Source organism: Pseudomonas sp. FP453 (genome assembly GCF_030687495.1).
GTDB lineage: Bacteria > Pseudomonadota > Gammaproteobacteria > Pseudomonadales > Pseudomonadaceae > Aquipseudomonas.
This window is the reverse complement of the sequence record NZ_CP117435.1, coordinates 403,701-461,232: the sequence shown is the minus strand read 5'-3', so window position 1 is coordinate 461,232 and position 57,532 is coordinate 403,701. Positions and strand designations below refer to the sequence as shown.

Here is a 57,532-nt window from a genome sequence, read left to right as displayed (position 1 = left end):
CTGGAGCCAGAACCCGCTCTACAAGCGCTATCTGCAAACCTACCTGGCGTGGCGCAAGGAACTGCACGACTGGATCGGCGACAGCAACCTGTCGGAACAGGACATCAGCCGCGGCCACTTCGTGATCAACCTGATGACCGAAGCCATGGCGCCCACCAACAGTGCGGCGAACCCGGCAGCGGTCAAACGCTTCTTTGAAACCGGCGGCAAAAGCCTGCTGGACGGTTTGTCCCACCTGGCCAAGGACATGGTGCACAACGGCGGCATGCCGAGCCAGGTCAACATGGGCGCCTTTGAAGTGGGCAAGACCCTGGGCACCAGCGAAGGCGCGGTGGTATTTCGCAACGACGTGCTGGAGCTGATCCAGTACAAGCCAATCACCGAACAGGTGCACGAGCGCCCGCTGCTGGTGGTGCCGCCGCAGATCAACAAATTCTATGTCTTCGACCTGAGCCCGGATAAGAGCCTGGCGCGCTTCTGCCTGCGCAACGGCCAGCAGACCTTTATCGTCAGCTGGCGCAACCCGACCAAGGCCCAGCGCGAGTGGGGGCTTTCGACTTATATCGAGGCGCTCAAGGAAGCGGTGGATGTGGTCACCGCGATCACCGGCAGCAAAGACATCAACATGCTCGGCGCCTGCTCCGGTGGCATCACCTGCACCGCCCTGCTCGGCCATTACGCCGCGCTGGGGGAGAAAAAGGTCAACGCCCTGACCCTGCTGGTCAGCGTGCTGGACACCACCCTGGACACCCAGGTGGCGTTGTTCGTCGATGAGCAAACCCTGGAAGCGGCCAAGCGCCACTCCTACCAGGCCGGCGTGCTCGAAGGCCGCGACATGGCCAAGGTGTTCGCCTGGATGCGCCCCAACGACCTGATCTGGAACTACTGGGTCAACAACTACCTGCTGGGCAACGAGCCCCCGGTGTTCGACATCCTGTTCTGGAACAACGACACCACACGCCTGCCAGCGGCCTTCCATGGCGACCTGATCGAGCTGTTCAAAAACAACCCACTGGTCCGCGCCAATGCCCTGGAAGTGTGCGGCACGCCCATCGACCTCAAGCAGGTCACCGCGGATATCTACTCACTGGCCGGCACCAACGACCACATCACGCCGTGGCAGTCCTGCTACAAGTCGGCACAGCTGTTTGGCGGCAAGGTCGAGTTCGTGCTGTCCAGCAGCGGGCATATCCAGAGCATCCTCAACCCGCCGGGCAACCCCAAGGCGCGTTACCAGACCAGCGACAGCCTGACGGCGACACCGCTGGACTGGCAGGAAAATGCGACCAAGCACACCGATTCCTGGTGGTTGCATTGGCAGGCGTGGCAGGCGGAGCGGGCGGGTAAATTGAAGAAGGCTCCGACGAGTTTGGGTAACAAAACTTACGCCGCAGCGGAAGCGGCACCGGGCACCTACGTACACGAACGATAACCAGATGTATGGCTGAAATGCAGTCAGTGTGGGAGCTGGCTTGCCTGCGATAGCGGTGGGCCAGTGAGCTGATGGGCTGGCTGGAAGAATGCCATCGCAGGCAAGCCAGCTCCCACATGGACCGAGTTCCTACAGATAAACAGCACCACTTCACAGGGCTTGAGCATGCCGCAACCGTTCATCTTCCGCACCATCGACCTGGATGGCCAGACCATCCGCACGGCGGTGCGCCCGGGCAAGCCTCACTTGACGCCGCTGCTGATCTTCAATGGCATCGGCGCCAACCTTGAGTTGGTGTTTCCGTTCGTCCAGGCGCTGGACCCGGACCTGGAGGTGATCGCCTTCGACGTCCCCGGCGTCGGCGGCTCGTCGACACCCAAGCGGCCTTACCGGTTTCCCGGCCTGGCCAAGCTCACGGCGCGCATGCTCGATTACCTCGACTACGGCCAGGTGAGCGTGGTGGGCGTGTCGTGGGGCGGCGCGCTGGCGCAGCAATTCGCCTACGATTACCCCGAGCGCTGCAAGAAGCTGATTCTTGCGGCCACGGCAGCCGGCGCGGTGATGGTGCCGGGCAAGCCGAAGGTGCTGTGGCTGATGGCCAGCCCGCGCCGCTATATCCAACCGTCCCATGTGGTGCGCATCGCGCCGATGATCTATGGCGGCTCGTTCCGTCGCGACTCGAAGCTCGCCGCCGAACACGCGAGCAAAGTGCGCTCGGCCGGCAAGCTCGGTTACTACTGGCAACTGTTCGCCGGGCTGGGCTGGACCAGCATCCATTGGCTGCACAAGATCCGCCAGCCGACCCTGGTGCTGGCGGGGGACGACGACCCGCTGATCCCACTGATCAACATGCGCATGCTCGCCTGGCGCATTCCCAACGCACAGTTGCACATCATTGATGACGGCCACCTGTTCCTGATCACCCGGGCCGAAGCCGTGGCGCCGATCATCATGAAATTTCTCGAAGAGGAGCGCATGCGTGCGGTGATTCATCCGCGCCCGGCGGTGTAAGGACCACACCGCCGCGCAACTTGCCAGGAACCGACTATGGTTCTGAATTGGCGTGCCTGTTGATGGCTTGACGAAGGAGTGTTGGCTCATGCGAGAAAGACCCGTGACGAACCCGGCGCCCACCCCGGCCGCGTTTATCAATGCGCAAAATGCGATCACCGGCCTGCGCGGTCGGGACTTGCTCTCGACCCTGCGCAGCGTGGCCGCCCACGGCTTGCGCAACCCGGTGCACACGGCCCGCCATGCCTGGGCATTGAGTGGTCAGCTGGGCCGCGTCCTGCTGGGCGAAACCGTGCACGAGCCCAACCCCAACGACAGCCGCTTCATCGACCCCACCTGGAAGCTCAACCCCCTGTACCGGCGCAGCTTGCAGGCCTACCTGAGCTGGCAGAAACAAACCCGCCACTGGATCGACGACAGCACCCTCAGCGCCGATGACCGCGCCCGTGCGCACTTCGCCTTTTCCCTGCTCAACGATGCCGTCTCCCCATCCAACACCCTGCTCAACCCGCTGGCCATCAAGGAGTTGCTCAACTCCGGCGGCAACAGCGTGGTGCGCGGCGTGACCAACCTGGTCGAAGACCTGCTGCACAACAACGGCCTGCCACGCCAGGTGAGCAAGCATGCCTTTGAAGTCGGCAAGACGGTGGCGACGACGCCCGGTTCGGTGGTGTTTCGCAATGAGCTGCTGGAGCTGATCCAGTACAAGCCCATGAGCGAAAAACAGTACGCCAAGCCACTGCTGGTGGTACCGCCGCAAATCAACAAGTACTACATCTTCGACCTGAGCCCGGCCAACAGCTTTGTGCAGTACGCCCTGAAAAACGGTTTGCAGACGTTCATGGTCAGCTGGCGCAACCCGGATGTGCGCCACCGCGAGTGGGGCCTGTCCACCTACGTCGCGGCGCTGGAAGAGGCGCTCAACGTGTGCCGGGCGATCACCGGCGCGCGTGAGGTCAACCTGATGGGCGCCTGCGCCGGCGGCCTGACCATCGCCGCCCTGCAAGGCCACCTGCAAGCCAAGCGCCAGCTGCGGCGCATCTCCAGTGCCAGCTACCTGGTGAGCCTGCTGGACAGCCAGATCGACAGCCCCGCCACGCTGTTCGTCGACGAGCAAACCCTGGAGGCCGCCAAGCGCCGCTCCTATCAGCAAGGCGTGCTGGATGGCCGCGACATGGCCAAGGTGTTCGCCTGGATGCGCCCCAACGACCTGATCTGGAACTACTGGATCAACAACTACCTGCTGGGCAAGGAGCCACCGGCCTTCGACATCCTGTACTGGAACAACGACAACACGCGCCTGCCCGCCGCGCTGCACGGCGACCTGCTGGACTTCTTCAAGCACAACCCGCTGAGCCATCCCGGTGGCCTGGAGGTGTGCGGCACGCCCATCGACTTGCAGAAGGTCACGGTGGACAGCTTCAGCGTCGCCGGGATCAACGACCACATCACGCCCTGGGACGCGGTCTATCGCTCCACCCAACTGCTGGGCGGCGACAAGCGCTTCGTGCTGTCCAACAGCGGGCATATCCAGAGCATCCTCAACCCGCCGGGCAACCCCAAGGCCAACTACGTCGAAAACCCCAAGCTGAGCAGCGACCCGCGCGCCTGGTACTACGACGCCAACCACGTCGAAGGCAGTTGGTGGCCGCAGTGGCTGGAGTGGATCCAGCAACGCTCGGGCGTACAGCGCGAAACCCTCACCGCCCTGGGCAACCAGAATTACCCACCGATGGAAGCGGCGCCAGGCACTTACGTGCGGGTGCGCTGAGCTCAGCGATCAGATTAAGAAGACTGGATGAAGACCCGCGACCGTATCCTTGAATGTGCCCTGCAGTTGTTCAACCAGAAGGGCGAGCCAAATGTGTCGACCATGGAGGTCGCCAATGAGATGGGGATCAGCCCCGGCAACCTCTACTACCACTTCCATGGCAAGGAGCCGCTGGTGCTCGGGCTGTTCGAGCGCTTCCAAAATGAACTGGCACCGCTGCTCGACCCGCCGGCGGAGGCACAACTGGAGCCTCAGGATTACTGGCTGTTCCTGCACCTGATCGTCGAACGCATGGCCCACTACCGCTTTCTGTTCCAGGATTTGTCGAACCTGGCGGGGCGCCTGCCGAAACTGGCCAAGGGCATTCGCAACCTGCTCACTGCGCTCAAGCGCACCCTGGCGTCATTGCTCGCCCGCCTGAAAGCGGCCGGGCAACTGGTCAGCGGCACCCAGGCGCTGGGGCAACTGGTGGAGCAGATCACCATGACCCTGCTGTTTTCCCTGGACTACCAACGGATTCTCGACCGCGAGGGCGAGGTGCAGGTGGTGGTCTACCAGATCATGATGCTGGTGGCGCCGCACCTGTTGTCGCCGGCACGGCAAGCGACCGAGCAGCTGGCACTGCGTTATCTGGACAACCCGATTTAACGGTGTGCCCCAATAGTGTTTTCAAACAGGCCATCACCCCGGCCGGCCAAACTGTTTAGTGAACATGAACAGTTCGCTGTCAGTCTTGATCCCCAGTTTTCGATAGGCTGACTGTTTTTGCGTGCTGATGGTACTCACACTGCGCGAGAACTTTACCGCAATTGAACTTACGGACATGCCCTCGAGAAAACAACGCAATACTTCCTGCTCTTTTGGCGTGAGGCGGGTATTCAAGCGCAAAGACGCCGGACGTACCACGGGCGAATTAACATCCACCCGGTCAAAAAATGAGGTCGATTCCTGAAGCGCCAATAACATGCAACGTTCCAGGTAAATCCGACCTTGGGCAACCGTTCGAATTGCCACTATCAATTCGGTGAGTTTCTGGGTCTTGCCCAGCACACCCAGACTTCCAGCCTTCAACGCCAGCGATACGGTCGCGAGCGTGTAGTGCGACGATACAACCAGCAGCCTGCAGCGCTTGAACCGCCGACTCAAGGTCTGGATCAGGCTCAGACCATCGGTGTCCGAAGGCCCCAGTGTAAAGTCCATCACCACCACATCCGCAACCCGCCGGGCAAGCGCTTCAAGCAATTCCCTGGACGTCCTGAAGGAGCCGATCACATCCAGATCGGGCTCGTTGCCCAGGCCCAACTCGATCCCTTGCCGAACCATCTCATGATCATCCAACAACATGATGGTATGCATATCAACCACCGGGAAACTCGTAAAAATAGGTACAACTTGGTACAAGTTTTTTCTTTACAGGAACACGGTATAGCGCAGCCCCATACGGTAATCAACCTGCAAAACAACAAGAATCACTCTTACATCCCAGTACTACAGACAAGACTTACACCTACTTCTTACGGACTTATTCCGGCATAAATTCTTTAACTACAAACCGTTGATTTTCGAACAATCACGAGAGCAATCTCGTGACACTTCTATAGGCCGCGTCAACTTTTCCAGACAAATTAGGAGCCCCCACCACGCTATAAAGATCCAGAACAACACCGATGTAACGCTTCAATCTGTGGTGGGTTACTCAGTTAACTCAAGATTGGAAACACTATGAAATTCAATGTTCTCTCCACCCTTGTTGCGACACTTGCCGTGGCCGCTACCGTCTCGCAAGCGGCCCATGCTGCAAATGATGGAACGATCAATTTCACCGGGCTGGTGAACGATACGACCTGCACCATCGAAGGCGCAGCGCCCGGCACCGGTGCAGTGGTCAAGGACGTGAACCTGGGTGGTGTATCCGCCGCACGCCTGGCGAAACCGGGTGATCGCGCCAACCTGACCGGTTTCACCATCCGCATTGGCGCACCCGGCGAAGGCAGTTGCACCAACGGCCGTACCGCCATGGTTGCATTCGACCCCACCAGCCCGGCCATCGATGTGGCGACCGGGCGCTTGAATATCGACGGCCACGATGATCCGTCCGACACCACAAACGCCAAGAACGTACAGGTTGAAGTGACGAACCGTGACGGCTCGCCGATTAACGTTTACACCGAAAAATCCGAAGGCGTGGTGATCGCCGACAACCAGGCTGTGATCCCACTGGCCGCGCAACTGTACGCCAGCGGCGCTGCGACGGAGGGCACGGTCAAAACCCGCGTCGGCTTCATGATCGTGTACGCCGACTAACCAAGAGAGTACGTGGGCCTGCTGCTGTCCGGCAGGCCCATCCGCCGGATTAGAAGAGAGCTTTGCGCATGAAAAAGCTGGCCTGCCTCGCGCTTGCCACCTGTGGCGTCGGATGGTTACTGCTGCACGCATTTCCCGCTCAGGCGGGGGTCATTATCTACGGCACCCGTGTGATCTATCCTGCCGACCAGCAGGAGGTTGTCGTACGGCTGGAGAACAAAGGTCACCGCCCGGCGCTGGTGCAGACCTGGCTGGATACCGGCGACATTCGCTCGACACCGGCAACGGCGCGCACACCGTTCAGCCTGTCGCCACCGATCTTCCGCATTTGAGCCCCATCAGCAACAGGCGTTGCGCCTGCGCCATTCGGGGGAAGACACACCCACTGATCGCGAAAGCCTGTACCTGGCTCAACGTGTTGGAAGTTCCGCCGCTGACCGCCGGGGCCGAACAGAACAATCAGATCGAACTGGCCTTCCGCACCCGCTTGCGTGTGTTTCTGCGGCCCCAGGCCTTGCCCTACCCGGTGGGCAGCGCGGCGGCAAAACTGCAATGGCAACTGGTTGCCCACGGCCAGGGCTACGCCCTGCAAGCGACCAACCCTACGCCCTACCATATCTCCCTGACCTCGGTTGACCTGCTGAGCGAAGGCAAACGGTTCAGCAAAGCGCCCAACAAAGACGCCAACGACGGCCTGCTGATGCCCGCCGGCGGGGTAAGAATGTATGCCCTGCCGTTGCTGCGCCATCGCCCGGGCGGTACGCCCAAAGTCGAATTCACCAGCGTCAGCGACTTCGGTGCCCGTGTGCGCCACTCGGCAACGCTGACCTCTTCAGTTGCCCGATGACCTCTTGCATGAACGCCACCTTCGTTTCACCGCTTGCCGCCAGGCTCATGGCATTGATCTTCGCACTGCTCGGCGCAGCCGCCGCGCACGCCAGCGTGGTCATCAACAACACCCGGATCATCTACCCGCAAGACGACAAGGAAGTAACAGTCAGGCTGGAGAGCAAGAACCGTGCCCCCGTACTGATCCAAGTCTGGCTGGACAGCGGCGACGAACACGCCACACCGGACCTGGCCAGCGTGCCGTTTATCGCCACGCCACCGATCTTCCGCATGGAGCCGGGCAAGCAACAGGTGGTGCGCCTGGCGTATACGGGCGAGGCCCAGGCGGCGAATCAGGAAAGCCTGTTCTGGTTCAACCTGCTGGAAGTGCCTGCGCATTCCCAGGAGGCCAATCAACTGCAACTGGCCTTCCGTTCCCGGATCAAGCTGTTTTTGCGACCGCCGAACCTGCCGTATGGCGTCGATGCGGCACCGGGGAAACTGCAATGGCGGCGTGAATCAACGGCGCAGGGCCAAGTCCTGGAGGTCTTCAACCCCACGCCTTACTACGTGACGTTCGAACAGATCGAGGTGCTGGAATCGGCACACCGTCACGCGCGCAAGGCCGCTGGATCAGGCGCCGGAAACATGGTGGCCCCGGGGGGGCGCCAGCGCTTTGAACTGCCCACCCTCAAGACGCCACCGGGCGCCGCCACTGTTGAGTTCCAGACACTCGACGACTACGGAGTGCGCAGCGCGCACAGCGCCAAGGTCTCGACATGAACGATGAGGCTTGCGTGGCGCCGTAACGTCCCGCCCGCGCGACTCACTCCACTGCACAGGTTCGTCTTGATGCCCATTTTTCAGGGCAGGGCTCCCCTTGGCCCGGATTCGGACAGTGCCTATTTTTGGAAAGGGTAAACATGAGTTTGAACACCCACGCCAGCGTCAGAAACGTGCCCTTTGTGCGCGCCTGTCTGGCACTGCCGGCGCGTTGCCTGTTACTGCTGAGCGGCGCCTATGCCATGGGCAGCCATGCGGTAGAAAATGTCGGGTTCAACCCCGCCTTCTTTCCGGATGGCGCAGGCGGCCAGCACGTCGATATCACGAAGTTCAGCCAGGGCAACATCGTGCTGCCCGGCAACTACCGCACCGACGTTTACCTGAACGGCCAGTGGATAGGTCGCGAAACCTTGACCTTCGTCGCAACCGAAGGCCGGGACTCTGCGCAGATGTGCCTGGAGCAGGACGCCCTGCTCAGGTTCGGCATCGACCTGGACGCGCCAAAGGATCAACCCGGCGCGCCACCCCCCGACTATGAACGCTGCGCAGACATTGCCCGCTACCTGCCCGGCAGCACCGGCCAGTTCGATCCGGGCGAAAACCGCCTGACACTCCAGGTTCCGCAGATCTACCTGGCGCGCAAGGTTCGCGGCTTTGTCGACCCGAAGCACTGGGATGGCGGAATCGATGCCGCCTTTGTGCGCTACAACGCCAACACCTTTGCCACCCGCACCCAGGGGCGCTCGCTCGACTCGCACTACCTGGGCCTGAACAGCGGGCTCAACCTGGGCGACTGGCACTGGCGCCACAACGGCAGTTTCAGCCAGACAGACGCGGCCTCGGGCTATCAAAGCAGCAACACCTATGTGCAGCGCGAAGTGGGCCCGCTGCAATCCCAACTGATGGTCGGCGAGATCTATACCCCGGGCGCGCTGTTCGACAGTGTGCGCTTGCACGGCGCCAGCCTGTTCAGCGATGACCGCATGCTGCCCGACTCCCAGCGCGGGTTCGCGCCCATCGTGCGAGGTATCGCCGAGACCAACGCGCGGGTGACCGTGCGCCAGCGTGGCGTGTTGCTGGATGAAGTGTCGGTGCCCCCCGGCCCGTTTGTGCTCAACGACCTGTATCCGACGGGCTATGGCGGCGACTTGACCGTCACGGTGACTGAAGCCGACGGCCGCCAGCGCGAATTCATCGTGCCGTTCGCCGCCAACGCCAACCTGCTGCGCGCCGGCTCCAGCCGCTATGGGTTGAGTGCTGGCGTGCTGGATGAAATCGGTCTGCGCCATCCACCCAGGCTGATGCAAGCCACCTATCAGCACGGTCTCAGCAACCTGTTGACCGGCTACACCGGTGCGGTGATGGGTGACGACTATCAGGCGCAGTTGGTCGGTTCCGCGTTCAATACGCCGTACGGGGCACTGTCGTTTGACCTGACCCGTTCAAGCGCACATCTGCCCGGCAACGGATCCCGCCAGGGGCAAAGTGTGCAACTGCGCTACAGCAAGAACTTCACCGACACCGGCACGCACTTTGCCCTCGGTGCCTACCGTTACTCCACCGAAGGCTACCTGAGCATCGTCGACGCAGCGCGGGTTCGCGACCTCGCCATTGATGGGCGCAACCTGAACCGCGTATCGCGCCTGCGCGACCGGATGGACATCAGCCTCAACCAAAGCGTGGGCAACGGGACGGTCTACCTGACCGGCTCCTCGCAAAACTACTGGAACCGTACCAGCGGCAACCTGACCTTCACCACAGGTTACAGCGGCAGCTGGAAAGGCCTGCACTACACCCTCAGCGCCCAGCGCACCAAGGATTTGCTCAGTGACCGGGTGGACAAGCAAGTGGAACTGACCCTGAGCCTGCCGTTGGGCAGCGATGCACGCTCGCCGACCTTGACCACCACGGCCTACCGCGGCAACCAAAGCAGCGGCGAGCGGTTGAACCTCGGCGGCACCCTGGGCGAACGCAGCGAATTTACCTACGGGGTAGGCGGCAGCCGCACGCAGGGCAGCAGCCATGCGATAAGCGCCGACGCGAAATATCAGGCGAGCCAGGGCGTGTTGTCCGCTGGCTACGGGCAAAGCGACAGCTACCGCTCGATGTCCCTCGGCATCACCGGAGGCATTGTCGCCCACCGCGACGGCGTGACCTTCGCGCCGGAATTGGGCGACACCATCGGCATCGTCCAGGCTCCGGATGCACAGGGTGCACGGATCAATGGCAACCATGGCGCCCAGGTCGGCAAGCGCGGTTTTGCCGTGGTGCCGCACCTCACGCCCTATCGCCAGAACGTTGTCGAGCTGGACCCCAAGGATCTGTCCGTCGACGTGGAGCTCAAGACCGCCGCACAAAACGTCGCGCCTCGTGCCGGCTCGGTGGTGAAGCTGCACTTCGATACGGTCAGCGGCCAGGCCATCCTGATCCATGCACAGCGCGAAGACGGCAGCCCGTTGCCGTTCGGCTCGGATGTATTCGATGACGCCGGGGCCAGTGTTGGCGTGGTCGGCCAGGGCGGCAGGGCCTTTGTGCGGGTGTCGCGTGCGGAAGGGCCGTTGACCGTCAAGTGGGGCGCCCATGCCGACGCCGCTTGCGTGCTGCGCTACAGGCTGGGCGCCGAGCCCTCCACGGGCAAAGCCAATCGCTTGCGCCATCTGGACGCCGGCACTTGCCAAACCCATTCAAGCGGTTGATCGCCGCGTTACGCGCGCGCTCATGCCCTGTTTATTGCTGACGGACTGAAGATGAAATACTCGACCCCACTCGCTTGCGCACTACTGGCCTTCGGCCTGCCCCTTGCCGCTGAAGCGGGGTGTGACCGATACCAGAACGATACATTCACCCTGAACCTGCCAGCGACGATCAGCGTACCGGACAGCCTGCCGGTCGGCAGTGTGATCCTTCGCCAGGCGTTCAGCGGTTCGGCGCCCGACTATTTTGCCGACTGCCGCGTTGCTGAGCGCAGTTGGATCATCGGGCGATATCAACAATTGCAGGACCCCAGTACGGGCGCCTACCTCACAGAGGTTCCAGGCATCGGCGTCACGATCTCGATGAAATGGGCCGGCGGCGGGCAAGCCAACTTTGCACTTTATAACCAGGGCCCCGAGTACATCTATGGGAAGGTTCCCAGCTTCACCTACGCCGAGGCCACCTTCTACAAGATCGGCCCCGTCACCAGCTGGACAATCCCCAGCGGGCGCTTCTGGGAAAAGAAATGGATGGATGTCCCAGACCGTTTCCTCCTGCAACTCGGCAACTCGGTCAGCTTCATCAGGGCCCCCGCCACCTGTGACCTGGAGGCCGGCGACGTCAACCGCACGATCCCCCTTCCCGAGGTGCGCGTGCGCGATTTCGACAGCGCAATCAGCGCAGGCGCCCACGACTTCGAATTGACGGCCAATTGCAGCGACGCCAGTGACGTGACGTTCCGCTTTACCGGCACACCTGCGCCAGGCAACCCCTCGCTCTTCGCCAATACCGGCTCGGCCGGCGGTGTGGCGCTCTGGCTGTACTCCCGCCTCGGCGGCACGCCACAGACCCTCAGTGCCAATGACACGCGCACGGTGGTCGTCACCGGCAATCGCGCCGTGTTGCCACTTGGCGCGGCTTATCACAAAAACGGAACAGTCAGCCAAGGCACCCTGGCCAGCACTGCCACGGTCACTATCACTTACAACTGAAACGCTGGGAAAACCTGATGAACATGCGCCACCTTCCTCTGCTGCTGACAATCGCGGCAACCTTCACCCACCCTGCGGCCCAGGCCGCTACGAGCGGTACTTTGACCTTTGTCGGGCAAGTCAACGCGGGCACCTGCAACCTGGCGGCGGGTGACGAAAACCGCACCATTGCCTTGCCGCCTATCAAGATTTCCGACTTGGATTCAACACCCTACGCGGGGCAGTTGGATTTCGAGGTGTCTGCCGACTGCGAATCGGACATTCGCAACGTGATCTTCCTATTCACCGGGACCCCTTCGGCAGACAACGGGATGCTGTTCGCCAACACCGGCACTTCCGGGGGTACAGCCCTTTGGCTGACACACCGCGCCCCCGGCCTTTCGACCATCCCGGCCAATGGCACGCCCGCCGAGCGCAGCCGAACGGTGGTCACCAGCGGCAACAAGGCCGTGCTGCCACTGGCAGGGGCCTACCATAAAACCGGCGCAGCCATCACCCAAGGCAGTCTGGCCAGCGCCGTGACCGTGTCGATCACCTACAACTAGCGGTGCCTTCAGGCGCCACGTTGTGCGCCCGAAAAAAAAAATGCCCGACCTTCGCAGGCCGGGCATTTTCAGATGTCCCGCAAAAATCAGGACTGACTGGATGGCGTCGGGGTTGCCGGCGTTACAGTCGGGGTAGCAGCGGGCGTTGGCGCAGACACCGAGTTGGCTGTCGACGCGGTAGGCGCAGCTGCAGGCTTGGCGACCACTGCCGGCTTGGGCGCTGCGGGCTTTTTGGCGACCGCTGGTTTCTTCGCCGCAGGTTTGGCTGCTGGCTTGGCCACTGCGGGTTTGGCCGCGGGTTTGGCTGCTGCCGGCTTGGCAGCCGGTTTGGCGGCAGCCGTTTTAGCAGCAGGCTTGGCCGCCGCTTTGACGGCAGGTTTCGCTGCGGGCTTGGCAGCGGCTTTGGCGGCCACCGGTTTAGCAGCAGGCTTGGCGGCCGGTTTGGCAGCTGCGGTTTTTGCCGCTGGCTTGGCCGCCGGTTTGGCTGCGGCTTTTGCCGGTGCCTTGGCCGCAGGTTTTGCGGCGGGCTTGGCAGTGGCTTTCACCAGAGGCTTGGCTGCGCTTTTAGCCGCCGGTTTGGCCGCCGCCGTTTTAGCGGCAGGCTTGGCGGCGGCGGTTTTCACAGGAGCCACTTTGGCGCCGGTGAGTTTTTCGATTTGCTTGGTCAGGGTATCGACCTTGCTGTGCAGCGCTTTGACTTCCGCCTTGCTCGGCACGCCCAGGCGCGAAATGGCGCTGTTAAGGCGCTTGTCCAAAGCCCCTTCCAGCTCCCCCCAAGTCCCCAGCACTTGTTTCTTCGCATCGCTGATGCGCGAACCGGCAGTGGCTTTGGCCGCAGTGACTTTTTTACCGACTGCGTTGTTGGCTACTTTCTCGGCCTTCTCGCCGTCTTTAACCAGCGTCTCGAAGAGTTTGCTGCCGTCACTGTCGATCTTCGAGTAAACGCCTAAACCAGCCAGCCAGATCTTGCGGGAATATTCTTCAACTTTCCCGACCCACGAGCTGCCTTCTTTCTGAGGTTTCTTTTGAACAGCCATCCCGATGTCTCCTTAGTGTTTACGCGCGACACGTTCGAGCAATGCCGTTAGCTCTTCGAGCTTAGCAGAGAGTGTCTCCACGTCATGTTTAGACGCAATGCCGATTCGATTCAAGGCACTGGCAACACGAGTATCAAAAGCTTTTTCAACTTTATCCAGCTGAACTTCTACCCGACCTTTGACAGAGGAGACATTGCTCTTTACTTGATCAATCTGACTGTTGGCCGCATCAAGTTGTTCAACTGCAACTTTTTTGCCTTTACTTTCAACATGTTGACCGGCTTTAACGAGTTCCTTGAAGTACTCGCTGCCTTCGCTGCCAACCTTGGCGTAAGCCCCCAGGCCCGCCAGCCAGATCTTGCGGGCGTAGGTTTTAACGTCGCTCAGGGCAGTAGTCTGGGCGTCGATTTTTTTCTTCAAGATAACTTTGGCCATGGTGCACCTCACGCAGAATAGGGTGGAGGAACGGCCCACAGGAGTTGAGGGCTTGGCCACAAAGTAGGAGGAAAAATTAGAATCGGCACCCTAGAACACTCGGATCAAGCCAGTGCTTTATCCAGGGCCTTCTCGATTTCGGACTTGATGGTGCCACTCATGGCCGACATCAACAGCCCCAGTTCCACATCAATACGCAGCGAATCATCCGCCACTACTACCGTGCCTTTAACCCCTGAACGCTTGAGGTTCAAGGTATCGCCAGACCACGACGGCTCCAGGCCATATTGCTCCTTGAGTTTATGCGCCAACTTCTCGGCCTTTGCCCGCGCGCCTTCTTTACCCAGGGAATGTGCACGCTCAACAGTAATACGGGCCATTGCAATGACTCCTCTTTATAGCGGTTTGGATACCTTCGATGCGGCAAAAGGTCTCGGTGACCACCCATCTTACCTTCAGCCTTGCCAAGACAAAGCAGGCCTTGGGGATTATCATGTGCCGCATTCTCTTTTGGTGACAGCGATATGACTGATCAGCGCAAAGGCAGCGATGCCGAACCCACCACTCACTTCGGCTTCAAGAACGTCCCGGAAAGCCAAAAGGCGGAAAAAGTCGCTGAGGTGTTCCACTCGGTTGCGGCCAAGTACGACCTGATGAATGACGTGCTCTCCGGCGGCATGCACCGCCTGTGGAAGCGCTTCACCATCGAGCTGTCGGGCGTCCGCACCGGCAACCGCGTGCTGGACATCGCCGGCGGCACGGGCGATCTGGCAGCCAAGTTCTCCAAGCTCGTCGGCCCCACCGGCCAGGTGGTGCTGGCGGACATCAACGGTTCCATGCTCAAGGTCGGGCGCGACCGCCTGCTGGATAAAGGCGTGGCCGGCAATATCGAATTCGTCCAGGCCGACGCTGAAAAGCTGCCGTTCCCCGACAACCATTTCGACTGCGTGACCATCGCCTTCGGCCTGCGCAACGTCACCCATAAAGAAGACGCGATCCGCTCGATGCTGCGCGTGCTCAAGCCGGGCGGGCGCCTGTTGGTGCTGGAGTTCTCCAAGCCGACCAACGCGATCATGTCCAAGGTCTACGACACCTACTCGTTCGCCTTCATGCCGCTGATGGGCAAGCTGATCACCAATGACGCCGAGAGCTATCGCTACCTGGCCGAATCGATCCGCATGCACCCCGACCAGGAAACCCTGAAGTCGATGATGGTAGAGGCCGGTTTCGACCGCGTGACCTACCACAACATGACCTCGGGCATCGTCGCCCTGCACCGCGGCATCAAGCCCTGATGCTGTTCCAGGGCCTTCTCGCCAGCGTCGAACACGGCCTCAACCGTGTCCTGCGCCTGGACAGCACCGCCCTGGCGCGGCTCGCGCACTTGACCGGCAAGGTGATTGCCGTCGATTGCCGCAGCCCCGCCTTGCAGCTGTTTATCCTGCCCAGCGATGAAGGCCTGCTGCTCGCCAGCACCTGGGCCGCCGAGGCCGATTGCACCCTGCGTGCGCCGGCCTCGAGCCTGTTGCACCTGGCCCTGAGCCGCAACAAGACGGCGATCCTGCACAGCGCCGAAGTGGAGCTGGAAGGCGACAGTTCGGTGCTGATGGACCTGGCCGCCGTGCTGCAAGACCTGGAACTGGACTGGGAATACGAGCTGTCACGCTGGATCGGCCCGGTGGCCACCCAGCTGATCAGCGGGCACCTGCGCAGCCGTTCGCGGTGGTATCAGCAAGGGTTCGCCAGCCTCAACCAGAACCTTGCCGAATACCTGAGCGAAGAATCGCGCACCCTGGTCGGAGAACGGGAAGCGCAAGCGCGCTTTCGCGAACTCGACAAGGCCAAAATCGACCTGGAACGCCTTGAGGCCCGCTTCGAGCGCCTGAGCCGTTCCCTTGATCCAAGCGATAACGCATGAAGCTGCTCGCCGTCCGCCGTTTGTTTCGTATCCAGCGCGTCGTAATCCGCTACCAACTCGATGACCTGCTGTTCGCCCTGCCCCTGCCGTGGTTCCTGCTGGCAGTGCGCTATGTGCTGCCGTGGCGCTGGTTCCCGCGCAAAAAGCTGGAGCTGAGCCGTGGCGCGCGCCTGCGCCTGGCGTTGCAGGACCTGGGACCGATCTTTATCAAGTTCGGGCAGATCCTCTCGACCCGCCGCGACCTGCTGCCCGAGGACATCGCCGACGAACTGATGCTGCTGCAAGACCGCGTGCCGCCGTTCGACTCCCAGCAGTCGATGAAGCTGATCGAGGAACAGCTGGGGCAGAAGATCAGCGAAGTGTTCAGCCGTTTCGACGTCGAGCCGCTGGCCTCGGCCTCGGTCGCACAAGTCCACGCCGCGCAGCTCAAGAGCGGCGAAGAAGTGGTGGTGAAGGTCATCCGCCCGGGCCTCAAGCCGATCATCGGCCAGGACCTGGCGTGGCTGTTCATCCTCGCCCGCGCCGCCGAGCGCTTCAGCGCCGATGCGCGCTTGCTGCACCCGGTGGACGTGGTCGCCGACTACGAAAAAACCATCTACGACGAACTCGACCTGCTGCGCGAAGCGGCCAACGCCAGCCAGCTCAAGCGCAACTTCGAAGGCTCGCCGCTGCTGTACGTACCGCAAGTGTATTGGGACTGGTGCCGCCCGAAAGTGCTGGTGATGGAGCGCATCTACGGCGTGCAGGTCACCGACCTCGCCACCCTGGCCGACCAGCGCACCGACATGAAGATGCTCGCCGAACGCGGCGTGGAGATCTTCTTCACCCAGGTGTTCCGCGACAGCTTCTTCCACGCCGACATGCACCCCGGCAACATCTTCGTCAGCACCGTCAACCCGTGGAGCCCGCAGTACATCGCGATCGACTGCGGCATCGTCGGCAGCCTCACCCCGCAGGACCAGGACTACCTGGCACGCAACCTGTTCGCCTTCTTCAAGCGTGACTACCGCCGCGTGGCGCAGTTGCACATCGATTCGGGCTGGGTGCCGGCCGAGACCAAGCTCAACGAATTCGAAGCAGCGATCCGTACGGTGTGCGAGCCGATCTTCGAAAAACCGTTAAAGGATATTTCCTTCGGCCAGGTGCTGATGCGCCTGTTCCAGACCGCGCGGCGCTTCAATATGGAAGTGCAGCCGCAGCTGGTGCTGCTGCAAAAGACCCTGCTGAACATCGAAGGCCTGGGCCGCCAGCTGTACCCGGACCTCGACCTGTGGAACACCGCCCAACCGTTCCTCGAACGCTGGATGCGCGAGCGGGTCAGCCCGAAAACCCTGCTGGGCAACCTGCACAGCCAGGTCGAGCAACTGCCGCACCTGGCCAACATGACCCGCGACCTGCTGGAGCGCATGTCCCAGCCCCACGCCAAAGACCCCGCGCCACCGTGGCACACGCGCAAGGACGACTGGTTCCTGCGCCTGCTCGGCGCCGCGCACCTGACCGGCGGCATCGTGCTCGCCCTCGGCGGGCCGTTGAATGCGCTGGGCTACTGGCCGGCGGGCATCATGGTCGCCGTCGGTGTTTATCTGATCGTGCGTCGATAGCCAATCCGGTTATACACTGTCGCAAATTGCCGGAGCCGAACATGAAAGACTGGCTGGACGAGATCAAATGGGACAGTGACGGCCTGGTGCCGGCCATTGCCCAGGACTACAAGACCGGGCGCGTGCTGATGATGGCCTGGATGAACCGCGAGGCCCTGAGCCTCACCGCCACTGAGCAGCGCGCCATTTACTGGTCACGTTCGCGTGGCAAACTGTGGCGCAAGGGCGAAGAGTCCGGGCACGTGCAGACCCTGCACGAGATGCGCATCGACTGCGACGCCGACGTGGTGATCCTCAAGGTCGAGCAGATCGGCGACATTGCCTGCCACACCGGCCGTCACAGCTGCTTCTACCGCGTGTTCGAGAACGGCGCGTGGAAGGTTGTCGAACCGGTGCTCAAAGACCCGCACGCCATCTATTCCGCAGGACATTGAACATGAGCGATACCCTGAACCGCGTGGCCCAGGTGCTGGAAGACCGCAAAGGCGCGGACGCCGACAGCTCCTACGTCGCCAGCCTCTACCACAAGGGCTTGAACAAGATTCTGGAAAAACTCGGCGAAGAATCCGTCGAGACCATCATCGCCGCCAAGGACGCGCAAATCAGCGGCGACTGCAGCGACGTGATCTACGAAACCGCCGACCTCTGGTTCCACAGCCTGGTCATGCTCGCCCAACTGGGGCAGCATCCGCAGGCCGTGCTGGATGAACTGGACCGTCGCTTCGGCTTGTCCGGGCATGCCGAAAAGGCATCGCGCCCGTCCGCCTGAATAACTTTTACTGAGGATTTGCAGCATGGGTATTTTTGACTGGAAACACTGGATCGTCATTCTGGTGGTGGTGGTATTGGTATTCGGCACCAAGAAACTCAAGAACCTCGGCACGGACGTCGGCGAATCGATCAAGGGCTTTCGCAAAGCCATGAACGACGACGAAAAACCGGCCGACCCGGCCGCCAACCCAGTGCCACCGGCGCAGCCTGTGCACCCGCAGGCCGCCCAGCCGATCACCGAGCGTCGTACCTTCGACGTGCAGGCTGAGAAAGTCGAAGAGCCGACCCGCAAAGACTCGTGAGCACTGACTAATGTTTGGTATCAGCTTCTCTGAACTGCTGCTCGTCGGCCTCGTGGCCCTGCTGGTACTGGGGCCGGAACGCCTGCCCGGTGCCGCACGCACGGCCGGCCTGTGGATCGGCCGCCTGAAACGCAGTTTCAATGCGATCAAACAGGAAGTTGAACGGGAAATCGGCGCCGACGAGATCCGCCGGCAGCTGCACAACGAACACATCCTGTCGTTGGAGCAGGAAGCCCGGAAGATTCTGTCGCCGGTGCAAGAGCCGGAAAAACCGGTTACCCCTGTGGCCGAACACAGCATCGCCCCTGCGCCTGTTGTTGAAGCCACGCCCGTCGCGCCCACCGAGCCAGCACCGACGCCCGTCGCGGCGCCTGCTCCCCATGACCCTACATTGCCGCCGCGAGCCCCATGAGCGCTGATAAACCGGAAAACGACCAGCATATGCCGCTGGTCTCGCACCTCACCGAGCTGCGTACCCGCCTGCTGCGTTGCGTAGCGGCGATCTTCATCATCTTTGCCGGGTTGTTCGCCTTCACCCAGCAGATCTACACCTTCGTCTCCACGCCCCTGCGCCAGTACCTGCCGGCCGGCGCGACGATGATCGCCACTGATGTGTCGTCGCCGTTCCTCACGCCGTTGAAGCTGACGATGATGGTCTCGTTGTTCCTCGCGATCCCGGTGATCCTGCACCAGATCTGGGGCTTTATCGCGCCGGGCCTGTACAAGCATGAGAAGCGCATCGCCGTGCCGTTGCTGGTGTCGAGCATCTGCCTGTTCTACACCGGCATGGCGTTCGCCTACTTCCTGGTGTTCCCGCTGATCTTCAAGTTCTTCGCCGCCGCCACCCCGGCCGGCGTGGAAATGATGACCGACATCACCAGCTACCTCGACTTCGTGATGACGCTGTTCTTCGCCTTTGGCGTGGCCTTCGAAATCCCCGTGGCCGTGGTGCTGCTGGTGTGGATCGGCGTGGTCAACGTGGCGTACCTGAAGAAGATCCGCCCGTACGTGATCATCGGCTGCTTTGTGGTCGGCATGATCCTCACGCCGCCGGACATCTTCTCCCAGACCCTGCTCGCCGTGCCGATGTGGATGCTGTTCGAGATCGGCATCCTGTTCAGCAGCCTGATCACCAAGCGTGGCGACCACCCGGATGATCAGCCCGCCGACGACGACCAGCCGCCAGCGACCCAGCCGTGAACCTGCTGCTGCTTGAGGAGGCCGACTTCATCGCGGCCGACCGCGTGGTGCTGCGTGACCGGCGCTTGGTGCACATGCAGGAAGTCCACCGCGCCGCCGTCGGCGACAGCCTGCGCGTCGGCCGTATCGGCGGGCTGATGGGCAATGCCCAGCTGCTGCGCCTGGAAGCCAGTGAGGCGGAGTTGCAAGTCAGCTTCGACCAACCACCGCCGGCGAAACTGCCGCTGACTTTGCTGCTGGCCCTGCCCCGCCCGAAAATGCTGCGCCGGGTCCTGCAAACCGTGGCGGCCATGGGCGTGCCCAAGGTCGTGCTGCTCAACAGTTATCGCGTGGAAAAAAGCTTCTGGCAGACACCGTTCCTGGAGCCCGAGGCGATTCGCGAGCAACTGATCCTCGGCCTGGAACAGGCGCGCGACACGGTGCTGCCCGAGATCATCATCGAGAAGCGCTTCAAGCCGTTCGTCGAAGACCGCCTGCCGGCCATGGCCGCAGGGACGCTGGGTTTGATCGGCCATCCCGGCGATTACCCAGCCTGCCCACGCGGGCTGGGTGAGCCGGTGACCCTGGCCATCGGCCCGGAAGGTGGCTGGATTCCCTACGAAGTGGACCTGCTGGCCAAGGCCGGCCTGCAACCGGTGCAGCTGGGCGCGCGCATTCTGCGGGTTGAAACCGCCGTGACTGCCCTGCTCGCCCGCCTCTTCTAACCCAACCCCAAACAACACCGCAGTCTCCATGTGGGAACTGGCTTGTGTGGGAGCTGGCTTGCCTGCGATAGCGGTGGGTCAGCTTGCACATTGACTGCTGACACACCGCTATCGCAGGCAAGCCAGCTCCCACATTTTGATCTGTGCCAAGTTGGGAAACTGAGTACATCACCCCCCCATTTGACCTGCGTCGCTACAGAATCCCGCGCCAATGCCGATACTCTCTGAATAAGTCCAAGCCTTGTTCCAGGGGAGTTCGCAGCATGTATCGTTGGTTAGCCGAAAAGCTGGGGAATGTCAGCGTCAAATCCAAGCTGGGTGTAGGTTTTGGCCTGGTGTTACTGCTCACGCTCATGATCACCTTCACCGGCTGGAGCGGCCTCAGCGGCGTGATCAGCCGGGGTGACAAGCTGGGCTTTATCTCCAGCGTCAATGAGCTGACCAAAGACCTGCGACTGGCGCGCCTGGACTACGAAATGCGCCGTGGCGAACAAGGCCCGACAACGGTCAACACGCTGCTGGTGCAATTGGAAAGCAGCCTGAAAACCGCCGACACCCTGATCGATCAGCCCGCCGACAACCGCCTGGTGGACGACCAACTGGTCGCCGTCGACCAATACCGCCGCGCCTTCGAGGCCATGGTCCAGGCCGGCGCCAACCGCGAAAACGCGCGCAGCAAGCTGGGCGACACCGCCGACAACGCGGTGGTCAAGGTCGGCGAGATCGAGAAAGCCCTGCTGCAAGGCGACAGCGTCAGCCAGTTCAACAGCGTGGTGGACCTGAGCAAGCTGATCCAACAGGCGCGCTTCCAGGTGCGCGGCTACACCTACAGCGGCAAGGTCGAAGCCGAGCAGCCTGCGCTGGACGCCATCGACAATGCCCTGAAGAAAATCACCGGCCTGAACGGGCAAATCCCTGATCAATATTCGACCAACCTGCAACAGGCCAGCGTTTCGCTGCAAGCCTACCGCGCGGCGGTCAGCCAGTACCGCGACTCCCAGGTCGCCACCGCCGCGGCGATGAAAACCATGGCCGAGCAAGGCGACATCCTGCTCGACCGCAGCAAAAAACTCACCGCGTCGCAGACCGTGGTGCGTGACAACGAGGCCGCACAAGCCAAGCAATTGTTGGCGCTGGCCACCGTGCTCGCGCTGGTCTTCGGCCTGATTGCCGCCTGGGCCATCACCCGCCAGATCATCATCCCGCTGAACCAGACTCTCAAGGTCGCCGAGCGCGTGGCCTCCGGCGACTTGAGCCACAACCTCGACTCCGCGCGCCAGGACGAACTGGGCCAACTGCAACGCGCTATGCAAAGCATGACCGTGGGCCTGCGTGAGTTGATCGGCGGCATCAGCGACGGCGTGACCCAGATCGCCAGCGCCGCCGAGCAACTGTCGGCGGTGACCGAACAGACCAGCGCCGGGGTCAACAGCCAGAAAGTCGAAACCGACCAGGTCGCGACCGCCATGAACGAAATGGCCGCCACCGTGCAGGAAGTGGCACGCAACGCCGAGGAGGCTTCCGAAGCCGCCGTCGCCGCTGACCAGCAAGCCCGCGAAGGTGACAAAGTGGTCGGCGAAGCCATCGCCCAGATCGAACGCCTGGCCACCGAAGTCGGCAACTCCACCCTGGCCATGGGCGATCTGAAACGCGAAAGCGACAAGATCGGCAGCGTGCTCGATGTGATCAAATCCGTGGCCCAGCAAACCAACCTGCTGGCCCTCAACGCCGCAATTGAAGCCGCCCGCGCCGGTGAAGCCGGGCGTGGCTTCGCGGTGGTGGCCGATGAAGTGCGCAGCCTGGCCCAGCGCACGCAGAAGTCCACCGAAGAGATCGAAGAACTGATCGTCGGCCTGCAAAGTGGCACCCAGCAAGTGGCAACCATCATGGACAACAGCCGCGGCCTCACCGACAGCAGTGTCGAACTGACCCGCCGCGCCGGCGCCGCCCTGGGCAACATCACGCGCACGGTCTCGACGATCCAGGCGATGAACTCGCAGATCGCCACCGCCGCCGAGCAACAGAGCGCCGTGGCCGAAGAGATCAACCGCAGCGTGCTGAATGTGCGTGACGTGTCGGAGCAAACCTCTTCGGCCAGTGAGGAAACTGCCGCGTCCAGCGCAGAACTGGCGCGCCTGGGGATTTACCTGCAAACGTTGGTAGGACGCTTCCGCATCTAACAGTTTGTGAAATTTCCTACGCCGTTATCAGCCCGGTAGCCGCCCAAATCGATTTAGCGTTTCCGTTACTGCGAAACGCTTTTTCGGATCTGGAGGTGCACCATGTTTCCTCGGCTGACCCGCTTGCTGGTCAACGCCAGCGTCCGCCTCAAGCTTGCCCTGGGTTTTGGGCAGGTCCTGGTGCTCAGCCTGGCCATCGCCGTGACCGGCTGGCAGGCGCTGAATGCTGTGCTTTACCGGTCAGGCAACCTGAGCGCCCTCGGGCAATTGGCCGCTGATGCCCAGGCCATGCGGGCCGACCGCATCGTGTACCGCACCCTCACCGACACGGCCAGCCTGGGCAAGATGGCAACCCACATTGAAAAAATCGAACGGCACCTGGCGTTCTTTGCCGGCCGCATGCGTGATCCTGCCGACCAACAGCGACTCCAGGAGGCCACGCGCCTGGTTGCCGCCTTCAAGGCTGCGCTGGTGGAGCTGCCCCCGCTGATCGAGCAACGCGATAACACCCGCTCGCCCCTCAGCAAAACCGCGTTGCAAGCCAGCGACACCCTTGCTCAAGTGGCCAGCGAACTGCCGGATCAGCAAGACCAGCAAGCGCTCGACAGCATCGAACAGCTGCGCCAGGCCATTGCCCAGGCCGAAGACAGCGCCGTACGCCCCGCCTGGGCCGCCGTGTCGCTGCAAGCCTATGCCGAGGCCGTCGGCGCCACCCTGGACGCCCTGGACGTCGCTCAGGCCGCCGTCACTCGCCTGCCCGTTGACGCAACGCTGCTCAAGACCGACCTGGCCGACTATCGCGAGCAACTGCAACGGCTCAAGGAGGCGCAGGTCACCACCGAAACCGTGCAGAACCGCTTCGAGCAGCAACTCGACCAGTTGCTGGAGCACAGTCACCAACTGAGCCAGGCCCAGACCGTCAAGCGCGACAAAGAGGCGCGGCACACCCGCACCCTGCTGGTCGCTGTGACCGCCGCGGCCTTGCTGCTCGGCGCCCTCGCCGCCTGGTGGATCGCCCGGCAGATCGTGGTGCCGCTACGCCAGGTGCTGACGGTCGCCAGCCGTATCGCCAAGGGGGACTTGAGCCACGACGTGCCGGTGGAGCGCCGTGATGAACTCGGCCAGTTGCAACGCAGCATGGGGGACATGACGGGCAACCTGCGCACGCTGATCAGTGGCATTGGTGACAGCGCCCAGCAGATTGGCAGCGCGGCCGCGCAGTTGGCGGCCGTCACCCAACAGACCCGCGACGGCATCCATCACCAGAAAGAAGAAACCGACCAGGTGGCAACGGCCATGAATGAAATGCTGGCCACCGCCCAGGAGGTCGCCCGACACGCCGAGCAAGCGTCAGTGGCGGCCCATGAGGCGGATCGACAAACCAGTATCGGTGATCAGGTGGTGACCCAGGCGGTTGAGCACATCGGTCATCTTGCCGATGAAATGTCTCGCGCCAGCCAGGCGATGCTGGCCTTGCAACAGGAAAGCCAGAAGATCGGCAGCGTGCTGGAAGTGATCAAGTCGGTGTCCCCAGCAAACCAATTTGCTGGCCCTGAACGCCGCCATCGAAGCCGCACGGGCCGGCAGCGCAGGCGAAGGGTTCGCCGTGGTCGCCGATGAAGTACGCAGCCTGGCCCTACGCACCCAAGCCTCGGCCGAAGAAATCGAAGAGTTGATCCGCAGCCTTCATGCCGGCACCCAGCAAGTGGCCGATATCATGCACAGCAGCCGCACCTTGACCGACAACAGTGTCGGCCTGACCCGCAATGCCGGCGACGCGCTGGCGGCGATTGCCGACACGGTGTCGATCATCCAGGAAATGAACCCGCAGATCGCCGCTGCCGCCGAAGAACAAAGCGCGGTGGCCGAGGAAATCAATCGCAGTGTGTTGAAGGTGCGCGATGCGTCCGAACAAACCGCCGCCGCCAGTGAGGAAACGGCGGCGGCGAGTGCTCAACTGACGCGGTTGAGCCGGGACCTGCAAGCCCTGGTAGGCAGGTTCAGGTTATAGGACCTGACGCAGGAAAGCCTGGGCACGCGGGTCTTTGGGCGCGTCGAAGAACTCGGCCGGGGCCGCGTCTTCCAGCAACTTGCCATGATCAAAGAACAACACCCGATCGGCCACTTCACGGGCAAAGCCCATTTCGTGGGTGACGCAGACCATGGTCATGCCTTCCAGGGCCAGGGTCTTCATCACGTCCAGCACTTCGCCGACCATTTCCGGGTCGAGCGCCGAGGTGGGTTCATCGAACAACATGACCTTGGGCTCCATGGCCAGCGCGCGGGCAATGGCGACCCGTTGCTGCTGACCGCCGGAGAGGCGCGAGGGAAACTCATTGGCCTTCTGCGCAATGCCGACCTTTTCCAGCAACGCCAGGGCCTTGGCCTCACGCTCCTTTTTGCCGCGCTTGCGCACGACCTTTTGCGCCAGGCAGAGATTTTCCAGCACGGTCATGTGGGGGAACAGGTTGAAGTGCTGGAACACCATGCCGACTTCGCGGCGATAGGCGTTCACGTCGGTCTTCGGGTCAGCCAGTTGCAGGCCGTCGATGCTCACCGAGCCCGAGTCGAATTCTTCCAGGCCATTGAGGCAGCGCAGGAAGGTGGACTTGCCGGAACCCGACGGGCCGATCACCACCAGCACTTCACCCTTGGCCACCTGGGTGGTGACGTGGTCCACCGCGCGCACCACATGGCCACGGGTGTCGAAGACTTTTACCAGATCGCGGACTTCAATCACTTTGCGCGAGCCTCCGCTCAAGCCGGCTGGCCATTTTCGACAGCGGCAGGTTGATCAACAGGTACAAGCCTGCGACGCAGAACAGGATTTCAAACGGCGAGAACGAGGTGGTGATCACTTCGCGGCCGCTTTTGAGCAGTTCGGTGATGGCGATCACCGAGACCAGCGAGGTGTCTTTCACCAGGCTGATGAATTGCCCGGCCAGCGGCGGCAGCACGCGCTTGAACGCCTGCGGCAACACCACGTGGCGCATCGACTGGCTGGCGCTCAGGCCCAGGGAGCGGGCGGCTTCGTTCTGGCCACGGGTGATCGACTGCACGCCCGCGCGCACGATCTCTGCCACATAGGCACCGGTGAACAGCGACAGCGCGGCGATCCCGGCGAATTCCCGGGACAGGTTGAGCACCGTGCCGATAAAGAAATAGAAGATGAAGATCTGCACCAACAGCGGCGTTCCGCGTACCAGTTCGACGTAGATCGTCGACAGATCGCGTAAGGTCGGGTTATTCGACAGCCGGCACAGGCCGGTCGCCAAGCCGATCGCCAGCCCGAGGATGCCGGACACCACCGACAGCCACAGCGTGGTCCACAAGCCCCACATCAACGGGCCCAGCGCCCAATGCCGGGTCACGCCGATCACGTCGCCTTCGGCCACGTCATCGCCACGCGCCACTTGCAGGCTGTTGTCGGCGACGGTCAGCTTTTGCTCGGCGCCCGCGTCGTTGCGCAGGGTCACTTCGGCGACGTCACCTTTGCGCACCAGCTCGACCACGGTGGAAATATCCGCCGCGCGCTGGGACGTTTCAGCCTGGTAGGCGAAGTACTGCGGTACGCGATTCCAGCGCCACTCGTAGGACATCAGCGAGGTGGCGTAGTACAAGGCGCCGGCCAGGCCAACCAGCACGACCACGGTCAGCAGGTGCCAGGGCCATTGGGCTTTTTTCTGTTTCATTTAACTTTCCGCGATGTGTGTTGCCTGTGAGGCCGCCATCGCGGGCAAGCCCGCTCCCACCTTTGGATGTGTGAACACGGTCAAATGTGGGAGCTGGCTTGCCTGCGATACAGGCAACTCGGTCTAGAGCCTTATTCCATGTCCTTGAGCCACTCGGAGCTCTTGAACCACTTGTCATGGATGCGATCGTAGGTGCCGTCGTTACGGATCTGGTGCAGGAAGTTGTTGATGAAGTTGATGCTGTCGTAATCGCCTTTTTTCAGGCCAAACGCCAGGGGTTCGAAGGTGAACGGTTCTTCGAGGAACACCAGCTTGCCGTTACCGACTTTCTTCTCGGCAACCACGTTGTACGGCGCGTCATACACAAAGGCATCGGCCTTGCCGTTGACCACGTCCAGCACACCTTCTTGCTCATTGTCATAGCCGTGGTACTTGGCTTTGGAGATCAGCTTCTTGGCGACCATCTCACCGGTGGTGCCCAGCTTGGAGGTCAGGCGGTATTTCTCGTCGTTCAGGTCTTTGTAGGACTTGATAGTGCCTTCCAGGTCCTTGCGGATCAGCAGGGTTTGGCCGACTACGATGAAGGGTTCGCTGAAGTTCAGGCGCAGGTTGCGTTCCTGGGTCAGGGTCATGCCGCTGCCGATCATGTCGAACTTGCCGGTCAGGAAAGCCGGGATGATGCCGTCGTAACCGGTGGACACCAGCTCCAGCTTGACGCCCATGGACTTGGCCATGGCCTTGAGGATGTCCACTTCGAAGCCGATGATTTCACCGCGTTTGTCGGTCATTTCGAACGGCATGTAGGTCGGGTCCATGCCGACTTTCAGCGTGCCGCGCTTGACCGCATCGTCGATCGCACCGGCCTGGGCCGCATTGGCCGCGACCAGCGCGGTGACGCCGAGCAGCAGCATCGAAAGATACTTTTTCATCATCAAGTCCCCTGAACGATTCTTATAAGGTCGGCGCGCAAAAGGGCTGCACCATAACGGGATGCGATCCTAACCCACTCGCTGCCCGTCACAAAGGTTTCACGGGTATTTGTTGTCGGCGTATGTCAGAAAAACCCCACAAAAGCCGGGGGAACCACAGGCGTAGACGCGTCAGCGCCCGTGCGTGGCAATCGACTGATATGTAAGCAGTTATGACTTTCACTCAATATCCGCCATCCAGGCCGTGTCCTTGAACCACTTGTCGTGCAGCCGATCATAGGTGCCGTCCTGGGCCACCTGGTTGAGGAAGTGATTGATCCAGTTGAGGCTGTCGTAATCGCCCTTTTTCAGGCCGAACGCCAGGGGCTCGTAGGTAAAGGGTTGTTCGAGGGCAAACAGGCTGGCGTTTTCCGCTCGGCTGATAGCGATCAGGTTGTACGGTGCGTCGTGGACGAACGCATCGGCCTTGCCTTCCACCACGTGCCGCACGCCTTCTTCCGGCGTGGTGAAACTGCTGAGCCGGGCCGCCCCCAGGAACCGTTGCGCCGCCATTTCCCCCGTGGTGCCGGCAGTGGCCGCGATCCGGTAGCCCGCTTCATCCAGGTCTTCGATGCTGGTGACCTTGCCCGCCAGGCTGGGGTGCAGCAGCACGGTCTGGCCCACCACCATGAAGGCATCACTGAAATTCAACCTGAGATTGCGTTGCTGGGTGACGGTCATGCCGCTGCCGATCAGATCGAAGCGCTTCGCCATGAGCCCCGGCAGCAGCTCGGTATAGGGCACCGCAACCAACTCCAACTCGACGTCGAGGGCACGGCTCATGGCCTGGAGCAAGTCGATTTCAAAGCCGACAATGCGCCCCTGCCGGTCGGTCATTTCAAAGGGCACATAGGTGGGCGTGGTGCCCACCTTGAGCACGCCGCGCCGCACGGCGTCATCCAGGGCGCCAGCCTGCAGCGGGCCACCGAACATCAATGCGACAGCGCCTATCAGCAATGCCGAACCATACCTTTTGAACATGAATATCCCCGTGTCGAGTCAAATTTGCGGGGCGATGCTACCCCAGCCGCAGGCACGGCAATACGCCTCGGCGAAGGGTCTTTTGTTTCGAAATAACAAGGAGTTAGCGCTAACAGGAAGAAGCGCAAAACGCTGTAGGACCAGCGTTTGAAACACCCCCGGAGTGAACCCCCGGGGGCGTCTGAATCAGGCCGGTTGGGCCTGGGAGACTTGCGGTTGCAGCGGCAGCAACGGCGCGTGCGGATCAGCCTTGATCGACTCACGCCACGCCCCCAGCCACTCGGCATGCCCTTCGCTCCAGACCTGCTCGTGCAGGCGGGCCAGGGCGACCGGGTCACTGAGCAAGGCCACGCGTTCGCCGTTGTTGAGGCCGGCAGGGCCGACTTTCAACGCATGGCGCACACGCTCGGCGCGCAGGTACTCGATCGGCTCCGCTTCGCGGTGACGCGACGTCGCCAGGGCACAGGCCAGGGCATTCTGCTGCGGGTCGACCACGGCGCGGACAAAGCCGTCGTTGAGTGCATGCCAACGGTTTTCGTGGGTGTACTTCTCGGTGGACAGCAGCGCCTGCGGCGGATTGTATTCCTCGGGAATCAGGAACAGGCTCTCGTCGCGGGACTTGAGGCCCAGCTTGACCCGGCTGGAAATCACCGAGACCGGAATCGACAGCATCAGCGAACCGACAATCGGCACCAGCCACCACAGGAAGCTCGGGTTCAGCCACACCACCAACAGTGCCCACAGGAAGCCCAGCACGGTTTGCGGACCGTGGCGCTTGACCGCCTCGCTCCACGGCGTGGAGTCGTCGTCACGCTGCGGCGAGTTCCAGGTTGCGGCCCAGCCGAGGAACGCGGCCAGGACGAAACGGGTGTGGAAGATCATTCGCACCGGCGCCAGCAGCATGGAGAACAGCATCTCCAGCAGCATCGACAGGGTCACCTTGAACTTGCCACCGAACTCTTTCGCGCCCTTGGCCCAGATCAGGATGATGCTCAGCAGTTTTGGCAGGAACAGCAGCACGATGGTGGTGGAGAACAGCGCCACCGCCTTGTCGGGATGCCATTGCGGCCACAGTGGGTACAACTGGCGCGGGGCCATGAAGTACTGCGGTTCCATCAGGGTGTTCACCGCCAGCAACGCGGTAGACAGCACCAGGAACAGGAACCACAGCGGCGCCGACAGGTAGGACATCACGCCGGTGAGAAACACCGCACGGTGCACCGGGTGCATGCCCTTGACCAGGAACAGGCGGAAGTTCATCAGGTTGCCGTGGCACCAGCGACGGTCACGCTTGAGTTCGTCCAGCAGGTTCGGCGGCAGTTCTTCGTAGCTGCCCGGCAGATCGTAGGCAATCCACACGCCCCAGCCGGCACGGCGCATCAGCGCAGCTTCAACGAAGTCGTGGGACAGAATCGAACCGGCGAACGCGCCTTTGCCCGGCAACGGTGCCAGGGCGCAGTGCTCGATGAACGGTTTCATGCGGATGATCGCGTTGTGACCCCAGTAGTGGGATTCACCCAGCTGCCAGAAGTGCAGGCCGGCGGTGAACAGCGGGCCGTACACACGGGTGGCGAACTGCTGCATGCGCGCATACAGGGTGTCCATGCCCGACGCACGCGGCGCGGTCTGGATAATCCCGGCATCCGGCGTGGCTTCCATCAGGCGCACCAGGCTGGTCAGGCACTCGCCGCTCATCACGCTGTCGGCGTCGAGCACGACCATGTACTTGTAGTCACCGCCCCAGCGACGGCAGAAGTCGTCGAGGTTGCCGCTCTTGCGTTTGACGCGACGGCGACGGCGGCGATAGAAGATCTTGCCGAAACCACCGGCTTCACGGCACACGTCGAGCCAGGCTTGCTGTTCGGCGATGCAGATGTCGGCGTCGTTACTGTCGCTGAGCACGAAGAAGTCGAAGCGGTCCAGGTCGCCCGTGGCGGCCACCGATTCGAAGGTGGCGCGCAGACCGGCGAATACGCGGGGCACGTCTTCGTTGCAGATCGGCATCACCAGCGCGGTGCGGGCGTCCTTCGGAATCGGCTCGTCACCGGCACTTTTACCGGAAATGCGGTATTTATCGTGACCGGTCAGCAGTTCCAGGAAGCCCATCAGCGCGGTCCAGAAACCCGCCGACACCCAGCAGAACAAGATCCCGAACATGATCAGGATGCTGGTTTGCAGGGCGTAAGGCAGCACCTGCGTTGCGGTTTGCAGCAGGGTCTGGTTGCGGATTTCGTCGAAGTCGACGAGCGACCAGCCCTGGTACGGCATGATGCCTTTCATGTACCAGCCGGCAACGATGGTCTGGCCGAGCATCAGCACCAGCAGGATGTAGCGACGGATCGAACCCACGGTACGCCAGCGCGCAGCCGGCAATACACGTTCGTCTTTCGGCGGCTTCGGCGGGTTGGTGCGACCAGTCATCCGGCGCCAACCGCGCACCAGGATATTGGTGCGCCAAGGCTCGGGCACCACTTTGGTCCGACGGATCGGCGGCGTGGCTTTCAGGCACACGCGGCCTTCGGCGTCGAGCACGAGCATTTCGGCGTCTTGCAGCTCTTCGGCACTGTTGAGCAGCAGCCGCGAGCCCACCGACGCTTGGGCGGCGTCGGTCGGGGCGTCGAAGGTGGACGACGACAAGCGTTCGTGCAACTCGCTGAAAGACGTGCAGCCCGCCAGCTCGGCGCGCTGCTCGGCCGTCATCGGCAGGTGCGCCAGGTACTCTTGCAGAGTCTCTGGCGTGGCTTGGGAATTACTCATCGGCAGGCAACTGATAGCTCCAGGTCTCGGTCAGGACTTGTTCGGTCTTGATCGGCTCCGGTGTGGCTGGGGCAGCTTCTGGCTGCTTGTCTTTCGCGTCTTTTGCGTCTTTTGCGTCTTTCGCGTCTTTCTTGGCCTGCTTCTCGTGTTGCTTGGCCAGGACTTTGTCGGCCTTGAGCACGTGGCTCGAATCCTTCTCAGGCTCAGGCTTGACGATGTCCTGCACCAGGGCCGCACGCATTTCGGTCGGCTTGCCTGCGTCCTTGATCTTCATGCGCAGGGTCAGGCGCCAGCCTTTGGTGTGCTCGTTGTAGCGCACGCTGTTTTCGACCACTTCAGCGTTGTCGCCAACACTCACCTGGCTGCGCACCGGGGCGTCCGCCGGCAGTGCCTTGAGGGACGGGCCCTCGAAGTCCACCAGGTAGGCCACGCTGCCGTCCGGCTGACGGATCAGGTTGGACTGCTTCACGTCACCGGTGGAACGCAGGGTCTGCTTGACCCAGGCGCTGTCGGCCGGGTGCAGGGATTTTTCGTCCATGGTCCAGTGCAGGCGGTAGGCGACGTCCAGCGGCTCGCCCGGTTTGGGCAGCTCGGCCGGGCTCCAGAAGGCAACGATGTTGTCGTTGGTTTCGTCGGCGGTCGGGATCTCTACCAGGTCGACGGAGCCCTTGCCCCAGTCGCCTTCAGGCTCGATCCAGGCGCTTGGGCGCTTGTCGTAGTTGTCGTCGAGGTCTTCGTAGTGGCTGAAATCGCGGCCACGTTGCAGCAGGCCGAAACCTTTCGGGTTTTCGACGGTGAAGTTGCTGACCGACAGGTGTTTAGGGTTGTTCAGTGGGCGCCAGATCCACTCGCCGTTGCCGGCATGGATCGACAGGCCGCTGGAATCGTGCAGCTCACGGCGGTAGTTGAGCACCTTGGACGGCTGGTTCGCGCCGAACAGGAACATGCTCGTCAGTGGGGCAACGCCCAGCTTGCTGACCTTGTCGCGCAGGTACATCTGGGATTTCACGTCGACAATGGTGTCGGTGCCCGGACGCAGGGTCAGGCGATATGCACCGGTGGCACGCGGGGAATCCAGCAGGGCAAAGATCACCAGCTGTTTTTCACCCGGCTTCGGACGCTCGATCCAGAACTCGGTGAAACGCGGGAATTCTTCGCCGGACGGCAACGCGGTGTCGATCGCCATGCCACGGGCGGACAAGCCATAGGCTTGGCCCTTGCCGACGACGCGGAAGTAGCTGGCGCCGAGCATGGTCATGATTTCGTCTTGCTTGTCGGCCTTGTTGATCGGGTACAGCACACGGAAGCCGGCATAACCCAGTTGTTCGGTGGCTTTCGGATCAAGCTTCATGTCGCCGAAATCGAAACGCGAGGCGTCATATTTGATTTCGTTGACGCTGTCGGCCGTGACTTCGTTGATTTTCACCGGCGTATCGAAGTGCATACCCTGGTGATAGAAGGACAGCTTGAATGGGGTGTTCTGATCGGCCCACTCCGCTTTTTCGTTGCGGAAACGAATCTTCTGGTAATCGGCGAATTTCATTTCGCGGAATTCGTTCGGCAGATTGCTGCGCGGCGCTTCGTATTTCTGCCCGGCCAGCTCTTTAGCCTTGGCCGACACATCATCCAGACTGAATGCCCACAGTTGACCCGCGCCGAACAGGCAAAACAGGGCAGAGCCCGTCACCAGTGCGTTTCGTAACCGTTTGGCAGACAATTTTGGTGCATTACAGGGACTAACAATCACGAGCAACCCTCGCCGAAAACAGATCAAAAAACCAACGGCCAGCTATCTATATGCCAGGTTGGCGAGCATTGTTCCGACTCCCCTGGGGCAAAATGATTCCCCATTGGCGATCGGACAAGTCTCTACCTAAGTCAAAAATGGACCAAACAACGCTGATCCCCGTAGCGCGCGATTATCTAGTAGCCCGCGAGACAACGCATCAGGGGCAACGAAGTATTTGTAGTGAAATACTGCGTTTTTAGGCATTAAAAGTCGTTTTTAATACATTCATGTCTGGAGCAGGAAGGTCACAGGGCCATCATTGACCAAATGCACCTGCATATCGGCGCCAAAACGCCCCGACCCCACCTTGCCATGCAATTGTTGCGCTTGTACCAGCAAATGATCGAAAAGCGCCGCGCCCAAGGCCGGAGGGGCCGCCGTGGAGAAGCTCGGCCGCAACCCGCTCTTGGTGTCCGCCGCCAGGGTGAACTGCGATACCAGCAGCAAACCGCCGTCGATGTCCTTCAGCGACAGGTTCATCTTGCCCTCATCGTCGCTGAACACCCGATAGTTAAGCAGCTTGTGCAACAGTTTGTCGGCGCTCTCGGGCGTGTCGCCCGGTTCGACCGCCACCAGCACCAGCAAACCCTGGTCGATGGCCCCGACAATTTCCCCCGCGACCTCGACCCGGGCCCCACGCACCCGCTGCAACAGGCCCTTCATGCTTCTTCGGGCGGCAAGTCGAGCAGGCGCCGGGCCATCTCGCCGGTCGCACGCACCAACGCATCGGTAATGCCCGGCTCGGATGCCGCATGCCCGGCCTCGCGAATCACCTGCAATTCACTGTTGGGCCACGCCTGATGCAGCTCCCAGGCGTTATCCAACGGGCAGATCATATCGTAGCGGCCATGGATGATTACGCCAGGCAGATGGGCGATCTTGTGCATGTCGCGAATCAGCTGGTTGGGCTCCAGGAAGGAGTTGTTGGTGAAGTAATGGCATTCGATCCGCGCAATCGACAACGCGCGCTGCGGCTCGGAAAAACGCTCCACATGCTGCGGACTCGGGCACAGGCCGAGCATGCGCCCTTCCCAACCGGACCAGGCCTTGGCCGCGTGCATCTGGGCGATCTGGTCGTTGCCGGTGAGGCGCTTGTGGTAGGCCGCGATCATGTCGTGGCGCTCCTCCACCGGGATCGGCGCGAGGTAGTCCTGCCAGTAGTCCGGGAACAGGCGGCTGGCACCGGCCTGGTAGAACCATTCGATGTCTTGCGGGCGGGCGAGGAAAATGCCGCGCACGATCAGGCCAAGCACACGCTCGGGATGGGTTTGCGCATAGGCCAGGGCCAGGGTCGAGCCCCAGGAGCCGCCGAACAGCACCCATTTGTCGATGCCCAGGTGTTCGCGGATGCGCTCAAGGTCAGCGACCAGGTCCCAGGTGGTGTTGTTTTCCAGGCTCGCACGCGGGGTGGAGCGCCCGCAGCCACGCTGGTCGAAGGTGACAATGTGGTACAGGTTCGGATCGAAATAGCAGCGGCTGTTGGCATCGCAACCGGCGCCAGGGCCACCGTGGATGAAGACGACAGGCAAGCCTTCGGGGGAGCCACTTTCGTCGACGTACAGGGTGTGCGTGTCATCGACGGCCAGATCGTGCCGGGCGTAGGGTTTGATCTGTGGAAACCAAGTCTGCATTGCGCGCTCCGTAAGGGGTCGGGTTCATCCCTGAGGGGACGTCTATTATTGTGCCGTCTGGCACTATAAACCCGAATTGTGCAATGAGCATGTCCTTGAGCGCTTAGACCTGTGTCAGCCCTTCGCTCCTCAGGTAACCCAGCAAGCAGTCGTAGAGTTGATCCACCTCCGCCACCTGCCGCCGCGCCCGCAGGCAGCCATGGATCAGGCCCTTGCCGGGATACAACAGCGTCTCCACGGCCGCCGCGTGCAGGCGTTCGGCGTAGAGCCTGCCATCGTCGCGCAGCGGGTCGAACTGGGCCACGGCGATAAAAGCCCTGGGCAGGCCGCTGAAATCGGTGGCCAGCAGCGGCATGCCGTAGGGCGACAGTTGAGCGTCGTCGCCCAGGTAAAGCGCTCGATAGTAGTCACTGTCGGCAGTGCTGAGCAGCGGCGCATCCCGGCAATCACGACGGGACGGTAAATCCGCCGGGCCGCCCAGCCCCGGATAAATCAGCACCTGGGCCAGCGGCAACGCCTGCCCGGCGTCGCGTAACCCCAGGCATAACGCCGCCGCCAGGTTGCCGCCCGCACTGTCGCCCGCCACCACCAGCCGTCGCTGGTTGACGACGTGCGGCCCCTGCCCCATCTGGATCGCCTGCCACACCGCGCGGCAATCGTCGTACGCGGCCGGGAACGGGTGCTCGGGGGCCAAGCGGTAGTCGATGGCGATCACCAGCACCTGTAACTCATTGGCCAGTTCTGCGCAGATGAAGTCGTGGGAATCCAACCCGCCGACCACCCAGCCGCCGCCGTGCATATATAGAAGGCAGGGCCAACCGTCGGAGGGGGTGGCTGTGGTGGGTCGGTAACTGCGCACGGCTACGCCGCCCAGGGAAAAATCTTCTATTAGCAGGTCTTGCGGCGGTGGCGGGGTGAAGGCCTGGCACATGCGGTTGTAGTTCTGGCGCAGGCCGGCCAGGGAGGTATCGGCGCTGGTGAAGGATTCGGTTTTATCCACAAAGGCGCGCATTTGCGAAGATATCGGGTATTGGGACATACATAGACTTCCCTGACGATGGAGATCAACTGTGGGAGCTGGCTTGCCTGCTCCCACATTGCCCCTCTTTGTTTGATTTACCGTGTTTGGCTCAGGGTTTGAGGCTGGCCTGCACAGCCGCCACGCCATCCTGGCCATCAAACGCCGTCACCCCGGCCAGCCAGCGCTGCAGATCCTCGGGATGGTCACGCAGCCACTGCTTGGCCACGGCCTGGGGCGACTGGCGTGCCATGATCGGCACCATCAACTGGCTTTCCTGGGGGGCGGTAAAGGTAAGGTTTTCCAGCAGGCGGTTGGCGTTGGGACAACGCTCAGCGAAGTCCGGCGCGGTGACGGTAGAGACGGTAGCGCGGCCTTCATTGGGGCCGAACAGATCGTTACTGCCGGTCAGGTAGACCATGTCCATATTGATATTCATCGGGTGCGGGGTCCAACCGACGAAGACCACAAATTCCTTGCGGCTCACCGCACGCTGCACGGCGGCCAGCATCCCGGCTTCACCGGAGGCGACCAGCTTGAAGCTGCCCAGGCCGAAATCGTTGGCATCGATCATTTTTTGCAGGTCCGTATTGGCGGCGCTCCCCGGCTCAATACCGTAGATCTTGGCGCCCAATTGGTCCTTGAAGCGGGCGATATCGGCAAAGGTGTTCAACCCGGCATCGGCCACGTACTTCGGCACAGCCAACGTCGCCCGGGCCTCGGCAAGGCTTGGTGAATCAAGGACCTTGACCTGCTTGGCCGCCAGGAACGGGGCGATGTTCTTGTCCATCGCCGGTTTCCAGTAACCCAGGAAGATATCCAGGCGTTTATCGCGAATACCGGCAAAAATCAGCTGCTGCACGGCCGTGGTTTGCTTGCTGTGATAGCCCAAGCCGCTGTACAGCACGTCGGCGATGGCAGAAGTGGCGACCACGTCGGTCCAACTGACCACGCCCATGCGGATGTTTTTGCAGGAGGCCGGTTCGGCGGCCATGGCTTGTGCACTGAACAGTGCGGCGACGATGAGGCTCAACAAGGTTTTTTGCATGGGGGGCGGTCTCACTCGGCTGTTGTTATTGCACAACCTTAGCCAGTGGGGCCTGGGTGGACACGAACTGGGGCGACCGGCAGTTGCACTGGGGCGACTGTGGGGCCCTCATCGCGGGCAAGCCCGCTCCCACATTTGGACTTGTGAATACAGTGAAAACTGTGGGAGCTGGCTTGCCTGCGATAGCGATATCAGCCGTAACGCCGTTGCCCCCAGGCCAACACCCCTTCCAACAACTGCTTCAACACCACCCGCGTCGGCTCAGCCAGATCCGCCCGATAACGAAACGGTTCCACCTCTTCCATATAAGTGCTCTGGCACAACTCCAGCTGCACCGCATGAATATCCTGCGCCGGGTTGCCGTAATGGCGGGTGATATGCCCGCCCTTGAAGCGCCCGTTCAACACATGGCTGTACTGCGGATGCCCGGCGCAGATGGCTTCCAGTTGGCTGGCCAACGCGGGATCACAGGCAGCGCCATTGAAGGTGCCAAGGTTGAAGTCCGGTAGCTTGCCGTCGAACAGGTGCGGGATCACCGAGCGGATCGAGTGCGCATCGAACAGCAAGGCGTAGCCGAACTCGGCCTTGAGCCGTGCCAGCTCCTCCTGCAGCGTGCGATGATACGGGCCCCAGATCTTCTGCAAGTAACTGGCGCGCTCGGTCTCGGTCGGCTCCAGCCCCTCACGGAACAACGGCACGCCGTCGAACAACGTGGCCGGGTACAGCCCGGTGGTGGCGCCGACGTACAGCGGCTTGTCGTCGGACGGCCGGTTCAGGTCGATCACAAACCGCGAATATTCGGCCGACAAGGTGCTGGCACCCAGCGCCTCGGCAAAGTCATACAGCGTGGGGATATGCCAGTCGGTGTCCGGCAGACTTTGTGCCTCGGGGATCAACCCGGCCGCGACCGCCGGCGTCAGGCGCAAACCCGCGTGGGGCATGCTGATTAGCAGCGGCACCCGGCCTTGTTTGAAGTTCAGAACCTTATCCACAACCCTACTCCTCAAACGGTGACATCAGCGCCGTGGCGCACGACGCGTTTATCCAGTTCGCCGCCCAGCCAGTAGGCCAGGTCGGCGGGACGATCAATCTGCCAGGCGACAAAGTCCGCGACCTTGCCCACTTCCAGGGAGCCGTGGGTGTCGCCCATGCCCAGCGCCGTGGCGGCATGTTGCGTGGCGCCGGCCAAGGCTTCTTCCGGGGTCATGCGGAACAGGGTGCAGGCCATGTTCAACATCAGGCGCACCGACAACGCCGGCGAAGTGCCGGGGTTGAGGTCGCTGGCGATGGCGATCTTCACCCCGTGCTTGCGCAGGGCGTCCATCGGCGGCAGCTGGGTTTCCCGCAGGAAGTAGAACGCCCCCGGCAGCAACACGGCGACGGTGCCGGAGGCGGCCATGGCGATGGCGTCTTCCTCGGTCATGAACTCCAGGTGATCCGCCGACAACGCGTGATAACGCGCCGCCAGGCTGGAGCCGTGCAACGACGAAAGTTGCTCGGCGTGCAGCTTCACCGGCAGGCCCAAGTGCTGGGCGACCTTGAACACACGCTCGACCTGCTCGGTGGAGAACGCCAGGTATTCGCAGAACGCGTCCACCGCGTCCACCAGCCCTTCTGCCGCCAGGGCGGGCAGCATTTCGCTGCAAATGTGCTGGATATAGTCGTCGGCCCGATCCTTGTACTCCGGCGGCAATGCATGGGCCGCCAGGCACGTGGCACGCACACTGACCGGCAGCGCCTCGCCCAGGCGCCGGGCGACCCGCAGCATCTTGCGTTCGTTGGCCAGGTCCAGGCCATAACCGGACTTGATCTCCACCGTGGTCACGCCGTCACGCAGCAAACTGCGCAGGCGCTTGTGGGCACTGGCAAACAGTTCATCTTCGCTTGCCGCGCGGGTGGCGCGCACGGTGCTGGCAATGCCGCCGCCCTTGGCCGCGATCTCGGCATAGCTCACGCCCTCAAGGCGCTGCTCGAATTCGCCACTGCGATTGCCACCGAACACCGTGTGGGTGTGGCAGTCGATCAGCCCGGGGGTGACCCACGCGCCTTGCAGGTCGTGAACCTGCGCATAGTCGCCCTGGGGCAGTTCAGCCAAGGGGCCGATCCACTCGATGAGCTGACCTGCGGTGACCAGGGCAGCATCCTCGATGATCGAGTATTTGCCGCCCGCCATGGTTGCGACGTGGCAGTGTTGCCAAAGCGTTTTCATCAACGCCTCCCTAAATTAACGATGAGACAAAGCCGGGTCGTAATGGACCTTGGCCGCTTGCCCGGCAGCGGGCTTGACCCACAGCAGGTAGGCCAGCACCAGCAACACGATCCACACGGCGCCGACCAGCAAGGCGGCCTGGGTGTCCGGGAAATAACCCAGCACACCAAACACAAACAGCATGAACACGATGGCCGCCGCTGGCGCATAGGGCCAGAACGGTACCGGGAATTTCAGTTCGGCCACCTGCTCGCGGGTCATCGAGCGGCGCATGGCGACCTGGGTAAACAGGATCATCAGCCACACCCACACGGTGGCGAAGGTGGCAATCGAGGCGATCAGCAGGAACACATTTTCCGGGATCAGGTAGTTGAGCACCACGCCGCCCAGCAGCGCGGCGGCCATCACCACCACGGTCATCCACGGCACGCCCTGCTTGGACAGTTGCGCAAAGCCTTTGGGCGCCTGCCCTTGCTGGGCCAGGCCGTACATCATGCGGCCGGCGCCGAAGATGTCACTGTTGATCGCCGAGACGGCTGCCGAGATCACCACGATATTGAGGATGGTCGCCGCCGAGCCGATGCCGAGGTTGCTGAAGATCTGCACGAACGGGCTGCCCTGGCTGCCGATCTGCGGCCACGGGTAGATGGCCATCAGCACAAACAGGGTGAGCACGTAGAACAGCAGGATGCGCAGCGGCACGGCGTTGATCGCCTTGGGGATCACGCGTTGCGGGTCCTTGGCTTCACCGGCGGTGATGCCGATGATCTCGATGCCGCCGAAGGCAAACATCACCACGGCAAACGAGGCGATCAGGCCGCCGATGCCGTTGGGCATAAAGCCGCCGTGGGCCCACAGGTTGCTGAGGCCGCTGGCCTGGGTTTCACCGGCGGTGTGGATACCAAACAGCATGATGCCGAAGCCGCCGAGGATCATTGCGACGATGGCGCCGACCTTGAGCAGCGACAGCCAGAACTCCATTTCGCCAAACACTTTGACGTTGCACAGGTTCAGGCCGCCGATCAAAAACACGATGCCCAGCACCCAGACCCAACGTGCCACGTCGGGAAACCAGAAGCCCATGTAGATGCCGAACGCCGTCACATCGGCGAGACAGACAATGATCATTTCAAACGCGTAGGTCCAGCCGAGGATAAAACCGGCCATGGGCCCCAGGTAGGTGCTGGCGTACTGGCCGAACGAGCCGGACACCGGGTTGTGCACGGCCATCTCGCCAAGGGCGCGCATCACCATGAACACCGCGGCGCCGCCGATCAGGTAGGCCAGCAGCACGGCCGGGCCGGCCATCTGGATGGCCGAGGCGGAGCCGTAGAAAAGCCCGGTGCCGATCGCCGACCCCAGTGCCATGAAGCGAATATGTCGGGCGCTTAGGCCGCGTTTCAAACCTTGTTCTTGCTGGTGCATTTCTCGTCCCTAATTATTTTTATCCTGAGAAAATTCTGAATCTACTGAAGATCAAATGTGGGAGCTGGCTTGCCTGCGATGGCGGTGTGTCAGTCACCTATGTTTCAACTGATAGATTGCTATCGCAGGCAAGCCAGCTCCCACATTGATCGGTGTTGCGCCTTAGAGGCTTGGCAGCAACTTGGCCGGCACCAGTTCATTCAGGCAGCGGCTGGCAAGCAGTTCGCTGGCGGCGTTGATGTCCGGGGCGAAGAAACGGTCCTTCTCATAGAACGCCACTTTGTCGCGCAGGATGGCGCGCGCCTTTTCCAGCTTCGGCGAGGTTTTCAGGCCTTCGCGCAGGTCCAGGCCCTGGCAGGCCGCCAGCCATTCGACCGCCAACACGCCACGGGTGTTCTCGGCCATTTCCCACAGGCGCTTGCCCGCCGCCGGGGCCATCGACACGTGGTCTTCCTGGTTGGCCGAGGTTGGCAGGCTGTCCACGCTATGCGGGTGCGCCAGCGCCTTGTTCTCGCTGGCGAGCGCGGCGGCGGTCACCTGGGCGATCATGAAACCGGAGTTGACCCCGCCATTGCCCACCAAAAACGGCGGCAGCTGGGACATGTGCTTGTCCATCATCAACGAGATACGGCGCTCGCTGAGGGAGCCGATTTCGGCGATGGCCAGGGCCATGTTGTCAGCGGCCATGGCCACCGGTTCGGCGTGGAAGTTGCCGCCGGAGATCACGTCGCCTTCGGCGGCAAATACCAGCGGGTTATCCGACACGGCGTTGGCTTCGACCACCAGCACTTCAGCGGCCTGGCGGAACTGGGTCAGGCAGGCGCCCATGACTTGCGGCTGGCAACGCAGGGAGTACGGGTCCTGGACCTTGTCGCAGTTCTGGTGCGACTGCGACACCTGGCTGCTTTCACCCAGCAGGTCGCGATAGGCCGTGGCGGCGTCGATCTGCCCCCGCTGGCCGCGCGCGGCGTGAATACGCGCGTCGAATGGCGAGCGCGAACCGAGCACTGCTTCCACGGTGAGCGCGCCACACGCCAGGGCCCCGGCGAACAGGTCTTCACCTTCAAACAGGCCACGCAAGGCATAGGCGGTGGAGACCTGGGTGCCGTTGAGCAGCGCCAGGCCTTCTTTGGCGGCGAGGGTCAGCGGCGTGAGGCCGGCGACTTTCAGCGCGTCGGTGGCTTCCAGCCATTCGCCCTTGTAGCGCGCCTTGCCTTCGCCCAGCAGCACCAGGGACATGTGCGCCAACGGCGCCAAGTCACCGGAAGCACCCACCGAGCCTTTCAGCGGAATGTGCGGGTACACCTCGGCATTGATCAGCGCGATCAACGCGTCGATCACCTGGCGACGGATGCCGGAGAAGCCACGGCTGAGGCTGTTGACCTTGAGCACCATGACCAGCCGCACCAGCGCATCGCTGATGGGCTCACCGACGCCGGCGGCGTGGGACAGCACCAGGGAACGCTGGAGGTTTTCCAGGTCTTCACTGGCGATGCGGGTCGAGGCCAGCAGGCCGAAACCGGTATTGATGCCGTAGGCGGTGCGATTCTCGGCGAGAATCTGCTCCACGCACGCCACGCTGGCTTCGATCTGCGCCGTGGCGCTGTCATCCAGGCTGAGTGTTACCGGCTGCTGGTAGATGGCCCGCAGTTGGGCAAGGCTCAGTTGGCCTGGAATCAGATTTAGCGCAGTCACATTCCTACTCCTTTTGAATTGTTCTTTTGACGATCAGTGCAAATTGGGTAACGCGGTGTCTTTGATCAACTGGGCAGCGGCGGCAATGTCCGGCGCCAGCCAGCGGTCTTGTTCGTAGGCCGGCACCCCTTCGCGCAGCAAGCGCCAGGCGCGGTCGGTGCCGGCGCCGAAACGCTGGTCCTTCAGGAATTCGAACGCCTGGGCCGCCAGCAAATACTCGATGGCGAGGATCTGCGTGACGTTGGCCAGCACCTGGTGCAGCTTGAGCGCGGCGTTGGTGCCCATGCTCAGGTGGTCTTCCTGCAAGCCGGAGGTGACGAAGTTGTCGAGCACGGCCGGTTGCGCCAGTTGGCGATTTTGTCCACACAGGGACGCGGCGACGTACTGCACGATCATCATCCCGGAGTTGACCCCGGGGTTGCTCACCAGGAACGCCGGCAGACCGCTGACGTGGGGGTTGATCAGGCGGTCCAGGCGGCGCTCGGCCACCGAGCCGATCTCGGCCATGGCGATGGCGAGCAGGTCTGCCGCCAGGGCCACCGACTGGCCATGCGGGTTGGCCTGGGACACCACGCGGTAGCTGTCCGGCGTGCCGAGCAGCAGCGGGTTGTCGGTGGCGCTGTTGAGTTCGGTCTCGATCTGGCGCGTGGCGTGCTCCACCTGATCGCGGGCTGCGCCGTGGATCTGCGGGATCGAGCGGATGCTCAACGCGTCCTGGGTGCGAATGCCTTTGCTGCTGGCGATCACTTCACTGCCGTCCAGCAGCGCACGCAGGTTGATACCGACGTGCTGCATGCCCGGGTGCGGCTTGAGGGCGATGATTTCTTCGTCAAACGCATCGATCTGGCCGCGCTGGGCCTCGAAACTCATGGCGCCGATCACATCGGCCCATTGCAGCAAATGGTGCGCATCGGCCAGGGCCAGGCAGCTCAGGCCGGTCATGCACGGCGTGCCGTTGACCAGGCACAGGCCGTCCTTGGCGCCGAGCACCACCGGCTGCAAACCTTCGGCGCTCAACGCTTGCTGCGCCGGGACGATCTGGCCGCGATAGCTCACATTGCCCACACCCAACAGCGCCACGCCGACGTGGGCCATATGGGTCAGGTAACCCACCGAGCCCTGGGACGGCACTTGCGGCGTGATGCCGTGGTTGAGCAGCGCCAGCAACGCGTGCACCACCTGCGGGTGCAGGCCGGATTTGCCGTGGCTGTAGTTGATGATCGTGGCGCAGATGATCGCGCGGGTCTGTTCGTCGCTGAGCACCGGGCCGACGCCGCAGGCGTGGCTCAGCAGGGTGTTGCGTGACAGCTGGCTGAGTTGCTCGCCCTTGAGCGAGACATTGCACAGCGCGCCGAGGCCGGTGTTCACGCCGTAGGCGCGTTCGCCGCTGGTAACGATGCGTTGCACGATGGCCTGGGCATTGTCGATGCGCGCCCAGGCTTGGCCCGAGAGTTCGAGGACGGCGCCGTGGCGGGCGACGGCGACTACGTCCTGCCAACGTAAGGGGGTGTTGGCGATGATGATTTTGGTTGGCTGGGACATCTTCATACCTTCGTTAATTCTGGTGCAGCTTCACTGGCCTCATCGCAGGCAAGCCAGCTCCCACATTTGGAATGCATTTCCCTGTGGGAGCTGGCTTGCCTGCGATAGCGTCCGTCAGACCACCGCCGCCCGCCGCTGAACAAACCGGTCCACATATTCATCCGCCGGCGAATGCAGGATCTCGCGCGGCGTGCCGACCTGGATCAGCTTGCCGTCCTTGAGGATCGCAATGCGGTTGCCAATCCGCACCGCTTCATCCAGGTCGTGGGTGATGAATACGATGGTCTTGTGCAGGGTCTTTTGCAGCTCCAGCAACTGGTCCTGCATCTCGGCGCGGATCAACGGGTCGAGGGCGCTGAACGCTTCGTCCATGAGGATGATGTCGGTGTCCGCCGCCAACGCCCGGGCCAGGCCAACGCGCTGGCGCATGCCGCCGGAGAGCTGGTGCGGGTATTTGTTCTCGTAGCCCTTGAGGCCCACGGTTTCGATCCAGTGCAGGGCGCGTTCGGCGCACACCTGCTTGCTTTCGCCGCGCACTTTGAGGCCGTAGGCGACGTTGTCGAGCACGCTCTTGTGGGGCAGCAGGCCGAAGCTCTGGAACACCATGCTGATCTTGTGCCGACGGAATTGGCGCAGGGCTTCCATGTCCAGCTGCAGGATGTCTTCGCCGTCCACCAGGATCGCGCCGCTGGTAGGATCGATCAGGCGGTTGAAGTGGCGTACCAGGGTGGATTTGCCGGAACCCGACAGGCCCATGATCACAAAGATCTCACCGGTGCCGATGCTCAGGGACAGGTCATTCACGCCGACCACGCAGCCGGTCTCGGCCAGCACCTGGTCCTTGGTCTTGCCCTGGCCGATCAGCGCCAGCGCTTCCTTGGAGCGCGAGCCGAAGATCTTGAAGACGTTTTTAACTTCGATTTTGCTGACAGTAGTCATTTGCTCGCCTCATGCCGTGGACGACCATAGGCCTGGGTAATGCGGTCGATGACCACGGCGAGAATCACGATCGCCAGGCCGGCTTCAAGGCCGCGCCCGACGTTGAGGGTCTGGATGCCGACCAACACGTCTTCACCCAAGCCACGGGCACCGATCATCGAGGCGATCACCACCATCGACAGCGCCATCATGGTGGTCTGGTTAATGCCGGCCATGATGCTCGGCAGCGCCAGCGGCAGTTGCACGCCGAACAGCTGTTGCCAGCGGTTGGCGCCAAAGGCGTTGATGGCTTCCATGACTTCGCCGTCCACCTGGCGAATCCCCAGGTCGGTCAGGCGAATCAGCGGCGGCGCGGCGTAGATCACCGTGGCGAAAATCGCCGGGACCTTGCCCAGGCCAAACAGCATCAGCACCGGGATCAGGTACACGAAGCTCGGCATGGTCTGCATGATGTCCAGCAACGGCATCAGCACCGAACGCAGGCGATTGCTGCGCGCCGAGAGGATGCCCAGCGGGATGCCGATCAGCACCGAGATCACCGTGGCGACCATCATCAGCGCCAGCGTTTGCATCAGCTTGTCCCACAGGCCAACCGCGCCCACCAGGAACAGCAAACCGACGATCACCGCCGTGGTCAGCACCTTGCGGGTGGCATGCCAGGCGACGCCGCCGACGATGGCCAGCATCAGCCACCAGGGCGCCGCGCGCAGCAGCCCTTCCAGGTTGACGATGGCCCACAACAGGGTGTCGGAGATGTGCCGGAACACATCGCCGTAGTTGGTGACCAGTGAGTCCACCCAACCGTTGACCCAGTCGGCGATGGAAAACGTAAAACTCTCAGGAAACATATCGTGCTCTCGATCCAATGGGTTGTGGCCAGGCGCCCGGCCGACCCCTCAGGGTAGCCGGGCACGCTTGACCTACAAGGCCGCGTCGATTTTCTTGGCTGCGTCTTCGCTCACCCAGGCGTGCCAGACTTCAGGATGTTCCTTGAGGAAGATCTTCGCCAGCTTCGGCGACTCAATGCGCTCCTTGGCCATGCGTCCCAGGTTCTGGTTCAGCAGGTCGATGGGCAGGTTGACCTTTTCCAGCACGGCCACCAGTTCCGGGGCTTGCTCGTGGAAGGTCTTGGACAGGCCGACCTTGATGGTCACGCTCTTGTCCACACCGGCTTTTTCTTCCAGCTTGACCAGATCGACCTGGCCCATCAGCGGCGTTGGCGACCAGTAGTAGAACAGGATCGGCTCGCCACGCTTGTAGCTCGACAACACCGCCGCATCCAGCGCCGGGCCGGTGCCTGGGCGGAAGTTGGTGTAGGAACTTTCCAGGCCGTAGCTCTTGAGCATTTCGCTGTTGTCCAGCTCACAGGTCCAGCCGGCCGGGCAGTTGTAGAAACGGCCTTTGGACGGTTCTTCCTGGTCCTTGAACACGGCGGCGTACTTGGCCAGGTCGGCGATGGTTTTCAGGTCCGGCGCCTTGGCTTCAAGCTTGCGCTTGGCGTCGCCTTCGATCACGTAGCGCGGCACGTACCAGCCTTCGATTGCGCCGACCACCGGCGCGCCGACGCCGACGACTTTGCCGGCCTTCTCGGCCTTGTTCCAGACTTCGCTGCGGCCGACCCATTCTTCGGCGAAGACCTGGATGTCATTGCTGCTCAGGGCGTTTTCCATGGTGATGGAATTGCCCGGCAGGCTGTCGGTTTTGCAGTCGTAGCCTTTTTCCAGCACGGTTTGCAGGATGTCGGTAAGCAACATGCCGCTTTCCCAGTTCAGGCCGGCGAATTTCACCGGTTTGCCGGACTCGCACCAGCCGGCTGCCTGGGCGCCAACACTGGCCAGCACGCCCGCAGAGAACAGGGTGGCCATCAGGGTTTTATGCATTTTCATTGTTGTGACGCTCCCAATCTTGAAATGGATTACGGCAGTCAGTAGGCATCCTGCCCTGTCCACGTCCCATCAGGCTTGTGCCGCCAGCCCGGTTGTTGTTGGTACAGCGCCCTGCTCTGTTGGCAGGATCAGTTGAGCGGGCACGCTGCCGTGCCATTTTTTCGCACACACGTAGTACAGGGCGGCGGGCAGTACCAGGCCGATGATCCAGGAAATATCCACATCGCCCAGGGCGGCCACCAAGGGGCCGGTGTAGAACTTGGTGGAGATGAACGGCAACTGCACCAACACACCGAACACATACACGCTGATACCCAGCAGGTTCCAGCGGCCGTAACGACCGTTCGGGTCGGCCAGCGCGGGCACGTCATAGCGGTCGCGGGTGATGCAGTAGTAGTCCACCAGGTTGATCGCGCTCCAGGGCGTGAAAAACGCCAGCAGGAACAAGATGAACGACTTGAACGCCCCGAGGAACGAGTGCTGGCCGAGCAACGCAATCAGGGTCGCCGTGCCGACAATGGCCAGCACGAACACCAGGCGCTGCATGCGCGTCACTTCCATGCGCCCGCGAAAACCGCTGACGATGGTGGCGATGCACATGAAGCTGCCGTAGGAGTTCAGCGTGGAGATGGTCACCTTGCCAAACGCGATGCTGAAATACAGCAGCGCAGCGGTCGCGCCGGTGCCGCTCAAGCCGACGATGTAGGCCACTTCGTGACCGGCGAATTGCCCGTTGGACATGGCCGCGGCAAACACGCCGAGCACCATCGCCACCTGGGCGCCGATCACCGAACCCGCACCCGCCGCGAGAAAGGTTTTCACCGACGACGTGCTGCTCGGCAGGTAGCGCGAGTAGTCCGCCACGTACGGGCCGAAGGCGATCTGCCAGGACGCCGCAAGCGACACCGCCAGCAGGAAACTGCTCCAGCTGAAGTGGCGGATTTGCAGGAGCGCGCCTACGTCGGTCTGGCTCATCAGGCGGCTGAACAGGTACACAAAGGCAATCACGCCGATGACGCTGGCGACACGGCCGATGAAGTGGATCACCCGGTAGCCGAGCACTGTGACCAGCACGATGACGCTGGCAAAAATCAGGATGCCGACGCTGTCGCTGACGCCAAACAACTGGCCCAGCGCCTGGCCGGACAACACCGTGCCCGTCGCGGTGAACCCGAGGTACATCAAGCACACCAGCACAATCGGAATGGCCGCGCCATACACCCCAAACTGCACCCGGCTGGAAATCATCTGCGGCAAGCCCAACTTGGGCCCTTGCGCCGCATGCAACGCCATCACCCCACCGCCCAGCAGTTGGCCGATGAACAGACCGATCAACGACCAGAACACATCACCGCCCAACACCACGGCCAAGGCCCCGGTGACAATCGCGGTGATTTGCAGGTTGGCGCCCATCCACAGGGTGAACTGGCTAAATAGACGACCGTGTCTTTCCGCTTCCGGGATGTAGTCGATCGAACGTTTCTCGATCAACGGGGTGGTGTCATTTGCAGCCATGTCGGTTCAACCTCTGGTGGATTGTTCTGTGTGCACATTGCTTTTCTGTGGGAGCTGGCTTGCCTGCGATGCGGGCGACTCGGTCTGTCAGTAGAACCGAGGTGATGCCATCGCAGGCAAGCCAGCTCCCACAGGAACCGAGCCAGCCGTTACTTGACCATTGGCAGGTTGAGGCCCTGCTCCTTGGCGCAGTCGATAGCGATCTGGTACCCGGCATCGGCGTGACGCATCACCCCAGTCGCCGGGTCGTTGTGCAGCACGCGGGCAATGCGCTCAGCCGCTTCGTCGGTACCGTCGCAGACGATCACCATGCCGGAGTGCTGGGAGAAGCCCATGCCGACACCACCACCGTGGTGCAGCGACACCCAGGTCGCGCCGCTCGCGGTGTTGAGCAAGGCGTTGAGCAGCGGCCAGTCGGACACGGCGTCGGAGCCATCCTGCATGGCTTCGGTTTCACGGTTCGGGCTGGACACCGAGCCGGAGTCGAGGTGGTCACGGCCGATCACCACCGGCGCCGACAGCTCGCCGCTGCGCACCATTTCGTTGAACGCCAGGCCGAGCTTGGCGCGCTGGCCCAGGCCAACCCAGCAGATACGCGCCGGCAGGCCCTGGAAGCTGATGCGCTCGCGCGCCATGTCCAGCCAGTTGTGCAGGTGGGCGTCGTCGGGAATCAGCTCTTTGACTTTGGCGTCGGTCTTGTAGATGTCCTGCGGGTCGCCGGACAGTGCGGCCCAGCGGAACGGGCCGATGCCACGGCAGAACAGCGGGCGGATGTAGGCCGGCACGAAACCCGGGAAATCGAAGGCATTTTCCACGCCTTCTTCCTGGGCCATCTGACGGATGTTGTTACCGTAGTCGAAGGTCGGGATGCCTTGCTTCTGGAAGTCCAGCATGGCTTTGACGTGTACGGCCATCGACTGCTTGGCGGCCTTGATTACAGCGGCGGGCTCGGTCTTGGCACGGGCACGGTATTCGTCCCAGGTCCAGCCGGCGGGCAGGTAGCCGTTGAGCGGGTCGTGGGCGCTGGTCTGGTCGGTGACCATGTCCGGACGCACGCCGCGCTTGACCAGTTCCGGCAGGATTTCGGCGGCGTTACCCAGCAGGGCGATGGAGATGGCCTTGCCTTCCTTGGTGTATTTGGCGATGCGCGCAAGGGCGTCGTCGAGGTCAGTGGCTTGCTCGTCAACGTAGCGGCTGGCCAGGCGGAAATCGATGCTGACCTGCTGGCATTCAATGTTCAGCGAGCATGCGCCGGCCAGGGTGGCGGCCAATGGCTGCGCGCCGCCCATGCCGCCGAGGCCGGCGGTGAGTACCCAACGCCCGGTCAGATCGCTGTTGTAATGTTGGCGACCGGCTTCGACGAAGGTTTCATAGGTGCCTTGGACGATGCCCTGGCTGCCGATGTAGATCCAGCTGCCGGCGGTCATCTGGCCGTACATGGCCAGGCCCTTGGCATCCAGCTCGTTGAAGTGTTCCCAGCTGGCCCAGTGCGGCACCAGGTTGGAGTTGGCGATCAGTACGCGCGGGGCGTTGCTGTGGGTCTTGAACACGCCGACCGGCTTGCCGGATTGCACCAGCAGGGTTTCGTCGTCATTCAGGTTGGTGAGGCTTTCGACGATCTGGTCGTAGCACTCCCAGTTGCGCGCCGCGCGGCCGATACCGCCGTACACCACCAGTTCTTTCGGGTTTTCGGCCACTTGTGGGTCGAGGTTGTTCATCAGCATGCGCAGCGGCGCTTCAGTCAGCCAGCTTTTGGCGGTGAGCTTGTTACCGTGGGCGGCGCGGATTTCTACGTCACGGTATTTAGTAGGCTTGGTCACAACTCAGACTCCTCAGCGATCGATGCGCATACTTGATTGGTGCGATGTGGACTCTTACGCACACATCTTTACTTGTACATACAAGCATATGCAATCAAGCGGCCAACTTGTTGAGGGGGCTGTTGGGATTTTTGGGGAAAGGGCGTGCAGGGCTTGGAAATTAAGGCTTCCAGGCTTGATGAAATTTCTTACGGGGGAGTTTTGTCGCGGGGGATGTTTGTTGCGTCGGCATGGCTTTGCGCCATGCTGGGGCGTTCGGTAACAAGTTGGTGCGCCGGTTGGAAACAGATCGAATGAACAGTGGGAAACAACTGTGGGAGCTGGCTTGCCTGCGATGGCGGTGTGTCAGTCAGTACATCTGCTACTAAAACACCGCTATCGCAGGCAAGCCAGCTCCCACAGTTTTTAACCGCGTGCGGTCAGTTCGATCACACAACTGCGGCCGGCTACGGAGATATCCAGCAGGCCAGTGTTACCGTCCACTTGCAGGCAGTCGTGATGGCCGAGCTTCTCGCCCAGCACCTTCACCTCATCCGCCACGCTGAACACCAACACCGTCTGCGCCGTGGTGAAAAACCGCTGCTGACCATCAATCCACTGCAACCGTGCGTGGTAGCGTTCTGGCGAATAGATCAGGTTGAAATCGCGAATCGGCCCGGTGATCAAACGACACGCCACCTGGCTGTCACCCTTGAACGCGAACGGTTGCAGCGGTAACAACCCGCGCTGTTCCTCGCCATCCACGGTCAACACCATGCCCGCGCCCTGGATCACGGTGATCACGCGCTGGTAGCCGGCAAAGGTCGAGAAGCCGCCCGACTCAGCGATATCGGCAATCGACAGGCGCCAGCCAAAACCATCCAGGCCGCTGCCGGCGTCACGGGTGATTTCTTCGGTGCTGCCGCCGCCGTTTTTCCACGGCATGCGCACGTAGTCAGTGGCGCGCCAGACTTTCACTGCACTCATTTACTGAAACGTCCTTCCAGGCTGTGACGGGAACCGGGGTGGATCAACCGCGCGGCGGTCACCGGTTGGCGACCGGACCAGGTGCGGCGGCGAATCAACAGGCACGGCTCGCTGGGTTCGATTTGCAGCAGCTTGCACTCGGCGGCGTCGGCGAGGATCGCCTCCACCACGTGTTCGCCTTCGGTCAGCGGCGCAACCTGGTTCAAATAGGCATATGGGGTTTGCTGGGTGAAATCCTGTTGCAGGTATTCCGGCGCGACCAGGGCGTTGACGAAACGGTCTTCGATTTGCACGGGAATATCGTTTTCGAAGTGCACGATCAACGAATGGAACACCCGCCCGCCTTCGCGCATTTCCAGGGCGACGGCGCGTTCGGAACCGGCGGCCTCTTCGCCCAGGTGGATAACCTGGCACGTATGCCGATGACCGCGGGAGGCGATCTCATCGGCAATGTTGTGCACTTCGAACAGCGCCGACTGGCTCTTGGGCTCGGCGACAAAGGTGCCGACGCCTTGCATGCGCACCAGCAACCCTTCGGCGGTGAGCTCGCGCAGGGCGCGGTTGATGGTCATGCGGCTGAAGCCCAGTTGGCTGACCAGCTCGCTTTCCGACGGCACGCGGTAATGGGGCGGCCAGTTGCCGTTGAGAATCTGCTGGCTGATCATCTGTTTGACGCGGGCGTACAAGGGCGCCGGACTTTCGTCCATGTGGGCAGCCAGCGAAGACTTGGCAGGCGGAGTCGGCACAGGGAATCCTTGCAGGGGAAAAAGATGCATAGATTGCCGGAGTTTACCGAGCAGGCAAACGTCTGTATATGTATATACAAATAAACACACGACCGGGGTGCCTTGATCATGTCCGCTTTCTTTGCCGAACGCGCACTGCTGCCTAATGGATGGGCCAATGATGTACGTCTTGAAGTCAGCGCCGACGGCTTGCTGACACAGGTTGCGGCCAATGCCAGTGCAGAGGGCGCCGAACGGCTGAGAGGCCCGGTGTTGGCGGGCATGCCGAACCTGCATTCCCATGCATTCCAGCGCGCCATGGCCGGTTTGGCCGAAGTGGCGGGCAACCCGAATGACAGTTTCTGGACCTGGCGCGACCTGATGTACCGCATGGTCGGCAAGATCAGCCCGGAACAATTGCAGGTGATCGCGCGTCAGCTGTATATCGAGATGCTCAAGGCCGGCTACACCTCGGTGGCCGAATTTCACTACGTGCACCATGACGTCAGCGGCCAGCCCTATGCCGATCGCACCGAGCTGTCGCGGCAGATCAGCCAGGCAGCGGCCAGCAGCGGGATCGGTTTGACCCTGTTGCCGGTGCTCTACACCCACTCCGGGTTTGGTGGGCAAGCGCCGAACGAGGGCCAGCGCCGGTTTATCAACAGCACGGAAAACTACCTGGACCTGCAAGCGCACCTCAAGCCGATCCTCGCCGCGCAACCGGCGCAAGCGCTGGGCCTGTGCTTCCACTCCCTGCGCGCGGTCACGCCGCAACAGATCAGCGCAGTGCTGGCGGCCAGCGACAAGGCTTGCCCGGTGCATATCCACATCGCCGAACAGCAAAAGGAAGTCGACGACTGCCTGGCCTGGAGCGGCAAGCGCCCGCTGCAATGGCTGTATGACAATGTTGAAGTGGATGAGCGCTGGTGCCTGGTGCATGCCACCCACGCCGACGGGGATGAAGTCACGCGCATGGCCAAGAGCCGGGCGATTGCGGGGTTGTGCCTGACCACCGAGGCGAACCTGGGCGATGGGATTTTCCCGGCGGTGGATTTCCTCGCACAGGGCGGGCGCATGGGGATTGGGTCCGACAGCCATGTGTCGTTGAGCGTGGTCGAGGAGTTGCGTTGGTTGGAATACGGGCAGCGCCTGCGGGACCAGCGGCGCAATCGTCTGTATCGCAGTGATCAACCGATGGTCGGGCGGACGCTGTTTGATGCGGCGCTGGACGGCGGCGCGCAGGCGCTGGGGCAGCCGATTGGTCGGTTGGAAGTGGGTAAACGTGCGGACTGGATTGTGCTGGATGGCAATGATCCGTACCTGGCGACGGCTAGCGAGGATGGGATTCTGAATCGCTGGTTGTTTGCCGGTGGGGATCGGCAGGTGCGGGATGTGTTGGTGAATGGGAAGTGGGTGGTGCGGGATGGGCATCATGCCGGCGAAGAAGACAGCAATCGCGCATTCACCCAAGTTCTAAAGAACTTACTCGGCTAAACCTGTGGGAGCTGGCTTGTGTGGGAGCTGGCTTGCCTGCGATGCAGGCACCTCGGTGTTTCAGGCATACCGAGGTGATGCCATCGCAGGCAAGCCAGCTCCCACACTTAGATTCGCATTGATTCAGGGTTACTGCGAAGTCTTCGCCATCTGCTTGTCCGACGTACGCCAGATCAACCGCGTGGTGTCATACCCCTGCTGTCGCGCCCGGCTCAGCAGGTCTTCGCGGGTGTCCGCATTGACCGTCGGCGTACGCGACAGGATCCACATGTAGCGCCGGCTCGGGCTGCCCACAATCGCGGTCTTGTAGTCATCGCTGACATACAGCACCCAGTAATCGCCCTTGGCGACGCCCGGCAGCAACGACGTAAACCAGTTGTTGAATTCCACCCAGAGCTTGTCGGTCTTGCCCGGCACTTGCGGCGTGGCCGTGCCTTTGGCTTCTTCCCACTTCCATTCAGTCGTCAGGCAGCGGTTGAACACCGACATGTCGCCATCCGGCAACAGGGTGTAACGGGCTTCGGACTGCGCGCAGTTGCGCTGGAAGTACATCGGCAATCGCGCCAACTCATACCAGGTGCCCTGGTAACGCTTGAGGTTGACGTTGCTCGCGGTCTTGGGTTGCAGATCATCGCCAGAATGGCTGGCGCAGCCTGCCAAAAACAGGCTGGCGCAAAGGTATAAAACAAAACGCATCATTCTTCTTCTCCCGCAGGCTCGCGCCCCGGTTTACTTCAGGCCTTGCCCGGAAAACATCAGAACCTTGTCACCGGCATATTGCACGCTGATAAAGCTGGTTTTATCGCCCCAGGTGCAGCTGGACATGCCCAGTGCGCCGGAACAATCGGTCGGCTTACCCAACAGCGACTCCACCTCGGCCTTGGCCATGCCAGCCGACAGCTTTGCGTAGTTTTCTTGGTTGACCTTGCTGCAAGCGGCCAACAGCACGCAAAAAGTCAGCAGGGCGAGACGGCGTAACGACATGGAAAAACTCCTGGAGGGACGAAGCAGCATGGGGGTCTGCCAGAAGCTTAGAAGGGAAAAGGGGTTTCTGGTTCCCGATGTAGGGGGGTATTTATTTTTTCTACTCGAAGATCTCCACATACTGCCAAAATCAAGCCGCTCTCCTCGCCATACAGGGGTTTACGCTCATGAGTGAAGACAGGAAAACGGCAGAAGCAGCCCAAGAAACACAAGCCTTGCTAGCGCTCCTAGCCTCGGGCAACCGCGAAATAGAACTGGGGCACTACGAAGATATGGAAGAAGTATTCAAAGAGTTGGACCAGAACCATCCGCCAGACAGTTACCCAAGCAGAGAAGCCCCAAAACGCTGAAACGCTTTGGGGCTTCTCTGGTTACCGCAAAATCTGTAGTGAGCGGGCTTACCCCGCTCACTAAAAAGATTAGGCCTTGTGATACGCCGTCACACGCTCAACTTCTTCCTTCGAACCCAGGAACACCGCCACACGCTGGTGCAGGCCTTCCGGCTGGATGTCGAGGATGCGCTGGTGGCCGTCGGTGGACGCGCCGCCCGCTTGCTCAACCAGGAACGACATCGGGTTGGCTTCGTACATCAGGCGCAGCTTGCCCGGCTTGGACGGCTCGCGGCTGTCGCGTGGGTACATGAACAGGCCACCACGGGTCAGGATGCGGTGCACGTCGGCAACCATCGCGGCCACCCAGCGCATGTTGAAGTTTTTCTTCAGCGGGCCTTCTTCGCCAGCCATCAGTTCGCCAACGTAGCGGGTTACGGGTTCTTCCCAGTGGCGCTGGTTGGACATGTTGATCGCGAATTCCTGGGTAGCGGCAGGAATGGTGATGTCTTCGTGGGTCAGCACGAAGCTGCCCATCTCGCGGTCCAGGGTGAAGCCCTTGACGCCGTCGCCCAGGGTCAGCACCAGCATGGTCTGTGGGCCGTAGATCGCGTAGCCGGCAGCAACCTGCTGGGTGCCTGGCTGCAGGAAGGCCTTTTCGTTCAGCGGCTCGTTCTGGCTCAGGTATTCGTTCGGGCAACGCAGTACCGAGAAGATGGTGCCAACCGGGGCGTTGATGTCGATGTTGGACGAACCGTCCAGTGGGTCGAACACCAGCAGGTACGCGCCTTTCGGGTATTTGCCCGGGATCTGGTAGGCATTGTCCATTTCTTCGGACGCCATGCCGGCCAGGTGACCGCCCCATTCGTTGGCTTCGAGCAGGATCTCGTTGGAGATCACGTCGAGTTTCTTCTGCACTTCACCCTGCACGTTTTCAGTGCCCATGCTGCCCAGGACACCACCCAAGGCGCCTTTGGAGACGGCGTGGCTGATTTCCTTGCAAGCACGCGCCACCACTTCGATAAGGAAGCGCAGATCGGCAGGCGTGTTGTTGCTGCGGGTCTGCTCGATCAAATAGCGACTCAAGGTAACGCGGGACATGTAAGGCTCCGAAGAATGGGGGGCTTGAAAACCCGCGCAGTTTAACGCGAGTCGGGGCTTATTTCCTCTAATCAGAGGATTTAACGCCAATAGAGTTCACGGTTTGGCCTGGGGCTTGCGCAACAAACTGTAGGCCATGCCTCCCAGCGCTGCCACACCGAGCAGGAGCACGGCCCACAGGCCGAGCTTCTTCCAGTCGGCAGCGGCTTGCGGCGCAGCGGCAACGGCGACTGTTTTGACCACAACCTCCCCCGCTACCTTCGCCTGCCCCAGCGCCTTGAAGCGCTCGGCACTGTAGTCCGGGATCAGCGTGGTCAACGGCAGGTTCGCCGCCTTCACCGACGCGTTGCCCAGCGCCAGGGTAAACGGCGGCTCACCTCGCGCCAGGAACACCAACTGCGTGGCGCGCACCGCAAAGCGCAGGGCCGGTGCCTCGACGCCCAGGCCGCCGCCGCGTTCGTCCACCTGCAACTTGAGCTCAGTCACGACCTGACCCGGCAACGGCAACTCATCCTGCACCACGTCCTGGCCGTTCTGGGTCAGGCGGTAGAGCAAACCGTTGCTCAACGGTTGCCAGGCCTGCTGGCTGTCGCGCCGCCCGGACAAGGTCACCGGCGCCAAGGTATTGGGTTGGTTCAACTCGACACGCAAGCGCTCGATATTCAGCCCGGTCGGCAACTGCCAGCTGTATTCCCCCGCCTTGAGCCGCGTGCCCGCCAACGGCTGCGACCACACCAGCGGCATTGGCAGGCTGCTGCTGGTGGCGCTGACCAGCTTGGCCGAGGTCAACTGCGGCGCCGCCTGGCCTTGCCACACCAGGCGCAGGTAACGCGCCGCCCGCCCCGGCAGGTTCACGTCATGCTGCTCGACCCGCTCGTCGGCAAACGACAGGCGCGCCACTTGCCCGTCGCCCCAAGGCGTCCAGTGCTGCAAATCATCGCTGGCCTCGATGCTGAAACGCTGGAAACCATCACGCTCGCGGCTCCAGTCCAGGCTCAGTTGCTGCAACGGCGCCTTGATCGCGCTGGCGTCCAGCACCCAGCCGCGCAACACCTGCTGCGCCTGCGGCGTGGAGGGGCGGATTTCCAGCAATGTGCCCTCGCTGGTGGATTTCATCACCACGCCCGGCAAGGCTTCATGGGTGTCGGCGGCGTACAGCGGGAACCACTTCACGTCCGCCACATTGCGGCTTTCGCTGCGCTGCGAAGCTTGGCGGGACAGCGCGTAGGCCTGCGGTTCCCCGGCAGCGTTGAACACCCGCACGTCGCTGAGATCCGCCTGCCGCGCGCGCAATTGCACCGCCAACGGCAACTCCAGGCGATACCAGGGACCGGCGCCGCTCACCGCCAGCGGCACCTGGACCGCAAAGTCGGCCGGCGTTTCCTGGGCGAAGGCCGCCGCACACAGCAGCCACAACGCCAACCCACTCAGACTCAACTTGCCCATCAAGACGATGCTCCCTCGGTTTCCACACGCTTGGGCGGCAGCGGCGCAAAGTAGCCCACCACCAGCAACAAGCCGCCCACGCCGATAAACGACACGATCCGCGCCAGCCCGCCACGGTTGCTCAATTCGACAAAAAACAGCTTGGCCACCACCAGCGCAATCAGCGCCGCGCCGATCAGCCACACTTCGCGACGATGGCGCAGGTGGCCGCCGATCATCAGGCCCAGGGCGATCAACGTCCACACGATCGACAGGCCGGCCTGCACCAGCATCGATTCGAGCAACGCATCCAACTGGAACGGCACACCGCCCCAATGATGCGCGGCGCGCATCACCAACGCGGTAAAGAACGCAAACAGCGAGATGCCCGCCACACCCTGGCCGATCAACGCCACGCGCGGCCCACGCTCCGGCGCGGCACTGCGCGACCACAGGTAGATGCCCAGCAACGCGAACAGCAAACCCAGATCCAGCGCGTTGAGCAGCGGCACATAAGGCAGCGGCTCGGCCGTGCCATCGCTGAACATGTTCGCCAACCAGAACCAACCGAGCATCAGCACCGCCAACGGCAGCGCGGCGAGCACGCGGTATTCCCGTGGATACGCGGCCACCGGCCACGGCCAATTGCGCGGCGCAGCGGCCAGCACCAGGTACAGGCTGGGCAGAATCGCCCAGCCGAGCCAGCGCCAGGCGTTGTACTGATCCGACAGCAGCAACAGGCCGTAACGCAGTTCCAGCGCAAGCACGCCGATCAGCATCCAGCAGCCCAACACGTGGGCCGCGCTCAGCACCTTGCCGGGCACCGTGGAAGCCAAGCGCCGCAACGAGATGAAATGCACGGCGAACACCGCCAGCCAGGCCAGCCAGCCAAACTGCGCCGCCGGGTGGTAATAGGCGTGGGTCGACACCAGCAACACCACGCCCGCCGCCGGCATCAGCAAGGTGCAGAGCATGCCCAGCGACGCCCAGTTCAGGCGGGCGGCCAACAGCGTCCAGATCGCTACGCTCACGGCCGCGATTGCCAACAGCAATGCGCCTTGCAGTTCGCGCGGGACAAAACGCAG

The 57,532-nt window shown here is 62.1% G+C and carries 51 protein-coding genes and 3 pseudogenes (2 of these 54 only partly in view); 23 read left to right on the top strand and 31 right to left on the bottom strand.

The genetic code is table 11. From position 1 onward, the window contains the following. From phaC (PSH87_RS02030) to PSH87_RS02015, 4 genes are all read left to right on the top strand, one after another. Positions 1–1,432, top strand: the 3' portion of a protein-coding gene (gene phaC, locus PSH87_RS02030; RefSeq protein WP_305432294.1) for a class II poly(R)-hydroxyalkanoic acid synthase. Its footprint begins 248 nt before the window's first position; only the last 1,432 of its 1,680 coding nucleotides appear in the window; the start codon falls outside the window, past its left edge; its stop codon occupies positions 1,430–1,432. Between the two features lie 165 nt (positions 1,433–1,597). After that, the gene (gene phaZ, locus PSH87_RS02025; protein WP_017738853.1) at positions 1,598–2,443 is read left to right on the top strand and encodes a poly(3-hydroxyalkanoate) depolymerase; all 846 of its coding nucleotides are present in this window, start codon (positions 1,598–1,600) and stop codon (positions 2,441–2,443) included. 88 nt (positions 2,444–2,531) lie between these two features. After that, complete coding sequence (gene phaC, locus PSH87_RS02020; protein WP_305432292.1) at positions 2,532–4,214, top strand: class II poly(R)-hydroxyalkanoic acid synthase; 1,683 nt, start codon at positions 2,532–2,534, stop codon at positions 4,212–4,214. 27 nt (positions 4,215–4,241) lie between these two features. Beyond that, positions 4,242–4,862 carry a TetR/AcrR family transcriptional regulator gene (locus PSH87_RS02015; protein WP_017738851.1) on the top strand — a complete coding sequence of 207 codons (621 nt, stop codon included), beginning with the start codon at positions 4,242–4,244 and terminating at the stop codon, positions 4,860–4,862. Positions 4,863–4,895: 33 nt separating this feature from the next. Here the strand turns inward: PSH87_RS02015 and PSH87_RS02010 are convergent, their stop codons facing one another. Next, on the bottom strand, positions 4,896–5,570 hold the full coding sequence (locus PSH87_RS02010) for a response regulator transcription factor (protein WP_256204500.1): 675 nt from the start codon (positions 5,568–5,570) through the stop codon (positions 4,896–4,898). Positions 5,571–5,936: 366 nt separating this feature from the next. Here PSH87_RS02010 and PSH87_RS02005 point away from each other — a divergent pair, with 366 nt between their 5' ends. The 6 genes and pseudogenes from PSH87_RS02005 (at position 5,937) to PSH87_RS01980 (ending at position 12,360) form a co-directional block, all read left to right on the top strand. Then, positions 5,937–6,518 (top strand): fimbrial protein, encoded by a 582-nt coding sequence (locus tag PSH87_RS02005; protein WP_305432289.1) that lies wholly within the window; start codon positions 5,937–5,939, stop codon positions 6,516–6,518. 68 nt (positions 6,519–6,586) lie between these two features. Continuing rightward, a pseudogene (locus PSH87_RS02000) lies at positions 6,587–7,365 on the top strand (molecular chaperone). Between the two features lie 8 nt (positions 7,366–7,373). Then, positions 7,374–8,129, top strand: a complete 756-nt coding sequence (locus PSH87_RS01995) for a molecular chaperone (protein WP_305432288.1) — start codon at positions 7,374–7,376, stop codon at positions 8,127–8,129. 140 nt (positions 8,130–8,269) lie between these two features. Beyond that, positions 8,270–10,825, top strand: a complete 2,556-nt coding sequence (locus PSH87_RS01990; protein WP_305432286.1) for a fimbria/pilus outer membrane usher protein — start codon at positions 8,270–8,272, stop codon at positions 10,823–10,825. A gap of 51 nt (positions 10,826–10,876) precedes the next feature. Then, positions 10,877–11,815, top strand: a complete 939-nt coding sequence (locus tag PSH87_RS01985; RefSeq protein ID WP_305432285.1) for a fimbrial protein — start codon at positions 10,877–10,879, stop codon at positions 11,813–11,815. A gap of 17 nt (positions 11,816–11,832) precedes the next feature. Further along, entirely contained in the window at positions 11,833–12,360 is a 528-nt protein-coding gene (locus tag PSH87_RS01980) for a fimbrial protein (RefSeq protein WP_305432283.1), read from the top strand. 86 nt (positions 12,361–12,446) lie between these two features. Here PSH87_RS01980 and PSH87_RS01975 read toward each other — a convergent pair whose 3' ends face one another. The 3 genes from PSH87_RS01975 to PSH87_RS01965 form a co-directional block, all read right to left on the bottom strand. Further along, the gene (locus tag PSH87_RS01975) at positions 12,447–13,397 is read right to left on the bottom strand and encodes a phasin family protein (protein ID WP_305432282.1); all 951 of its coding nucleotides are present in this window, start codon (positions 13,395–13,397) and stop codon (positions 12,447–12,449) included. Positions 13,398–13,409: 12 nt separating this feature from the next. Further along, on the bottom strand, positions 13,410–13,832 hold the full coding sequence (locus PSH87_RS01970; protein ID WP_257782227.1) for a phasin family protein: 423 nt from the start codon (positions 13,830–13,832) through the stop codon (positions 13,410–13,412). A gap of 104 nt (positions 13,833–13,936) precedes the next feature. Further along, on the bottom strand, positions 13,937–14,212 hold the full coding sequence (locus PSH87_RS01965) for a polyhydroxyalkanoic acid system family protein (RefSeq protein WP_305432278.1): 276 nt from the start codon (positions 14,210–14,212) through the stop codon (positions 13,937–13,939). 144 nt (positions 14,213–14,356) lie between these two features. Here PSH87_RS01965 and ubiE point away from each other — a divergent pair, with 144 nt between their 5' ends. The 11 genes and pseudogenes from ubiE to PSH87_RS01910 all read left to right on the top strand — a co-directional run bounded on the left by ubiE (position 14,357) and on the right by PSH87_RS01910 (position 24,519). After that, complete coding sequence (gene ubiE, locus PSH87_RS01960) at positions 14,357–15,127, top strand: bifunctional demethylmenaquinone methyltransferase/2-methoxy-6-polyprenyl-1,4-benzoquinol methylase UbiE (RefSeq protein WP_017738839.1); 771 nt, start codon at positions 14,357–14,359, stop codon at positions 15,125–15,127. After that, the gene (locus PSH87_RS01955) at positions 15,127–15,750 is read left to right on the top strand and encodes an SCP2 domain-containing protein (RefSeq protein WP_017738838.1); all 624 of its coding nucleotides are present in this window, start codon (positions 15,127–15,129) and stop codon (positions 15,748–15,750) included. Before ubiE ends, PSH87_RS01955 begins: the two co-directional genes overlap by 1 nt. Continuing rightward, positions 15,747–17,351: a ubiquinone biosynthesis regulatory protein kinase UbiB gene (gene ubiB / locus PSH87_RS01950; RefSeq protein WP_124525434.1), complete on the top strand. Its 1,605-nt coding sequence runs from the start codon at positions 15,747–15,749 to the stop codon at positions 17,349–17,351. Before PSH87_RS01955 ends, ubiB begins: the two co-directional genes overlap by 4 nt. 41 nt (positions 17,352–17,392) lie before the next feature. Beyond that, a complete protein-coding gene (gene hisI, locus PSH87_RS01945; protein ID WP_017738836.1) occupies positions 17,393–17,785 on the top strand; it encodes a phosphoribosyl-AMP cyclohydrolase in 393 nt (130 codons plus the stop codon). 2 nt (positions 17,786–17,787) lie between these two features. Beyond that, positions 17,788–18,120, top strand: coding sequence for a phosphoribosyl-ATP diphosphatase (locus tag PSH87_RS01940; RefSeq protein ID WP_003209299.1), 333 nt, complete (start codon positions 17,788–17,790; stop codon positions 18,118–18,120). Positions 18,121–18,145: 25 nt separating this feature from the next. Then, complete coding sequence (locus tag PSH87_RS01935) at positions 18,146–18,424, top strand: twin-arginine translocase TatA/TatE family subunit (RefSeq protein ID WP_017738835.1); 279 nt, start codon at positions 18,146–18,148, stop codon at positions 18,422–18,424. Between the two features lie 10 nt (positions 18,425–18,434). Further along, positions 18,435–18,836 (top strand): Sec-independent protein translocase protein TatB, encoded by a 402-nt coding sequence (gene tatB, locus PSH87_RS01930; protein WP_305432274.1) that lies wholly within the window; start codon positions 18,435–18,437, stop codon positions 18,834–18,836. Continuing rightward, positions 18,833–19,624: a twin-arginine translocase subunit TatC gene (tatC, locus tag PSH87_RS01925; protein WP_017738833.1), complete on the top strand. Its 792-nt coding sequence runs from the start codon at positions 18,833–18,835 to the stop codon at positions 19,622–19,624. The genes tatB and tatC overlap by 4 nt, the downstream gene beginning before the upstream one ends. Continuing rightward, entirely contained in the window at positions 19,621–20,328 is a 708-nt protein-coding gene (locus tag PSH87_RS01920) for a 16S rRNA (uracil(1498)-N(3))-methyltransferase (RefSeq protein ID WP_305432273.1), read from the top strand. The genes tatC and PSH87_RS01920 overlap by 4 nt, the downstream gene beginning before the upstream one ends. Positions 20,329–20,591: 263 nt before the next feature. Next, positions 20,592–22,508: a methyl-accepting chemotaxis protein gene (locus tag PSH87_RS01915; protein ID WP_305432272.1), complete on the top strand. Its 1,917-nt coding sequence runs from the start codon at positions 20,592–20,594 to the stop codon at positions 22,506–22,508. A gap of 102 nt (positions 22,509–22,610) precedes the next feature. Continuing rightward, positions 22,611–24,519 (top strand): annotated as a pseudogene (locus PSH87_RS01910) (methyl-accepting chemotaxis protein). On the opposite strand, the gene PSH87_RS01905 reads toward PSH87_RS01910, so the two are convergent. From PSH87_RS01905 to hutC, 22 genes and pseudogenes are all read right to left on the bottom strand, one after another. After that, positions 24,514–25,248, bottom strand: coding sequence for an amino acid ABC transporter ATP-binding protein (locus tag PSH87_RS01905; RefSeq protein WP_017738829.1), 735 nt, complete (start codon positions 25,246–25,248; stop codon positions 24,514–24,516). The pseudogene PSH87_RS01910 and the gene PSH87_RS01905 overlap by 6 nt on opposite strands. Further along, positions 25,241–26,200 (bottom strand): amino acid ABC transporter permease, encoded by a 960-nt coding sequence (locus PSH87_RS01900; RefSeq protein ID WP_017738828.1) that lies wholly within the window; start codon positions 26,198–26,200, stop codon positions 25,241–25,243. Before PSH87_RS01900 ends, PSH87_RS01905 begins: the two co-directional genes overlap by 8 nt. A gap of 131 nt (positions 26,201–26,331) precedes the next feature. Continuing rightward, complete coding sequence (locus PSH87_RS01895) at positions 26,332–27,129, bottom strand: transporter substrate-binding domain-containing protein (RefSeq protein WP_026137058.1); 798 nt, start codon at positions 27,127–27,129, stop codon at positions 26,332–26,334. A gap of 219 nt (positions 27,130–27,348) precedes the next feature. Next, positions 27,349–28,149: a transporter substrate-binding domain-containing protein gene (locus PSH87_RS01890; protein ID WP_026137057.1), complete on the bottom strand. Its 801-nt coding sequence runs from the start codon at positions 28,147–28,149 to the stop codon at positions 27,349–27,351. A gap of 184 nt (positions 28,150–28,333) precedes the next feature. After that, positions 28,334–30,906: pseudogene (gene mdoH / locus PSH87_RS01885) on the bottom strand (glucans biosynthesis glucosyltransferase MdoH); the annotation flags it as partial. Further along, on the bottom strand, positions 30,899–32,653 hold the full coding sequence (locus tag PSH87_RS01880; protein WP_305432269.1) for a glucan biosynthesis protein G: 1,755 nt from the start codon (positions 32,651–32,653) through the stop codon (positions 30,899–30,901). The pseudogene mdoH and the gene PSH87_RS01880, both read right to left, overlap by 8 nt. 267 nt (positions 32,654–32,920) lie before the next feature. Beyond that, on the bottom strand, positions 32,921–33,358 hold the full coding sequence (gene dtd / locus PSH87_RS01875) for a D-aminoacyl-tRNA deacylase (protein ID WP_305432268.1): 438 nt from the start codon (positions 33,356–33,358) through the stop codon (positions 32,921–32,923). Continuing rightward, positions 33,355–34,326: a prolyl aminopeptidase gene (pip, locus tag PSH87_RS01870; RefSeq protein WP_017738822.1), complete on the bottom strand. Its 972-nt coding sequence runs from the start codon at positions 34,324–34,326 to the stop codon at positions 33,355–33,357. The genes dtd and pip overlap by 4 nt, the downstream gene beginning before the upstream one ends. A gap of 103 nt (positions 34,327–34,429) precedes the next feature. Next, positions 34,430–35,365 carry an alpha/beta hydrolase gene (locus PSH87_RS01865; protein ID WP_305432267.1) on the bottom strand — a complete coding sequence of 312 codons (936 nt, stop codon included), beginning with the start codon at positions 35,363–35,365 and terminating at the stop codon, positions 34,430–34,432. Positions 35,366–35,456: 91 nt separating this feature from the next. Beyond that, positions 35,457–36,392 (bottom strand): choline ABC transporter substrate-binding protein, encoded by a 936-nt coding sequence (gene choX / locus PSH87_RS01860; protein ID WP_305432266.1) that lies wholly within the window; start codon positions 36,390–36,392, stop codon positions 35,457–35,459. A gap of 191 nt (positions 36,393–36,583) precedes the next feature. Next, complete coding sequence (gene hutG / locus PSH87_RS01855; RefSeq protein WP_305432265.1) at positions 36,584–37,384, bottom strand: N-formylglutamate deformylase; 801 nt, start codon at positions 37,382–37,384, stop codon at positions 36,584–36,586. An 11-nt stretch (positions 37,385–37,395) separates the two neighbouring features. Beyond that, entirely contained in the window at positions 37,396–38,601 is a 1,206-nt protein-coding gene (gene hutI / locus PSH87_RS01850) for an imidazolonepropionase (RefSeq protein WP_305432264.1), read from the bottom strand. Between the two features lie 15 nt (positions 38,602–38,616). Further along, on the bottom strand, positions 38,617–40,026 hold the full coding sequence (locus tag PSH87_RS01845) for an amino acid permease (RefSeq protein WP_017738817.1): 1,410 nt from the start codon (positions 40,024–40,026) through the stop codon (positions 38,617–38,619). Between the two features lie 162 nt (positions 40,027–40,188). Next, a complete protein-coding gene (hutH, locus tag PSH87_RS01840) occupies positions 40,189–41,721 on the bottom strand; it encodes a histidine ammonia-lyase (RefSeq protein ID WP_017738816.1) in 1,533 nt (510 codons plus the stop codon). 33 nt (positions 41,722–41,754) lie between these two features. Then, on the bottom strand, positions 41,755–43,263 hold the full coding sequence (hutH, locus tag PSH87_RS01835; protein ID WP_305432263.1) for a histidine ammonia-lyase: 1,509 nt from the start codon (positions 43,261–43,263) through the stop codon (positions 41,755–41,757). Positions 43,264–43,377: 114 nt separating this feature from the next. After that, positions 43,378–44,202, bottom strand: coding sequence for a glycine betaine/L-proline ABC transporter ATP-binding protein (locus PSH87_RS01830; protein WP_017738814.1), 825 nt, complete (start codon positions 44,200–44,202; stop codon positions 43,378–43,380). After that, complete coding sequence (locus PSH87_RS01825; protein WP_017738813.1) at positions 44,199–45,050, bottom strand: proline/glycine betaine ABC transporter permease; 852 nt, start codon at positions 45,048–45,050, stop codon at positions 44,199–44,201. The genes PSH87_RS01830 and PSH87_RS01825 overlap by 4 nt, the downstream gene beginning before the upstream one ends. Before the next feature lie 72 nt (positions 45,051–45,122). Then, complete coding sequence (locus PSH87_RS01820) at positions 45,123–46,088, bottom strand: ABC transporter substrate-binding protein (RefSeq protein WP_305432262.1); 966 nt, start codon at positions 46,086–46,088, stop codon at positions 45,123–45,125. Positions 46,089–46,157: 69 nt separating this feature from the next. Then, on the bottom strand, positions 46,158–47,603 hold the full coding sequence (locus tag PSH87_RS01815) for a cytosine permease (RefSeq protein WP_124525415.1): 1,446 nt from the start codon (positions 47,601–47,603) through the stop codon (positions 46,158–46,160). A 149-nt stretch (positions 47,604–47,752) separates the two neighbouring features. Then, the gene (gene hutU / locus PSH87_RS01810) at positions 47,753–49,423 is read right to left on the bottom strand and encodes a urocanate hydratase (protein WP_305432261.1); all 1,671 of its coding nucleotides are present in this window, start codon (positions 49,421–49,423) and stop codon (positions 47,753–47,755) included. A gap of 405 nt (positions 49,424–49,828) precedes the next feature. Beyond that, on the bottom strand, positions 49,829–50,389 hold the full coding sequence (locus PSH87_RS01805; RefSeq protein WP_017738809.1) for a HutD family protein: 561 nt from the start codon (positions 50,387–50,389) through the stop codon (positions 49,829–49,831). Beyond that, positions 50,386–51,096 (bottom strand): histidine utilization repressor, encoded by a 711-nt coding sequence (gene hutC, locus PSH87_RS01800; protein WP_017738808.1) that lies wholly within the window; start codon positions 51,094–51,096, stop codon positions 50,386–50,388. Before hutC ends, PSH87_RS01805 begins: the two co-directional genes overlap by 4 nt. 147 nt (positions 51,097–51,243) lie before the next feature. Between hutC and PSH87_RS01795 the strand changes: the two genes are divergently transcribed. Then, positions 51,244–52,608 carry a formimidoylglutamate deiminase gene (locus tag PSH87_RS01795; protein ID WP_305432258.1) on the top strand — a complete coding sequence of 455 codons (1,365 nt, stop codon included), beginning with the start codon at positions 51,244–51,246 and terminating at the stop codon, positions 52,606–52,608. A 129-nt stretch (positions 52,609–52,737) separates the two neighbouring features. On the opposite strand, the gene PSH87_RS01790 is transcribed toward PSH87_RS01795, so the two are convergent. Together PSH87_RS01790 and PSH87_RS01785 are read right to left on the bottom strand one after the other, a co-directional pair. Next, complete coding sequence (locus PSH87_RS01790) at positions 52,738–53,307, bottom strand: lipocalin family protein (RefSeq protein ID WP_017734862.1); 570 nt, start codon at positions 53,305–53,307, stop codon at positions 52,738–52,740. Positions 53,308–53,337: 30 nt separating this feature from the next. Further along, positions 53,338–53,592 carry a hypothetical protein gene (locus tag PSH87_RS01785; RefSeq protein ID WP_017734861.1) on the bottom strand — a complete coding sequence of 85 codons (255 nt, stop codon included), beginning with the start codon at positions 53,590–53,592 and terminating at the stop codon, positions 53,338–53,340. A gap of 167 nt (positions 53,593–53,759) precedes the next feature. Here PSH87_RS01785 and PSH87_RS01780 point away from each other — a divergent pair, with 167 nt between their 5' ends. Next, complete coding sequence (locus PSH87_RS01780; RefSeq protein WP_305432256.1) at positions 53,760–53,942, top strand: hypothetical protein; 183 nt, start codon at positions 53,760–53,762, stop codon at positions 53,940–53,942. Between the two features lie 69 nt (positions 53,943–54,011). Here the strand turns inward: PSH87_RS01780 and PSH87_RS01775 are convergent, their stop codons facing one another. The 3 genes from PSH87_RS01775 to PSH87_RS01765 all read right to left on the bottom strand — a co-directional run. Continuing rightward, positions 54,012–55,022: a class 1 fructose-bisphosphatase gene (locus PSH87_RS01775; RefSeq protein WP_305432255.1), complete on the bottom strand. Its 1,011-nt coding sequence runs from the start codon at positions 55,020–55,022 to the stop codon at positions 54,012–54,014. Between the two features lie 96 nt (positions 55,023–55,118). Then, entirely contained in the window at positions 55,119–56,468 is a 1,350-nt protein-coding gene (locus PSH87_RS01770) for a DUF3999 domain-containing protein (protein ID WP_305432254.1), read from the bottom strand. Beyond that, a protein-coding gene (locus PSH87_RS01765; protein ID WP_305432252.1) for a DUF2339 domain-containing protein crosses the window boundary here: on the bottom strand, positions 56,468–57,532 show its 3' portion. 2,433 nt of this gene lie beyond the right edge of the window; the window shows 1,065 of its 3,498 coding nt (coding positions 2,434–3,498); the start codon falls outside the window, past its right edge; its stop codon occupies positions 56,468–56,470. Before PSH87_RS01765 ends, PSH87_RS01770 begins: the two co-directional genes overlap by 1 nt.

Bases quoted from the DNA above. Each gene is read 5' to 3' on its own strand.
- phaZ (WP_017738853.1), top strand. From the start codon at position 1,598: ATGCCGCAACCGTTCATCTTCCGCACCATCGACCTGGATGGCCAGACC.
- hutI (WP_305432264.1), bottom strand. From the start codon at position 38,601: ATGAAAACGCTTTGGCAACACTGCCACGTCGCAACCATGGCGGGCGGC.
- PSH87_RS01795 (WP_305432258.1), top strand. From the start codon at position 51,244: ATGTCCGCTTTCTTTGCCGAACGCGCACTGCTGCCTAATGGATGGGCC.
- PSH87_RS01780 (WP_305432256.1), top strand. From the start codon at position 53,760: ATGAGTGAAGACAGGAAAACGGCAGAAGCAGCCCAAGAAACACAAGCC.
- PSH87_RS01965 (WP_305432278.1), bottom strand. From the start codon at position 14,212: ATGGCCCGTATTACTGTTGAGCGTGCACATTCCCTGGGTAAAGAAGGC.
- ubiB (WP_124525434.1), top strand. From the start codon at position 15,747: ATGAAGCTGCTCGCCGTCCGCCGTTTGTTTCGTATCCAGCGCGTCGTA.
- hisI (WP_017738836.1), top strand. From the start codon at position 17,393: ATGAAAGACTGGCTGGACGAGATCAAATGGGACAGTGACGGCCTGGTG.
- PSH87_RS01845 (WP_017738817.1), bottom strand. From the start codon at position 40,026: ATGCACCAGCAAGAACAAGGTTTGAAACGCGGCCTAAGCGCCCGACAT.
- hutH (WP_305432263.1), bottom strand. From the start codon at position 43,263: ATGTCCCAGCCAACCAAAATCATCATCGCCAACACCCCCTTACGTTGG.
- PSH87_RS01915 (WP_305432272.1), top strand. From the start codon at position 20,592: ATGTATCGTTGGTTAGCCGAAAAGCTGGGGAATGTCAGCGTCAAATCC.
- PSH87_RS02015 (WP_017738851.1), top strand. From the start codon at position 4,242: ATGAAGACCCGCGACCGTATCCTTGAATGTGCCCTGCAGTTGTTCAAC.
- PSH87_RS01985 (WP_305432285.1), top strand. From the start codon at position 10,877: ATGAAATACTCGACCCCACTCGCTTGCGCACTACTGGCCTTCGGCCTG.
- PSH87_RS01790 (WP_017734862.1), bottom strand. From the start codon at position 53,307: ATGATGCGTTTTGTTTTATACCTTTGCGCCAGCCTGTTTTTGGCAGGC.
- PSH87_RS01900 (WP_017738828.1), bottom strand. From the start codon at position 26,200: ATGAAACAGAAAAAAGCCCAATGGCCCTGGCACCTGCTGACCGTGGTC.
- PSH87_RS01995 (WP_305432288.1), top strand. From the start codon at position 7,374: ATGAACGCCACCTTCGTTTCACCGCTTGCCGCCAGGCTCATGGCATTG.
- PSH87_RS01975 (WP_305432282.1), bottom strand. From the start codon at position 13,397: ATGGCTGTTCAAAAGAAACCTCAGAAAGAAGGCAGCTCGTGGGTCGGG.
- PSH87_RS01805 (WP_017738809.1), bottom strand. From the start codon at position 50,389: ATGAGTGCAGTGAAAGTCTGGCGCGCCACTGACTACGTGCGCATGCCG.
- PSH87_RS01890 (WP_026137057.1), bottom strand. From the start codon at position 28,149: ATGTTCAAAAGGTATGGTTCGGCATTGCTGATAGGCGCTGTCGCATTG.
- PSH87_RS01865 (WP_305432267.1), bottom strand. From the start codon at position 35,365: ATGTCCCAATACCCGATATCTTCGCAAATGCGCGCCTTTGTGGATAAA.
- PSH87_RS01980 (WP_305432283.1), top strand. From the start codon at position 11,833: ATGAACATGCGCCACCTTCCTCTGCTGCTGACAATCGCGGCAACCTTC.
- PSH87_RS01970 (WP_257782227.1), bottom strand. From the start codon at position 13,832: ATGGCCAAAGTTATCTTGAAGAAAAAAATCGACGCCCAGACTACTGCC.
- PSH87_RS01935 (WP_017738835.1), top strand. From the start codon at position 18,146: ATGGGTATTTTTGACTGGAAACACTGGATCGTCATTCTGGTGGTGGTG.
- PSH87_RS01770 (WP_305432254.1), bottom strand. From the start codon at position 56,468: ATGGGCAAGTTGAGTCTGAGTGGGTTGGCGTTGTGGCTGCTGTGTGCG.
- PSH87_RS01940 (WP_003209299.1), top strand. From the start codon at position 17,788: ATGAGCGATACCCTGAACCGCGTGGCCCAGGTGCTGGAAGACCGCAAA.
- PSH87_RS02005 (WP_305432289.1), top strand. From the start codon at position 5,937: ATGAAATTCAATGTTCTCTCCACCCTTGTTGCGACACTTGCCGTGGCC.
- PSH87_RS01820 (WP_305432262.1), bottom strand. From the start codon at position 46,088: ATGAAAATGCATAAAACCCTGATGGCCACCCTGTTCTCTGCGGGCGTG.
- PSH87_RS01775 (WP_305432255.1), bottom strand. From the start codon at position 55,022: ATGTCCCGCGTTACCTTGAGTCGCTATTTGATCGAGCAGACCCGCAGC.
- PSH87_RS01955 (WP_017738838.1), top strand. From the start codon at position 15,127: ATGCTGTTCCAGGGCCTTCTCGCCAGCGTCGAACACGGCCTCAACCGT.
- PSH87_RS01815 (WP_124525415.1), bottom strand. From the start codon at position 47,603: ATGGCTGCAAATGACACCACCCCGTTGATCGAGAAACGTTCGATCGAC.
- PSH87_RS01825 (WP_017738813.1), bottom strand. From the start codon at position 45,050: ATGTTTCCTGAGAGTTTTACGTTTTCCATCGCCGACTGGGTCAACGGT.
- phaC (WP_305432292.1), top strand. From the start codon at position 2,532: ATGCGAGAAAGACCCGTGACGAACCCGGCGCCCACCCCGGCCGCGTTT.
- tatC (WP_017738833.1), top strand. From the start codon at position 18,833: ATGAGCGCTGATAAACCGGAAAACGACCAGCATATGCCGCTGGTCTCG.
- PSH87_RS01895 (WP_026137058.1), bottom strand. From the start codon at position 27,129: ATGAAAAAGTATCTTTCGATGCTGCTGCTCGGCGTCACCGCGCTGGTC.
- tatB (WP_305432274.1), top strand. From the start codon at position 18,435: ATGTTTGGTATCAGCTTCTCTGAACTGCTGCTCGTCGGCCTCGTGGCC.
- PSH87_RS01785 (WP_017734861.1), bottom strand. From the start codon at position 53,592: ATGTCGTTACGCCGTCTCGCCCTGCTGACTTTTTGCGTGCTGTTGGCC.
- ubiE (WP_017738839.1), top strand. From the start codon at position 14,357: ATGACTGATCAGCGCAAAGGCAGCGATGCCGAACCCACCACTCACTTC.
- pip (WP_017738822.1), bottom strand. From the start codon at position 34,326: ATGCAGACTTGGTTTCCACAGATCAAACCCTACGCCCGGCACGATCTG.
- choX (WP_305432266.1), bottom strand. From the start codon at position 36,392: ATGCAAAAAACCTTGTTGAGCCTCATCGTCGCCGCACTGTTCAGTGCA.
- hutC (WP_017738808.1), bottom strand. From the start codon at position 51,096: ATGGACGAAAGTCCGGCGCCCTTGTACGCCCGCGTCAAACAGATGATC.
- dtd (WP_305432268.1), bottom strand. From the start codon at position 33,358: ATGAAGGGCCTGTTGCAGCGGGTGCGTGGGGCCCGGGTCGAGGTCGCG.
- PSH87_RS01830 (WP_017738814.1), bottom strand. From the start codon at position 44,202: ATGACTACTGTCAGCAAAATCGAAGTTAAAAACGTCTTCAAGATCTTC.
- PSH87_RS02010 (WP_256204500.1), bottom strand. From the start codon at position 5,570: ATGCATACCATCATGTTGTTGGATGATCATGAGATGGTTCGGCAAGGG.
- PSH87_RS01990 (WP_305432286.1), top strand. From the start codon at position 8,270: ATGAGTTTGAACACCCACGCCAGCGTCAGAAACGTGCCCTTTGTGCGC.